At 50.5% G+C, this 57,671-nt stretch carries 37 protein-coding genes and 4 tRNA genes (1 of these 41 cut by a window edge); 32 read left to right on the forward strand and 9 right to left on the reverse strand.

From position 1 onward, the window contains the following. Positions 1-278: 278 nt before the first annotated feature. Both ACXMYH_RS01520 and ACXMYH_RS01525 read left to right on the forward strand, forming a co-directional pair. Positions 279-701, forward strand: coding sequence for a DUF6431 domain-containing protein (locus ACXMYH_RS01520; RefSeq protein WP_486555388.1), 423 nt, complete (start codon positions 279-281; stop codon positions 699-701). Between the two features lie 263 nt (positions 702-964). Then, positions 965-1,198: a helix-turn-helix domain-containing protein gene (locus ACXMYH_RS01525; RefSeq protein WP_118530298.1), complete on the forward strand. Its 234-nt coding sequence runs from the start codon at positions 965-967 to the stop codon at positions 1,196-1,198. 61 nt (positions 1,199-1,259) lie between these two features. Here the strand turns inward: ACXMYH_RS01525 and ACXMYH_RS01530 are convergent, their stop codons facing one another. Further along, complete coding sequence (locus ACXMYH_RS01530) at positions 1,260-1,457, reverse strand: helix-turn-helix domain-containing protein (RefSeq protein WP_118298333.1); 198 nt, start codon at positions 1,455-1,457, stop codon at positions 1,260-1,262. A gap of 169 nt (positions 1,458-1,626) precedes the next feature. Here ACXMYH_RS01530 and ACXMYH_RS01535 point away from each other — a divergent pair, with 169 nt between their 5' ends. Then, positions 1,627-1,914, forward strand: coding sequence for a helix-turn-helix domain-containing protein (locus ACXMYH_RS01535; protein WP_118530296.1), 288 nt, complete (start codon positions 1,627-1,629; stop codon positions 1,912-1,914). A gap of 351 nt (positions 1,915-2,265) precedes the next feature. On the opposite strand, the gene ACXMYH_RS01540 is transcribed toward ACXMYH_RS01535, so the two are convergent. Further along, positions 2,266-3,579 carry an IS30 family transposase gene (locus ACXMYH_RS01540; RefSeq protein ID WP_486555343.1) on the reverse strand — a complete coding sequence of 438 codons (1,314 nt, stop codon included), beginning with the start codon at positions 3,577-3,579 and terminating at the stop codon, positions 2,266-2,268. A gap of 312 nt (positions 3,580-3,891) precedes the next feature. Between ACXMYH_RS01540 and ACXMYH_RS01545 the strand changes: the two genes are divergently transcribed. From ACXMYH_RS01545 to ACXMYH_RS01555, 3 genes are all read left to right on the forward strand, one after another. Next, positions 3,892-4,332, forward strand: a complete 441-nt coding sequence (locus tag ACXMYH_RS01545) for an FKBP-type peptidyl-prolyl cis-trans isomerase (protein ID WP_243016271.1) — start codon at positions 3,892-3,894, stop codon at positions 4,330-4,332. Between the two features lie 284 nt (positions 4,333-4,616). Next, a complete protein-coding gene (locus ACXMYH_RS01550; protein WP_215702186.1) occupies positions 4,617-5,486 on the forward strand; it encodes a DMT family transporter in 870 nt (289 codons plus the stop codon). After that, entirely contained in the window at positions 5,487-6,305 is an 819-nt protein-coding gene (locus ACXMYH_RS01555; protein WP_329752128.1) for a GntR family transcriptional regulator, read from the forward strand. It abuts the gene before it with no gap. Here ACXMYH_RS01555 and spoVT read toward each other — a convergent pair. After that, positions 6,302-6,850, reverse strand: a complete 549-nt coding sequence (gene spoVT / locus ACXMYH_RS01560) for a stage V sporulation protein T (protein WP_118322305.1) — start codon at positions 6,848-6,850, stop codon at positions 6,302-6,304. The genes ACXMYH_RS01555 and spoVT overlap by 4 nt on opposite strands. A gap of 121 nt (positions 6,851-6,971) precedes the next feature. Between spoVT and ACXMYH_RS01565 the strand changes: the two genes are divergently transcribed. The 18 genes from ACXMYH_RS01565 (at position 6,972) to ACXMYH_RS01650 (ending at position 25,500) form a co-directional block, all read left to right on the forward strand. After that, positions 6,972-7,364, forward strand: coding sequence for a MazG nucleotide pyrophosphohydrolase domain-containing protein (locus ACXMYH_RS01565; protein ID WP_118322304.1), 393 nt, complete (start codon positions 6,972-6,974; stop codon positions 7,362-7,364). Positions 7,365-7,561: 197 nt separating this feature from the next. Next, positions 7,562-7,837: an HU family DNA-binding protein gene (locus ACXMYH_RS01570; RefSeq protein WP_015552342.1), complete on the forward strand. Its 276-nt coding sequence runs from the start codon at positions 7,562-7,564 to the stop codon at positions 7,835-7,837. A gap of 175 nt (positions 7,838-8,012) precedes the next feature. Then, the gene (locus tag ACXMYH_RS01575; protein ID WP_118298407.1) at positions 8,013-8,252 is read left to right on the forward strand and encodes an RNA-binding S4 domain-containing protein; all 240 of its coding nucleotides are present in this window, start codon (positions 8,013-8,015) and stop codon (positions 8,250-8,252) included. 185 nt (positions 8,253-8,437) lie between these two features. Beyond that, the gene (yabP, locus tag ACXMYH_RS01580; protein ID WP_486555389.1) at positions 8,438-8,716 is read left to right on the forward strand and encodes a sporulation protein YabP; all 279 of its coding nucleotides are present in this window, start codon (positions 8,438-8,440) and stop codon (positions 8,714-8,716) included. Between the two features lie 124 nt (positions 8,717-8,840). Then, entirely contained in the window at positions 8,841-9,209 is a 369-nt protein-coding gene (gene yabQ / locus ACXMYH_RS01585) for a spore cortex biosynthesis protein YabQ (RefSeq protein WP_243106524.1), read from the forward strand. A 151-nt stretch (positions 9,210-9,360) separates the two neighbouring features. After that, entirely contained in the window at positions 9,361-9,690 is a 330-nt protein-coding gene (locus tag ACXMYH_RS01590) for a septum formation initiator family protein (RefSeq protein WP_118298325.1), read from the forward strand. Positions 9,691-9,933: 243 nt separating this feature from the next. Beyond that, positions 9,934-11,358, forward strand: a complete 1,425-nt coding sequence (locus ACXMYH_RS01595) for a SpoIIE family protein phosphatase (RefSeq protein WP_486555390.1) — start codon at positions 9,934-9,936, stop codon at positions 11,356-11,358. Between the two features lie 198 nt (positions 11,359-11,556). Beyond that, the gene (tilS, locus tag ACXMYH_RS01600; protein ID WP_486555391.1) at positions 11,557-13,179 is read left to right on the forward strand and encodes a tRNA lysidine(34) synthetase TilS; all 1,623 of its coding nucleotides are present in this window, start codon (positions 11,557-11,559) and stop codon (positions 13,177-13,179) included. Then, a complete protein-coding gene (hpt, locus tag ACXMYH_RS01605; RefSeq protein WP_118298322.1) occupies positions 13,172-13,699 on the forward strand; it encodes a hypoxanthine phosphoribosyltransferase in 528 nt (175 codons plus the stop codon). The genes tilS and hpt overlap by 8 nt, the downstream gene beginning before the upstream one ends. A 74-nt stretch (positions 13,700-13,773) precedes the next feature. Next, positions 13,774-15,555 (forward strand): ATP-dependent zinc metalloprotease FtsH, encoded by a 1,782-nt coding sequence (ftsH, locus tag ACXMYH_RS01610; protein WP_142412095.1) that lies wholly within the window; start codon positions 13,774-13,776, stop codon positions 15,553-15,555. 700 nt (positions 15,556-16,255) lie between these two features. Beyond that, a complete protein-coding gene (locus ACXMYH_RS01615; protein WP_215702181.1) occupies positions 16,256-18,316 on the forward strand; it encodes an alpha-glycosidase in 2,061 nt (686 codons plus the stop codon). 122 nt (positions 18,317-18,438) lie between these two features. Beyond that, positions 18,439-18,520, forward strand: a tRNA-Tyr gene (locus ACXMYH_RS01620). A gap of 200 nt (positions 18,521-18,720) precedes the next feature. After that, positions 18,721-18,791: transfer RNA gene (locus ACXMYH_RS01625), tRNA-Gly, on the forward strand. Positions 18,792-18,990: 199 nt separating this feature from the next. After that, complete coding sequence (locus tag ACXMYH_RS01630; protein WP_486555392.1) at positions 18,991-20,811, forward strand: bifunctional homocysteine S-methyltransferase/methylenetetrahydrofolate reductase; 1,821 nt, start codon at positions 18,991-18,993, stop codon at positions 20,809-20,811. Between the two features lie 197 nt (positions 20,812-21,008). Then, the gene (locus tag ACXMYH_RS01635; RefSeq protein WP_118298406.1) at positions 21,009-22,265 is read left to right on the forward strand and encodes a PP-loop family protein; all 1,257 of its coding nucleotides are present in this window, start codon (positions 21,009-21,011) and stop codon (positions 22,263-22,265) included. Between the two features lie 45 nt (positions 22,266-22,310). After that, a tRNA-Leu gene (locus tag ACXMYH_RS01640) sits at positions 22,311-22,390 on the forward strand. Positions 22,391-22,750: 360 nt separating this feature from the next. Further along, on the forward strand, positions 22,751-23,314 hold the full coding sequence (locus ACXMYH_RS01645) for a manganese efflux pump MntP (RefSeq protein WP_118298318.1): 564 nt from the start codon (positions 22,751-22,753) through the stop codon (positions 23,312-23,314). Between the two features lie 359 nt (positions 23,315-23,673). Next, on the forward strand, positions 23,674-25,500 hold the full coding sequence (locus ACXMYH_RS01650) for a VanW family protein (protein WP_486555393.1): 1,827 nt from the start codon (positions 23,674-23,676) through the stop codon (positions 25,498-25,500). Positions 25,501-25,829: 329 nt separating this feature from the next. Here ACXMYH_RS01650 and ACXMYH_RS01655 read toward each other — a convergent pair whose 3' ends face one another. Together ACXMYH_RS01655 and ACXMYH_RS01660 are read right to left on the reverse strand one after the other, a co-directional pair. Next, complete coding sequence (locus tag ACXMYH_RS01655; RefSeq protein ID WP_486554761.1) at positions 25,830-27,455, reverse strand: IS1182 family transposase; 1,626 nt, start codon at positions 27,453-27,455, stop codon at positions 25,830-25,832. A gap of 111 nt (positions 27,456-27,566) precedes the next feature. Beyond that, positions 27,567-27,638: transfer RNA gene (locus tag ACXMYH_RS01660), tRNA-Gly, on the reverse strand. A gap of 130 nt (positions 27,639-27,768) precedes the next feature. On the opposite strand from ACXMYH_RS01660, the gene ACXMYH_RS01665 reads away from it, so the two are divergent. Then, positions 27,769-29,133 (forward strand): MATE family efflux transporter, encoded by a 1,365-nt coding sequence (locus ACXMYH_RS01665; protein WP_486555394.1) that lies wholly within the window; start codon positions 27,769-27,771, stop codon positions 29,131-29,133. Between the two features lie 105 nt (positions 29,134-29,238). Here ACXMYH_RS01665 and ACXMYH_RS01670 read toward each other — a convergent pair whose 3' ends face one another. From ACXMYH_RS01670 to ACXMYH_RS01680, 3 genes are all read right to left on the reverse strand, one after another. Next, complete coding sequence (locus ACXMYH_RS01670; RefSeq protein WP_486555395.1) at positions 29,239-29,922, reverse strand: ATP-binding cassette domain-containing protein; 684 nt, start codon at positions 29,920-29,922, stop codon at positions 29,239-29,241. Next, positions 29,906-30,679 (reverse strand): ABC transporter permease, encoded by a 774-nt coding sequence (locus ACXMYH_RS01675; RefSeq protein WP_486555396.1) that lies wholly within the window; start codon positions 30,677-30,679, stop codon positions 29,906-29,908. Before ACXMYH_RS01675 ends, ACXMYH_RS01670 begins: the two co-directional genes overlap by 17 nt. 397 nt (positions 30,680-31,076) lie before the next feature. Further along, positions 31,077-32,156, reverse strand: coding sequence for an ABC transporter substrate-binding protein (locus tag ACXMYH_RS01680; protein WP_486555397.1), 1,080 nt, complete (start codon positions 32,154-32,156; stop codon positions 31,077-31,079). Positions 32,157-32,766: 610 nt separating this feature from the next. On the opposite strand from ACXMYH_RS01680, the gene ACXMYH_RS01685 reads away from it, so the two are divergent. The 3 genes from ACXMYH_RS01685 (at position 32,767) to ACXMYH_RS01695 (ending at position 48,426) form a co-directional block, all read left to right on the forward strand. Beyond that, positions 32,767-34,239 (forward strand): 4Fe-4S dicluster domain-containing protein, encoded by a 1,473-nt coding sequence (locus tag ACXMYH_RS01685; protein ID WP_486555398.1) that lies wholly within the window; start codon positions 32,767-32,769, stop codon positions 34,237-34,239. 327 nt (positions 34,240-34,566) lie between these two features. Further along, positions 34,567-37,053, forward strand: coding sequence for a helix-turn-helix transcriptional regulator (locus ACXMYH_RS01690; RefSeq protein WP_486555399.1), 2,487 nt, complete (start codon positions 34,567-34,569; stop codon positions 37,051-37,053). A gap of 171 nt (positions 37,054-37,224) precedes the next feature. Continuing rightward, positions 37,225-48,426 carry a Calx-beta domain-containing protein gene (locus ACXMYH_RS01695; RefSeq protein ID WP_486555400.1) on the forward strand — a complete coding sequence of 3,734 codons (11,202 nt, stop codon included), beginning with the start codon at positions 37,225-37,227 and terminating at the stop codon, positions 48,424-48,426. A 168-nt stretch (positions 48,427-48,594) separates the two neighbouring features. On the opposite strand, the gene ACXMYH_RS01700 is transcribed toward ACXMYH_RS01695, so the two are convergent. Continuing rightward, positions 48,595-52,917, reverse strand: a complete 4,323-nt coding sequence (locus ACXMYH_RS01700) for an acyl-CoA dehydratase activase-related protein (RefSeq protein ID WP_486555401.1) — start codon at positions 52,915-52,917, stop codon at positions 48,595-48,597. A 397-nt stretch (positions 52,918-53,314) separates the two neighbouring features. Between ACXMYH_RS01700 and ACXMYH_RS01705 the strand changes: the two genes are divergently transcribed. The 4 genes from ACXMYH_RS01705 to ACXMYH_RS01720 form a co-directional block, all read left to right on the forward strand. Further along, the gene (locus ACXMYH_RS01705; protein ID WP_015552362.1) at positions 53,315-54,178 is read left to right on the forward strand and encodes a rhomboid family protein; all 864 of its coding nucleotides are present in this window, start codon (positions 53,315-53,317) and stop codon (positions 54,176-54,178) included. Position 54,179: 1 nt separating this feature from the next. Then, complete coding sequence (gene pyk / locus ACXMYH_RS01710; protein ID WP_118530262.1) at positions 54,180-55,616, forward strand: pyruvate kinase; 1,437 nt, start codon at positions 54,180-54,182, stop codon at positions 55,614-55,616. Between the two features lie 123 nt (positions 55,617-55,739). Next, positions 55,740-57,014, forward strand: a complete 1,275-nt coding sequence (locus tag ACXMYH_RS01715) for a diaminopimelate decarboxylase (RefSeq protein ID WP_118530260.1) — start codon at positions 55,740-55,742, stop codon at positions 57,012-57,014. Between the two features lie 592 nt (positions 57,015-57,606). Continuing rightward, positions 57,607-57,671 carry the start of a S8 family peptidase gene (locus ACXMYH_RS01720; RefSeq protein ID WP_118298300.1) on the forward strand. Its footprint extends 829 nt past the window's final position, so only the first 65 of its 894 coding nucleotides appear in the window; its start codon is at positions 57,607-57,609; its stop codon lies off the right edge, out of view.

A 57,671-nucleotide genomic window follows, 5' to 3' on the forward strand; every position in this document is an offset into this window, starting at 1 on the left:
TCCTGTCACATTTTCGATTTTCTTACGTTTATATTAATAGAACATGTTAAGGGAAAACGGATCCTGTCGGGAAGGGCGGGAACCGGCGTCGGATATATGCGGAAAACGACGTCGGGCAGCGGCTTTTCGTGAGGCGGGATAACGGGATCTTATGACATGATCAATAAGTTTGCGGGCGCTGTTCCGGGCTCAACACCCCATGAGACCGGGATACGGGTTTTTGATCAAATCGAAAGGCGATGGGGTCCTGACAGACAACGAATGGAGGAGGAATACATATGATCGTATCAAACAAGTACACGAAAATTGAGCGTAATGGAATGTATTATATTATTCCATCGAGCGCTCCGGAATGCCCGCATTGTGGTGGAGCTATGACGGTCCGGGACAGTAAAAGAAGAAAGCTGATCCTGTCCGACGGGACGGTACAGATGTTTGTTCTGCGCCGGTACAAATGCAAGATATGCGGACGCATCCACCTGCATCTTCCTGATATTATGCTCCCGCATAAGCACTATGCGCGGGAGGCGATCATCGAGACGGTGAGAGGAGAGCGGAACTGTTCGGCGGAGCAGTCGACGATCTACCGCTGGAACCGGGAGAAACTGCAGCTGGAATGTCAGGTGCTTCAGATGGAGAAGAAAGCCAAAAAGGAGAGCCGGACGGAAGGTGAGCCTGGCTGCCGGTGCGCGGGCAATTAAGATAACAGGGAAAATGAAAAAGCGGCAGGTGCGGTGCCTGCAATTGTGTGATCAGTGAGTATGGTTGCCGGTCAGTCAGGAATGGCTGGCCGGCCGTTTTGATAATGCCACCTTGTCCAAGTGTGATAAATATATAGTCCAATTATGGACAATATACAAATAGTGTCAATGTATGGTATATAGATGATATCAGGAAAAGTGTTTGTTCGGCCTGTATCTGTTCGGCTGAAACGTGTGCCGGATTGCCGTGTGCGGAGGAGAAAATGGTAAGTTACAATCGCCTGTGGGAGACCATGGAAAAGAGAAAGATCAGTCAGTACCGGCTGATCAAGGAGTTTGGCTTAAGCTCCGGTCAGATGAGTCGTCTGAAAAAGAATACATATGTCTCTACACATACGCTGGAGACGCTCTGCAGGATCTTAGACTGCAGGATCGAGGATGTAATGGAAGTTTCCTTCGAGGACGAAAAGAGCGAAAAACAGGTTCACGGACGCTGATCTTTACCGGAAAATGATTCCGATAAAGACCAGCCGTTTTTAAACCTCTTTCTCGCCGGGCTCAAAATGAGATGCGTACGATGTCTGCGACACTGCAGTTTAAGATCCTGCACAGAGTTTCCAGAGTATGAGTGGAGATATGCTCATTCTTCCGGATCCGCTGAAGCTGGCCGGAGCTGAAATGATAGCTGCGGACCAGGCGATACTGGCTGATGTGCTTTGATCTTAAGGTGTTCCAGAGTGGACTGTAATCGATCATGAGGAATGCCTCCTTTCCTTATATAATGCGGCGAAAGAGCCGCCATAGTAGAGAATAAAAGATATTGTCGGAAATTTGTGAAAATATAAGGAAAAAAGCCGGATTCTTTCGGATGTTGACAGGAATTGCAGACAACGACGGTGCTCAATGATACAAAGGAGGAAACAGTATGGTTAAATATACGAGATTATGGGAGACAATGCAGAGAAAAGGGATCAGCCAGTACCGCCTGATCAAGACATACGGGATCAGCAACGGTCAGTTGAACAGACTGCGGAAAAATTTATATATTTCAACTCATACCGTAGAAACTTTGTGCAGGATACTGGACTGCCGCGTTGAGGATGTGATGGAGATCGTGTTCGATGAGAATGAGGAGCCGCTGTGGTCTCCGGGACTGGAAGAGGAGCGGCAGAAGGAGAAAGAACTGGAAAGGAAAAAGAACAGACAGGGCTGAACGGATCTTGATGGGCGGTAATCTGCGGCTGGAAGATCCGACAGCCTGGATCAAAGCCATGGATTTTGTGAGAACGGAATTTTCAGGATGTAAGAAGACGCTGACTTGAAAAAGTAAATTCCAGTGTAAAAGTAAATTCCACCGCTCTTTTAAAAGTTGCTTATAATCTAGTGATTTTTAAGAAGAAAAGCGGAATCTATGCTATAATACAAGTAATCTATGGCGAAATTTTCTGTTTTTCTGTATGGCAAACAAGCTGCTGGAGGTCGGTGTGCACGACTAAATTCCACCAGCCACATTTGAAAAATGTGAAAAGTTTACTTCCAGTCTGACAGCAGATTTCTTCATGGGTTAGTGGTTATAGCGGATCAGCTTAGGTGTTAAGATGACTTTGTCAGGGTCAATACGCCTAAGCTGAAACGCTTTTAAGACGTCTTCCCCAAAAGCCTCCAGGGCGGCATCATACGGTGTACGCCCATTCAAACTCTCCCGCGGTGTTGAGTTGATGTGGCTGGTGATTAGATTCACATCCCATTGAGTCAGGAATTCAAAGGTAGTTCGTTTCGGCAGTATCATGCGGAGCATGGTGTGTGCCTGTTCAATGCCGCCTTTCTGTCCGCTTCTCATGGGATCACAGTAATAAATGTTGGTTCTCTGGATACCGGTAACACCGGTTTCGAGAGAATCAGGATCACCGAATTCAGCGCCTCTGTCGGTGAGGATATATTCAAACAGAGTCAGGAAATCGAAGGTACCAAAACGCTTTTCTAAACGGTCCAAAACGAGTCGTACAGATCCTTCCGTATTCCGGTTCATGAGGAACGCAAGAAACAGCTTTTCCCTTGTAAAAAAGAAGGTAAGCAGTGTTTTAGAGGAACCAACAGCGGAGTGGACGGTGTCCATCTCTACAAAAGATTCCAGGTGCAACTGTTGAAAATCAGCGTAAGTTCTGCCATTAAAGACACGGCGGTCAGATATCTGTGATTTATGGACTTTTCTGGGTTTAAACTTCACTTTACGTTTCAGATCAACGTTTCTGGCAGTCAGAAGTCCCATATCAAGGTAGTTGTAAACGCTGCGGACGGAAAGATTCAATTCCGGATGGTTTGCAACGATCTGGTAAGGAGACTGGCCCTGATCGATCAGAGGAGTGATGATCTTATCCTTTTTGTGGAGTTCCTGTCTGGTCATAGCGATTCCGGACCTGGAATCCTTGAGACACTCCCGGTATTTCCGATCAGCGAATCTGGCATTGTAGGTATATTTGTGGGCAATCGTACAATGATTGATCTTTTTACTGCATCCATTGCAGACGTAGGGAGCCCGATCAAGTTTGCTGCAGCGTTCTTTTTGAAAATCCGGACAGGTCTGGTTACAGGTGGGACAGGAAGCACATTTAACGCCGCAAAGAAGGATCTTATTGCAGGCATTCGTTTTCTTACAACGGAAACGCTTGGTACAGAAGTTCTTCGCATTAAGAAAAGTCCCTTTGTGAAACCAATCGGAGGCTCTTCTGGCCTTCACTTCTTTTGAAATCGTAGTAGGGTCCTTACAGAGAAAGCGGGCAATATCTTTAAAGGATGTACCCTTATCCAGTTCATTCTGGATATAGATACGATCCTCTATGGTGAGATGCTTCTGGTTGCCTGGGATATATTTACTCATAGTCAAACTCCTTCTACTGCTGTCAGAAGGACGATTAAAGTATCATATCAGTATGCATGAGTAAATATCAACTGTGCAAGAGTAAACTCCACCGCCCTTTGGAGAAGTGGAATTTAAATTTTCATTTTAGGGATGTAAGAAGACGCGGAAAACCGGTTGCTAATATTCTCTTTACCGGGTATACTGAATGAGATTAAAGATCATGGAGATAATGATTCAGCAGACCTATGCAGCGAATCTGGAAGATAGTTTTGCCGGGAAATCGTGAAGGCGCTGGAAAGTTACTCACAGAGAATATTGGAGGAACTTAAAATGGATACAATGACAGGACGCAATGTCGGAAAGACATGCCGGACCCATTACAGAGGAACTTTTAACGACGGTACACAGTTTGACTCTTCCTATGATCGTGGAGAGCCTCTGGAGTTCGTATGCGGTGCAGGCCAGATGATCAAAGGATTTGATGCGGCTGTCGCAGATATGGAAGTCGGCGAGATCAAAGAGATCCATCTGATGCCGGAGGAAGCTTACGGAATGCCGAATCCGAACGCGATCCTCACACTTGAGATCGCAAATCTCCCGGGTTCTGAGGACCTGGAAGTCGGCCAGAAGGTATACCTTACAAACCAGAGCGGCCAGCCGTTCCCGGTAACGGTTACCGCAAAAGATGAGAAGATGATCACTCTCGACGCGAACCATGAGATGGCAGGAAAAGAGCTGAACTTTAAGATCGAGCTGGTGGAAGTAAAATAAAAAAGTAAGATCGTGTGAAAGGGCTGTCGCATTAACGTGCGGCAGCTCATTTTGTATCCCCATTCCAGATCAGAAGGGAATTCCGATGAAACCGGCAGCCGAAAGCAGATTCCCAAGAAGCGTGAACCGGCTGCAGGTGGTCACGAGGAGACAGGAATTGACGAAAGACACAGACAGGTGTATACTTGCATATGCCACACAACTTGACATGTCAACATGATAATTGAGAAAAATTTTCATGTGTCAGGGAACGAACTTCTTTATTAAATTTTCAGGAGGACATCATGAATATCACACAAAAACAAAAGGGCATCCTCTTTATGATCCTGTCCGCACTTTCCTTTGCGTCCATGCAGGTGGTTGTCCGCATGAGCCGGGAAATTCCGACGATGGAGCAGATCTGCGTCCGCAATCTCTTCATCCTGATCGTTTCTTTCTTCATTATCCGGAAGAAACATGGTTCTTATTATGGTCCGAAAAAGTATCAGCCGTATCTCTTTGGCCGTTCGTTCTTCGGATTCCTTGGGCTGATTACCCTGTTCTACGCATCCAGCCATGCGGCGCAGGGCGATGTCACAGTGTTAAATAAGCTCTCTCCGATCTTCGTGACTCTGCTTGCAGCTGTGTTCATGAAGGAGAAGCTTTCCTCGATCCAGATCCCGGCGCTGGTCCTGTCTGTGCTCGGCGCATTCATCGTATTCCGTCCGAGCTTCCAGTCTGATCCGTTTCCGCTGATCGTTGCGCTCCTTTCCGCGATCACATCGGGAATTGCGTACACGTTTTTAGGGTATTTTAAAGGAAAAGTCGATGGAATTACCGTCATCATGCACTTTTCTACATTCAGCGTGTTTGGCTCCCTGCCGTTCGTGATCGGAAACTTTGTCATGCCGGATCTGCGCCAGTTCCTGCTCCTGATGCTGATCAGTCTCTTCGGCTCTTTCGGACAGGTATTTATCACATACGCATACCGTTTTGCTCCGGCATCCGAGATCAGTATCTACAATTATTCCGGAATCCTGTTCAGCATTCTTCTCGGAGCAGTGGTTCTCGGAGAGCCTGTAAAACATACCTCGATCCTTGGCGGCGCCCTGGTTGCGATCGCTTCCATTATGGTGTATATTTATGGAAACTCGAAAAAGAAAGAGGCGAAGTAAGTGGAGTCGGATGACAAGAAACTCTACACCCCGAAATATGTACAGATCGAAGATCATATTATAAGCGAGATCCGGAATGGCCGTCTGAAGACAGGTGACCGGATCCCATCGGAAGCGGAGCTTGTCCGGATGTTCGGGGTGAGCCGGATCACGGTCACGACCGCGATCAAAGAGCTTACCGCCCGCGGGATTCTCGTCCGCAGACAGGGAAAGGGGACCTTTGTAAGGAGGGACGACCCGGAAATTTCGGAAGAGACGGATGGTTTTTCGGCCGCGCAGGCTGGCTCCGCCGCTTCCGCATCGAGAACGATTGCTTTCGGCGGCGGGATACGGCTTGCTTCACCGGAAAAAGCGGAACAGAAACCGCACACGCTCCTGGAGAACAGGATCATCTCTGCGGATCCCGTTCTATGCCGGAAGCTCGGTCTTGACGCGGGAAGCTATGTCTACCAGATCGTCCGCTGTATCAAGGATGGCGGGAAGACTTCGGAGATGGATTTTACTTATATCCCGCTGTCTGTATGCGGCGGACACACCTTCGACTGTGCGGAATTATCGACCAGCCTGATCCATGATTATATCAGCCGGAATTTCCCGGAGAAGCCGACGGGCGTGGACATCTATCTTCAGCCGGAGCTCACGGGAGATATTGATGTCTCCATGATGACCGGAGAAGGGGATGGTCCTGCCGGAATGCCGCTTTTTTTCTGGGATACGGTCGTCCGCAGAGGAAAAAAGGTTCTCGCAGTCACGACAACCGCTTCAAAGCTTTATCAGGGGATGAAATTCCTGACGTTTGAGATCCCGGCGCTTCCTTAGCTTTCCATCTGCCGCCCGAGGAAACCGGCAGCTGTTGCCGCCAGGCGCAGTTCCGGATCTGAAAATTTTGCGCGCGGCTCCCGGCTCATGATAATGACGGCTCCGATGGCGTCGCCTTCGCAGATGATCGGTGTGATCACCTGGGCTGTGATGCTGTCCCCGTCATCGTCGGTTACAGGCGTGAAGTTTCGGTCCTCTTTTCCTGCCTGGATGACGGTGCGTTCCTGGATCACATGCTCCAGCGCCCGGCTGATCGGTTTTTGGAAAAAATCCTTTTTCGCTCCGCCCGCCGCCGCGACTACCTGGTCCCGGTCCGTGATGCATACGAGAAGCCCGGTCGACTGGGCCATCGCGTCCGCGTACTGACCTGCGAACGCGTTCAGTTCCATCATCGGTGAGTATTTTTTCAGAATGATCTCTCCCTCACGGTCGGTAAAGATCTCAAGCGGAGTTCCCTCCCGGAGACGCAGAGTCCGCCGGATTTCCTTTGGAACGACTACACGGCCGAGATCATCGATTCTTCTTACAATTCCAGTAGCTTTCATAACGTTTATTCCTCCTGCATATCACATACCATGTTTCCCATATTGTGTGCCTTATGGGTAGTATGTGGAAACAGGGTGAATTTATACATCGCAAAAATGAAAAAGAAATGAGGAAATCATCATGTATACGTTTGAAGATTTAAAGCAGATCATGAAGACGCTGCGTGCAGAGGACGGCTGTCCCTGGGACCGGGCGCAGGATCATGAGACGCTAAAAAAGCATCTCGTGGAGGAATGTGCGGAGGTGCTGGAGGCGATCGATAGCGGGGATACGGAAAATCTCTGTGAGGAGCTCGGGGATGTCCTGTTCCAGGTCATGTTCCACAGTGAGATCGAGGCGGAGCGCGGAAATTTCAACGTGGATGACGTGGTAAATGGGATCTGCGAGAAGATGATCCGCCGTCATCCGAGGATCTTCGGAGGTGAAATTCCGGAGGTCGAGGATGAGAAAGATCTCTGGGAAGCGATCAAAAAACAGGAACGGGAAATGAAGAAAAAAGCCGGAAAGCATTGACAAAATGCGGTTCCTGTGCATGTCCGGGAAGACGTGTGTACGGGAAGGGAAAAACGCTGAAAAACACGGTAAAATCGGGCAAAACTCCTTGACAAAGAATGCAGAAACATATATAAATGTAAGAGTGCAATGCAAAGGTCCTTCGGGCAGGCTTTGTCCGCGGGTTTTGAAATGAATTTTAGGAGGAAATAAAACAAATGAACAAGACAGAATTAATCGCAGCAGTTGCTGAGCAGGCAGAACTTTCCAAGAAAGATGCTGAGAAGGCACTGAAGGCTTTCACAGATGTTATTGCAGCAGAGTTAGTTAAAGGTGAGAAAGTACAGTTAGTTGGTTTCGGTACATTCGAAGTATCCGAGAGAGAAGCAAGAGAGGGAAGAAACCCGCTTACAGGTGAGAAGATCACAATCGCAGCTTCCAAGAACCCGAAATTCAAAGCTGGTAAGGCTTTAAAGGATATGGTAAACGCTTAATTCTGTTTTCGGAATGAACTGACTTATAAATTTGACCTGATCGCGACGGGTCATGTGAATCCCCTCTGTGATGCGAACGTGCGTTGCGGAGGGGTTATTGTTTCCGGGAAAACGTGTCCGCCCGGGGCGGGCAGCAGGAATTCTGGCGGCGGTATCGCCGCGAAAAGGAGCAGTTATGCGGTTAGACAAATATCTGAAAGTATCCCGTATCATCAAGCGGAGAACCGTGGCAAACGAGGCGTGCGACAGCGGTCGTGTCATGTTAAATGACAAGGTCGCGAGAGCCAGCGCGGAAGTGAAGGTCGGGGATGTGATCGAGGTCGCATTCGGAACAAAGGCCGTGAAGGTGCGTGTGACGAGTGTGCAGGAGACGATCCGCAAGGAAGATACGAAGGAAATGTTCGAATATATTTAATAAGGAACCTCACGGCGATAAGTCTGTGAGGTTTTCTTTATGCCCCGGGAAAAAGGCATCCCGGAGATCGCTGCCTGTGGGCATAAATTTTTATTCCCATCATATATATAAAAGAGAATGTACGCCGGCGCATTTTTGCGTCGGGCGCGGTCGCTTGCGGCAGATTTACATGCGGGAGGTGCTTTATGGAAGAGAATCCGGGAATGGCGCATAAGATCGTTTTGAATAACCGGGATCGGGGAAATCTCACGGGGATCCTGGATGTGATCTCGTTCGATGAGAATACCATCGTGCTGGACACGGACATGGGACTTCTGACCATCAAGGGGAAAGACCTCCATGTGAACAGGCTGAGCCTGGAAAAGGGCGAGATCGACATTGAGGGCAGGACGGACAGCCTTGTGTACTCGGCGGGCGGCGGCACGAAGAGCGGGGGAAGCTTCTGGGCGAAACTGTTTAAATAATAGTAACGATTCAGTAGGTCTGCAGACTTACTGCGCTGACCGTAATAAAACATGGGGTGGAAGGCAAAAATCCCATCGGCGAAGCCGATGCGGAATGGATTTTTAATTGTGGAGGAATCGCAGAGTGAGCACATATCTTGCCATGGAAGTGAGACTTGTCTGGATGAGTTTCGTGCTGGGATGCATTCTGATGGCAAGCTATGATCTGTTAAGATGGTTCCGCTTTTTTGTTCCGCACGGGCTGGTCTGGACGGGGATCGAGGACTTTTTTTACTGGATCTGCGCAGCTGTCATGACCTTTCTTCTGCTGTTTTATGAGAACAGCGGGATCGTCCGTGCCTATGTGATCGCCTGCGTGTTTTTCGGCATGATCTTTTATGATAAAATCATCAGCAGGAATGTGTTCCACCTATTGAAAAAGCTGAAAAAATGGTATAAAATTAAAAGAAAAACTGCCTCAGAAAAGAGAAGAAACAGGCAGTCTGAAATGTAGAAATAAAAGGTCATTCCCGGAAACATGTGGGAGTGTGGAAAATCCACAGGAAAATGGATTGCCTGTCATGAATGTGAGCGTTCATGCACGGGAAACGGAATGGACCGGTTGATCAGGATAGAAGGCAAGATCAAGAAGGAAGCGAGGAGTCATGGGAGAAAACCGGAACAGACGGAACAAAAGAAGATCGAGAAACAGTCTGGGTAACCGGATGGCGCTGATCGGGATCACGGTGGTCGTAGGAAGCCTTGCTGTGGTTGTCCATATCGGCGGAACTTCCCTGAGAGAACGTGATCTGGAATACCAGGCACGGGAACAGGCACTCGAGAAGACGTTGGCGAAGGAGGAGGCGCGAGCCGCCGAACTCGAAGAGTACCGTGTGTATGTCCAGACGAAACAGTATATCGAGAAAGTCGCAAAAGAAAAACTGGGACTTGTAAATAAGGATGAGATCCTTTTTAAAGCGGATGAATCCAACTGATGTTCATGGCGGATCATCTGAAAGACTTGTATGCCGCATCATCTGTAAAATGACAGTGGATGAATGTCTGGCTCAAATCAGCGCAGATGATGTCGTAAATTTTTAAAAACTGAATACGGGAATCCGACAAATATTTCCCGCCTGCCTGCATATAATAAAATGGCGTATTCCGCGTCGTTTGGCTGGTCATGGAGACCTGGATGGTCTTTCGTGACAGGGTACGCAGGTTAGGAGGGAATTTTTGTGTTTGGAGATCGGGAGATACATAGAAAGTTGTCCGGAGCCGGGGGATATGCGGCGGAAAGACTCGCGGAGATCTCGGATTCACTGGGGCAGCTCGCAAAGATCATGAAAAAATCCGGTGAAGATCCGGGACTTTCCAGAGAGGACGGGATCGCGGCGCTGGAATCGGCGGCATCAATGGTCTGTGGGAGCTGCGACAGGTGCGGCATGAAGCAGGAGTGCCTGGATGAACAGGACGGGGAACATTATTTCCTATATTATCTGCTCCGCGCATTCGAGAAAAAAGGTGCGCTGGAGTACCCGGACATGCCCAGGGAGTTTCTGGACAGGTGTCGGAAAAAGACGGATTATCTCAGAGAATTGAACCGGAGTCTCGGACGCTCCACGATGAATCTCGCCTGGAAGAACCGGTTCCTCGAGAGCCGGGACGCAGTCATGCTGCAGTTTGAGGAGATGGCGGGGATCCTCGGGGAGTTTTCCGGACAGATGGAGCAGGCGGCGGACGTGACGGAGACGCTGATCCCGGCGGTCCGGTCTGCATTCCGGAAACGCAGGATTGCATTGGAGGACATGCTGGTCCTGAAGTATGGGGACGGAAGACGGGAAGCATTCCTTACGGTGCGGACAGCAAACGGGCGCTGTGTAACTGTGAAGGACATGGCGGCGCTGTTCGGACAGGCTGCCGGCGCGGAGTTTGTCCCATCGCGGAACGGAAAGACGCTGGTCACAAGAAAAACTTCCACGGTGCGCCTGATCGAAAAAGGAAATTACCGGCTGTTGTTTGGAGCTGCGAGGACCCCGAAAGAGGGAGAAGAGGTCTCCGGCGACAACTATATGTTCCGGAACACACTCCCAGGGCAGGTCGCTTTGAGCCTCTCAGACGGAATGGGGAGCGGACCGGCGGCGGGGGCGGACAGCGGGCGGGTCATGGAGCTCGCGGAACAGCTTCTCGACACGGGATTCTCCGCGAGATCGACGCTGAAGCTGATCAATACGGTGCTTTTGCTGAGCGGGATGGGCGACCGGCCGGCGACGCTGGATCTGGGACTTGTAAATCTTTACACGGGCGTTCTGGAGATGATGAAACTCGGGGCGGCGGCGTCCTTTCTCCTGCCGGAACGGAGATCCGGCGGGGAGGCGGAGATCCTGGAGTCGGAGACGGTTCCAGCAGGAGTATTGAATCCCGTGGAGCCGGTGATGATATCGCGGAAACTCTGGGACGGGGACAAGATCATCCTGGTGAGCGACGGCGTTCTCGATGCGATGCCGGGGGCGGAAAAGGAGCAGACTTTCCGGGATTTCCTCGACGGGCTGCCCGACGCCGGTGTGCAGGAGACGGCGGAGATGATCCTGACGTTTGCGCTGTCGTTTGAGGGAGAGCCGCGTGATGACATGACGGTATTGGTCGGCGGGATCTACGGGTGATACGCGGCGGGAAGAATTTGGAAATGGAAGCTGCCCTCAGAAGGCGGGTTTACTGATCTGAGCGTAAAAGCGCAGGTGAAAAACTTCATAGACCAGGTTGGAACAGGATGGATCCGTCGTGTGATGAATGGTGAAAATCCGGGAAAGCTGAGGATGAAGAGATAGGATCAATGCGATAAAAGAAAAACGGAGAAAAAAATGAACGAAAAAATGAATGCAGGAATCGGTCGGTTCCGGCAGAAGGTTCTTGCCTTTATGCGAAAAAATCATATGACAGACCGGGGAGACGGGGTCCTGGCGGCGGTATCGGGCGGCGCGGATTCCGTCTGCCTGTTGCTGCTTTTGTGTGAACTGGCAGCAGAACTCGGGATTCATGTCTCTGCATTCCATATGAACCACGGGATCCGCGGCGCGGAGGCGGACCGGGATGAGCGGTTCGTGAAGGAACTCTGCGGGCGGATGGGGGTTCCGCTTACCGTGGTGCATGAGAAAGTAGGATCATATGCCGCGGATCACGGGTTGTCGACGGAGGAAGCCGGGCGGATCCTGCGCTACCGCCATCTGAAGGAGACGGCGGAAAAATACGGCTGTGCGAAGATCGCCGTCGCCCATCATGAGGACGATGATGCGGAGACGGTGCTCTTAAATCTCTTCCGCGGGAGCGGACTTCCCGGGCTCTCGGGAATCCGGCCGGTGAGAGCGGAGATCATCCGCCCATTATTATGCGTCTCCCGGAAAGAGATCGAGGAATACCTGACATCACGGGAACATTCCTGGTGTGAAGATTCCACAAACAAGGAGAATGATTACACGAGAAATAAGATCCGCAACGAGCTCCTGCCCTGGGTGACGGAGAACATCAACAGCCGGGCGGCGGAACATATCCTGGCGGTGTCGGAGTTTGCTGCCAAAGCGGATGCGTATTTCGAGGCGGAAGCGGAGCGGGTCTTAAGGGAAGGTGAGCGGAAGGAAAAGAGCCGAACCGGAAATTCTGTAAAGATCCGCACCGAAATCCTTGATCCCCAGCCCGAAATATTAAAAACCTACATCATCCGCCGAATGATCTTAAATGCCGCCGGGAAGGCGAAAGACATCACGGAGCGTCACATCCGGCTGGTCATGGATCTTTCCGGTCCGGGCGGCGGCTGTATTGCGGACCTTCCGTATGGTCTGCAGGCGGTCCGCGGGTATGAGACATTGGAGATCCGGAAAGTGTGCCAGGTGGGAGAAAAAGAAAGAAGAGAGAAGACTGGGGACATTTCGGCCTATAAATTCAGGAAAAATGCAGAGGACCTGGAATGCACAGAGGTGAAAATGGCAGGTCTGAAAACTTTATCCTGCGAAGCGCTTTTGGATACAGAAAAAAAGAAGATCGATCCGGAAGCGGGAGAGAGAAAGATCCTGCAGCTCGGTCCGACCATGATCCGCCTTCATGTCACCCAACGGAAAAAAGAACTGGAAATTCCGAAAAACCAGTATACGAAATGGTTTGACTATGATAAAATAAAAGATGGATTATCCATACGATACAGGAAAAACGGGGATTATTTCACACTTTCCGGCGGAGGAAAAAAGAAGCTCGGAAGGTTTATGATCGATGAAAAGATCCCGGAAAAAGAGCGGGACCGAATTCCGGTCCTGGCGGACGGAGACCATATATTATGGGTGATCGGATACCGGATCAGTGATTATTATAAAATAACAGATGAGACTGAACGTGTCCTGGAGGCGGAGATGATCCTGCCTGACGGGGGAGACCGGTCGGAAGACGGCGGTGGGAGAGCAGGCATCTGGAATTGCAAAGGAGAAGACCATGGCTGATAAAATTCGTGTATTATTAAGTGAAGAAGAAGTAGACAAGCGGATCAAAGAGATCGCGGACCAGATCAATAAGGACTATGAAGGAAAAGAAGTTCACCTGATCTGCATCTTAAAGGGCGGCGTATTCTTTACCTGCGAGCTCGCAAAACGCCTGACCGTTCCGGTAACGCTTGACTTTATGTCCGTATCCAGCTACGGAAGCGGAACCCAGTCTTCCGGCGTTGTAAAGATCGTAAAAGACTTAGATCAGCCGTTAGAGGGAAAGAATGTCCTGATCGTCGAAGATATTATCGATTCCGGACGGACTCTCGCATACCTGATCGATATCTTACACAAGAGAAATCCGAATTCCATCCACTTATGCACACTGCTCGACAAACCGGAGCGCCGTGTCAAGAAACAGGTGAAGGTTGATTACACCTGCTTTACGATCCCGGATGAGTTCGTTGTAGGCTATGGCCTCGATTATGACCAGAAATACCGCAACCTTCCGTTCATCGGCGTTGTGGAGCAGCAGTAAGGAGGCACCCCAAGTTGAAACAGAACCAGCAGTTCCGCGGACTTGGCCTTGTCCTGCTTGTGATCGCGCTCATCATGTTCGCGTCCAGCCTGACGAGCCAGGGGAGCTTATTCAGCCAGGAGATGACCCACCAGGAATTTATGGTGGCCGTCGAGAATAAGACGATCGAATCCGTGGAGATCAATCAGAACCAGCAGCCGCCGACAGGTACCCTGGATATCCTCTTAAAGAGCGGGGACCGGGCAACGGTTGCAGTATCCGATGTCAAGGACGCGGAAAAACTTCTCCAGGACAATTCCATCGACTACGTCGTTGAGAATGTCCCACAGGAGAACTACCTGATGTCTGTCATTATCCCGGTCGCTTTGAGCGCCGTTGTGATCATGTTCATGTTTATGTTCATGAACGCGAGAGTCGGCGGGGGCGGCGGCGGAAACTCCAAGATGATGAATTTTGGAAAGAGCCGTGCGAAGATGAGCCGGACGAATTCCGTGAACTTCTCCAAGGTTGCAGGACTCGAGGAGGAGAAGGAAGAACTGGAAGAGATCGTTGATTTCCTGAAAAATCCGAAGAAATATACGGATGTCGGTGCCAGGATCCCGAAGGGCGTGATCTTGGTAGGACCTCCGGGAACCGGTAAGACACTTCTCGCGAAGGCGGTTGCCGGTGAGGCGGGAGTTCCGTTCTTTTCGATCTCCGGATCAGATTTCGTCGAGATGTTCGTCGGTGTCGGCGCTTCCCGTGTACGCGATCTTTTTGAGGACGCGAAGAAAAACGCTCCGTGCATCGTCTTTATCGATGAGATCGATGCCGTTGCGAGACGCCGCGGTACCGGTATGGGCGGCGGACATGACGAGCGTGAGCAGACGTTAAACCAGCTCCTCGTTGAGATGGATGGTTTCGGAGTCAATGAAGGAATTATCGTGATGGCGGCGACAAACCGCGTGGACATCCTGGATCCGGCGATCCTGCGTCCGGGCCGTTTCGACCGGAAAGTCGGAGTTGGAAAACCGGATATCCGCGGACGCGAGGAGATCTTAAAGGTCCACTCGAAGGAAAAACCGCTGGGCGACGATGTGAACTTAGAGAAAGTAGCACAGACGACGGCCGGATTTACCGGAGCAGATCTGGAAAACCTCTTAAACGAGGCTGCGATCCTTGCGGCAAAGCAGGCGCGCCGCTATATTCTCCAGGCTGATATCGAGCAGGCGTTCGTCAAAGTCGGGATCGGCGCGGAGAAGAAGAGCAAGGTGATCTCCGAGAAAGAAAAGAAGATCACAGCTTACCATGAGACAGGTCATGCAATCCTGTTCCATGAACTCCCGGATGTCGGACCGGTCCACACGATCTCCATCATCCCGACCGGAATGGGCGCGGCAGGATATACGATGCCGCTTCCTGAGAAGGACGAGATGTTCAACACAAAGAATAAGATGCTGGAGACCATTATGGTTTCTCTCGGCGGCCGGATCGCGGAGGAGATCATCTTCGGAGACGTGACGACGGGGGCATCCCAGGATATCAAGCAGGCATCTGCGATCGCCCGCGCGATGGTAACCCAGTACGGAATGTCTGAGAAGCTCGGAATGATCAACTACGGCAGCGACGATGACGAAGTCTTCATCGGAAGAGATCTGGCGCATACGAGATCTTACGGTGAGCGTGTTGCTTCCGATATCGACAGCGAGGTCAAGAGGATCATCGATGAGTGCTACGCGAAGGCGAAGGAGATCATCCTGGCACATGAGGACATCCTTCATAAGTGTGCCGCTCTTCTGATCGAGAAGGAAAAGATCGGACAGGAAGAGTTTGACAGCCTGTTCGTTGAGGGAACGGAGAAGCCGGAGTTAGAGTAAGGTTTCGGATTTGCACCCCGGCAGAAGATCTCACAACAGAAAACTTTAGAAGCTTAAGTAAATCGACGTTTGTGCAAAAGAAATGCAGGCAAACGTCGATTTTTTACTTACAATGACAAAAATGCACAAAGAAAACCGGAGCGGTGGCAATATGAACAAAAAAATTTTTCATGTTTTTAAATGTTTGTGCACACTTATCCGGACTCCTATGCTATATTACTACTCGTAACCCCCCAATACATTATATAGTTTTTGCTATACCCCATAAGAGACATAATACCTTTTCCGGAAGAAAGCCAGTGGTTCCCCCCGCTGGCTTTCTTTCTGCCCATTTTTAAAGAAAAAATCTGAGGATCCTGCTGTGCCGTGCGGGAGCTTCAGATTTTTAGGTTAACCGGAAATTCCGATGGAACTTCCGGTTAACCTAAAAGGCACTGCGTGCCTAAGATGCGCACTCGCGCGAAGATGAAGGTTGTCACAAGCGACCGCGCGAGGCGCCCGAATGTGCCGAGGCACATTCTTTTTAATCTGCAAAAACAGTTTTTGAGGATCGCCGGAGTGAACTTTCAGAAAAAACGTGCAAATGGGGATATAATCCTGTATAATAACATTTGTGAGAAATGAGTGAGAACAGATACAGAAAATGCAGCCCGGATATCGCAAGAGAGGCTGCATCAGACCAACAAGGAGGCCATTCAAAATGTTGAAGGCGGCACTTTTCAGCGATGGAACGAGAGAGTACCGCATCCCGGAAGAGCCGGAGTGCGGGGAGAATGTTAAGATAAGATTCCGGACCGGGGCCGGGGACGTGGACCATGTATACGCGGTGATCCGTGATGGCGGAAACCGGAATGAGTGCAGGCGGCTGGAGCTTGAGAAGGCGGAGACGGCCGGAAGATTTGATTTTTATGAGAGAACGATCCAACTGGGGGAGACCCCGTTGATATATGATTTTGAGGTTGTAAAAGGAGACGAAGTCTGTCACTATAACCGCCTCGGTGTGTCGGAGCCGGGAGGGATGGACGCTCCGTTTGTGATCACACCTGGATTCCATGTACCGGAGTGGGCGAAAGGCGCCCTGATGTACCAGATCTTCGTGGACCGGTTTAATAACGGGGATCCGACGAACGATGTCCTGGGAGACGAATATGTCTACATCGGATTTCCGGTGGCGAAGGTGGAAAAATGGAATGAGCGGCTTTCCGTCCTTGATGTGGACCGGTTTTACGGCGGCGACATCCAGGGAATCTGGGACAAACTCGACTATTTGCAGAGCCTGAAGGTGGAAGTGCTCTACCTGAGCCCGGTGTTTGTGTCCCCGTCGAATCACAAGTATGACTGCCAGGATTATGAACATATCGATCCTCATTACGGGGTGATCGTGAAGGATGAAGGGGAACTTGTGGCGGCGGATGCGTCGGATAACCGCAATGCGAAGCGGTATTCCGTGCGGACCTCCGACCGGGAGAACCTGGCGGCGAGTGATGCGTTTTTTGCCCGTTTTGTGCAGGAAGTCCACAAGCGGGGCATGCGGATCATCCTGGACGGAGTTTTTAATCACTGCGGGTCTTTCAACAAGTGGATGGACCGTGAGAAGATCTATGAGAAGGACGGCGGGTATGAGCCGGGTGCATACCTCTCAGCGGACAGTCCGTACCGGGATTTCTTTCTGTTTAAGGATGCGAACGGCTGGCCGGACAATGACTCCTACGAAGGCTGGTGGGGACATAACACGCTGCCGAAATTAAATTATGAGGGATCGGAAAAGCTGTATCAGTATGTGCTCGATATCGCGAAACGGTGGCTTTCCCCGCCGTACTCGATCGATGGCTGGCGTCTCGATGTGGCGGCGGATCTCGGTCATTCGCCGGAGATGAACCACCGGTTCTGGAGAGATTTCCGGAAGGTCGTAAAGGAGGCGAATCCGGACGCGCTGATCCTGGCGGAACATTACGGGGATGCCACAACATGGCTTTCCGGGGACCAGTGGGATACGGTGATGAATTATGACGCGTTCATGGAACCGGTATCCTGGTTCCTGACCGGTCTGGAAAAGCACAGCGAGCGGAAGGATGACCACCTTCTGCACAACAGTCAGGCGTTCATGTGCTCCATGCTCTCCAACATGAGCCGGATGCAGACGGGATCTCTCTATGCGGCGATGAATGAACTTTCAAACCATGACCATTCGCGATTCCTCACGAGGACGAACCGCGTCGTGGGACGGCTTTATAAGCCGGAGGATGCGGAGAAAGCGGAGATCGGCGTGAATTACGGAACCTTCCGCTCCGGCGCGGTGATCCAGATGACATGGCCGGGGGCACCGACGATCTATTACGGTGATGAGGCTGGCGTCTTTGGCTGGACGGACCCGGATAACCGGAGAACATTCCCCTGGGGAAAGGAAGACCTGGAACTCACGGAATTTCACCGGTATCTCACGGGGATCCGGAACAGGACTCCGGCGTTCCGGCGCGGGGCGTTAAAGCCGCTGCTGGCGGAGAATGGTGTGATCGCGTATGGACGTTTTGATGCGGACGGCCAGGGGGTTGTCGTTGTGAACAGTGAGGATTATTCCCAGAGAATCCGGATTCCGGTGTGGGAAGCGGAAGTGAACGGCGATTTTATGGACCGCGTGATGGCGACGGATGCGGAGCGGTACAACGCGGGCACTGTGCGGTATCCGGTGACGGACGGTGTGATGGAAGTGGAGATCGCGGCGAATGGGGCGATGATCTTTATTGGGAGTAAAGGCGAGTAGATGGCGATCATGGTGCGTGTGCCGGGACTGTAATACGCAGTGTTTTCAAGGGCATTTGGTCATAAAAAATGCTTGATTTTTGAATCGATGTATGGTATCATTTTGACTTGTCAGAATGATATGGGCGGATTCCCGAGTGGCCAAAGGGGACAGACTGTAAATCTGCTGCAACTTGCTTCGGTGGTTCGAATCCACCTCCGCCCATTTTGGTAGCAAAGACCTGAAGAGATGAGAATGTCAAGGGAATGGGACGATGATTAGGGTGGCTCCGAGGTATTATGGAGCTGCGCTCCATAATCGCCGTTTGCAACGGCGATAGCTGCTGATATGAGAAAATTTTCTTATGTGAGCGAGCTCCCAACGAAAATTTTTTCATATCAGCAGCTGCCTCTCATTGTTTATACGCGGGTGTAGTTCAATGGTAGAACACCAGCCTTCCAAGCTGGATACGTGGGTTCGATTCCCATCACCCGCTTTTTGAAGCGTCGGACCTCTGGATTTAGAGGTCCGATTTTTTGTTTAACAGGAAATTCCGACGGAATTTCCTGTTAAACAAAAAGGCACTGCGTGCCTAAGATGCGCACTCGCGCGAAGATGAAGATCGTCGTAAGCGACCGCGCTCGGCGCGAGAATGTGCCAAGGCCCATTCTTTTTTTACCCCAAGGAGGACGAGCATGAATTTACGTGAATATCTGAAAGAAACCAACCTCATCATCGACGGCGCGTTCGGAACTTACTTTGCAGCAAAATACCAGACGCAGGAAATCCCGGAGCTTGCGAATCTCTCTGACCCGGAGAAAGTAAAGAAGACCCACGAGGAATATCTGAATGCCGGAGCAAATTTTATCCGGACGAATACTTTTGCGGCGAACACAGAGACGCTGCAGGAGAGCTTTCCGGAAGTTGAGAAGAACATCCGCGCGGCGGTGGAGATCGCAAGGAGCGCGGCGGACGGGAAGAACGTCTGGATCGCAGGCGATATCGGTCCGATCCCGGTGAATGGGACGGAGGACGCGGCGGCAGCGGCGAACGAGTATTATCAGATCGCAAAGACGTTTGCGGAGACAGGAGTCAAAGTCCTGGACTTTGAGACGTTTGCAGACCTCGAAGGGATCCTTCCGGCGATCAAAAAGATCCGTGCCGAGTATGACATGTTCATCGCAGTCTCTTTTTCCGTGAACCAGTTCGGCTACAGCGCGGCAGGACTCAGCGCGAAGCGCCTTTTGGCGGACGCGGCGGCTGTTCCGGAGATCGATGCGGTGGGCTTAAACTGCGGTGTGGGACCGGCCCATATGCGCCAGATCCTGGAAAAAGCGGGACGTCCTGGGGATAAATTCCTGCTGGCGATCCCGAACGCGGGATATCCGACTTTGACGAGAAATAAACTTCAGTTTGGCAACACCCCGGTATATTTTGCGGAGAAGATGAAGGAGCTTCAGGAGCTCGGTGCTGACATTCTCGGCGGCTGCTGTGGAACGGATCCGGAATTTATCCGTGAAATGTCCGCCCGGGACGGAATCCTGAAGAAAAGTGCTCCGGAAAAAGAGGCGGAGAGCAGCGGACAGAGTGAACATGTGGTAAGACATGGATTCCTCTATGATGAGAACGGAAACAGAAAAGAGAAGAAGCTTATCGCGGTCGAGCTGGCGCCGCCGTTTGACGCGGATGATGAGAAACTCCTGGAATCCGCCCATCTTTTAAAGAATGCAGGCGTGGATGTCCTCACATTCCCGGATTCCCCGTCCGGAAGAACGAGAGTCGATTCCGTCCTCATGGCGAACAAGGTGCGCCAGGCGACGGGATTAAATGTGATGCCGCATATCTGCTGTCGTGACAGGAATGCGATCGCGATGCGGTCCCTGTTTCTGGGAGCTGCCATCAATGATATTTACAACTTCCTGATCATCACGGGAGATCCGATCCCGTCGACGGCGAGACAGACGGTCAAAGCGGTGTTCAACTCGGATTCCACGGGGCTTATGAAGATCGCGAAGGAGATGAACGAGGATGTTTTCGCGAAGAATCCGCTCTGCTACGGTGGTGCGATCAACCAGGGAAGAAAGAACCTGGACGTGGAGATCGGACGTGTAAAGAAGAAGATGGAAGAGGGAGCGGAGTTTTTCCTGACCCAGCCGGTATTCACGGAGGAGGACGCGGCGAGACTGCGCCGGATCAAGGATGAGACCGGGGCGCGGATCCTCTGCGGGATCATGCCGCTCATCAGCAGAAAGAACGCGATGTTCATGAAAAATGAGATCGCGGGCGTCAATGTGACGGATGAGATCGTCGCGAGATACCCTGAAAAAGCCAGCCGGAAGGAAGGCGAGGCCGTGGGCATCCAGCTTGCGAAGGAAGTCATGAAGCTGGTGGAGGACTTCGCGGACGGATATTATTTTTCATTCCCGTTCAACAGGGTTTATATGTTGAAGGATATTTGTAACTGTTCAGTAGGTCTGCGCACTTGCTGCGCTGACCGTAATAAAACACAGGCTTGAAGGCAAAAATACCATCGGCGAAGCCGATTTGGAATGGATTTTTGCTCGTAACTTGCCATGCATCCGAAGGGAAGCTCCGGGGGAGGTTCCCGTAGGTGTGAGGGTACTGAACAGTTACGGATATTTTAGAAAAGTAAAAACAGCAGGAGACGGTGCCCGGATCAGGGCGACAGCCGTAAATGGAGAATAGAAAGAGAATGATTAAGACGATCACAGCTGCAGAGCTGATCAATGGAAGAACGTTTGACCGGACGATCATCGACATCCGCCCGGCGGAGGAATATAAAAAGGGGTCCATGGATGCCGCGTTAAATATCCCGGAGGACAAGCTGGTGGAATACCTGGAGAATCCGGAGGAGGCGGACATGGAGTCCGGAACGATCGGAGAGGGAAAGGCCTGGGAAGAGGGCGTAAATGTTGGAAAACTTCTCGCGGCGATCCCGAAGGACAAGCCGGTCTGGGTGCTCTGCCATACAGGAAACAAGAGCCTGTATGTGGCGGAACTTCTGGACGATGCCGGATTTGACGCCGGAAGCGTGGAAGGCGGATACCGCTCCTTCCTGCGCCTGTCCCTGTCCATGATGGTCATGAACGAGGAGGAGGTCGCGGAGCGCACGAAGGCGATCGAGCGCAGCATCATCACAAAATACCGCAAATCGATCTGGAGACGGTTTACAAAGGGAGTCCATGACTACGAGCTGATCAAGGAAGGAGATAAGATTGCGGTCTGCATCTCCGGCGGAAAAGACTCGATGCTCATGGCAAAGCTCTTACAGGAGCTGAAACTTCATGGAAAAGTGAAGTTTGACCTTGTATTTCTCGTGATGAATCCGGGATATAATGAGGACAACTGGAATATCATCTTAAATAACGCGAAGCTTCTGGGAATCCCGATCCAGGTGTTTGACAGCGATATCTTCAATATCGTTGCCGACGTGGATAAGAGCCCGTGTTATCTCTGCGCGAGAATGCGCCGCGGATATCTTTATTCCCACGCGAAAGAGCTCGGCTGCAACAAGATCGCGCTTGGACATCATTTTGACGATGTGATCGAGACGACGCTGATGGGAATGCTGTATAGCGGAAAGGTCGAGACCATGATGCCGAAGCTCCACAGCAAGAACTTTGAGGGCATGGAGCTGATCCGTCCGATGTACATGGTCCGCGAGGCGGATATCAAGGCGTGGAGAGATTACAACCATCTCCACTTTATCCAGTGTGCGTGCCGTTTCACGGAGCGCTGCGCGACATGCGGCGGCGAAAAGGGATCGAAGCGCGACGAGATGAAGGAGCTGATCGCGGAGCTCAGAAAGCGCTGTGACACGATCGACATGAACATCTTCAACAGTGTTCACAACATCAATCTGAAGACGGTCATCGGATATCACAAGGGAGACTGGAGTTACAATTTCCTGGATGACTACGATGAGGAGACGAAGAAAATCCATAATTGACAATTCTTTTCAAACACGCTATAATGAGAGTCTATCGGAGAATGCGCGGATGTGGCGGAACTGGCAGACGCACCAGCCTTAGGAGCTGGCGGGCAACCGTGGGGGTTCAAATCCCTTCATCCGCACTCTTCTGTAGAACAAAAAGATACTCATGTAACTGTGACGATACAATACAGTTACGGACTTACCAGAATAAGGGAGTAGTCGGCGCCGGAAAGCGCAGTAAGGTCAACATACTGGAAATGTTCCTGGCTTTACTTGAAATGATGAGACTTATCTGTCGAAAATGACAGAGAGAGTCTCTTTTTTTGTTTAAGAGGAAATCCCGATGGAATTTTCTGTTAAACAAAAAGGCACTGCGTGCCTGAGATGCGCAATGTGCGAGGCGGAAGGATCGCACAGGAAAGCGTGCTCGGCGCGGGAAACCGGAAAGCGGATTCCTTTTTATCAGAAAAAATAAGCAATTTTTAGGAGGAACATGACTTATGGGACTTTTAGAGCTTTTTATCCTTGCTGTAGGACTGTCGATGGATGCGTTCGCGGTGTCTGTCTGTAAGGGCTTGTCGGTAAAAAAGATGGAACCGAAGCACGCGCTGATCTGCGGTGCATATTTTGGCGGATTCCAGGCTCTGATGCCGACGATCGGCTACCTTCTCGGAAGCCAGTTTGAGTCCATGATCACACAGATCGACCACTGGATCGCATTTGTTCTTCTCGGGATCATCGGAATCAATATGATCAAGGAATCCAGAGAGGATGAGGACGAAGAACTGAACGCCAGCTTTGACGTGAAGACGATGTTAGCCCTGGCGGTGGCGACCAGCATCGATGCGCTTGCGGTCGGCGTGACATTTGCGTTTTTACATGTAAACATCGTCTGGGCAGTGACCTTCATCGGATGTACGACATTTATCCTGTCGGCGATCGGCGTGAAGGTCGGTAATGTATTCGGAATGAAGTACAAGTCGAAGGCAGAGTTTGTCGGCGGACTGATCCTGGTCCTCATGGGGATCAAGATTTTGCTGGAGCATCTTGGATTCCTTGGCTGAGCCTGAAAAGCGCGGCCGGATCACGAAAAAACGGCAGCAGGAGAGGACCGGAACAGATAAAGAAGTTGAAAAAATAGATCTTTGGGAGAGAAAACTTCCTGAGGTCCATTTTTGACGATAAGAGTGTTAACTTTAAGAGCGTGAACTTTTGTTGCCCGGCGTTCTTGACAAGGCATTCCGGTACCGATATAATGAATAATTGTCTGATACAGACAGATGAGATTTTGTAAAAATACCGTAATTGGAACGATATTACATAATCATAACCGATACATATCAGGGTTCGGCACCATTTCGGTGCGGACCCTGTCGTTGCATCCTGATAAATTCTGATAAAGTAAAATAAGGAAAATACAGACATGAACAGAGAGAGAGACCAGAGGGGATCAAGGGGACCGAGAGACCAGAGAGATCCCAGAACCCAGAGAGACCAGAGAGACGAGTACAGGCAGCATTCCCCGGCCTGGATCCGGGCGCAGAGGCGGAAGAGAAAACAGATCTTAAGACGACGGATCATGATCGGCGGAGCGATCATCTGCCTGATCCTGATCATCGGAGTGATCCGGCTTATTTCCGGCTTGTTCGGGCATGGAAAAGAGAAGACAACGGATACGGTCGCGGAGGAATCCATATTCCAGGCATCCGATATCAGCGTCAACGGGATTTCTTTAAAGGGAATGACAAAGAGCGAGGCGAAAGCTGCCATCGAGGCGAAGTTTCCGTGGAATGTGAAGATCTCTTACAACGGGGAGAGCGTGGACGCGGACAATATGATCGACACCGAGCTGGATGCCTTTTTGGACGGGATTTCTGCTGACAAGAATGGCGGAGAATATACATTCTCGGTGGAAGATTCTGAAGATCTGCAGTCCGCAGCGGCAAAGGCAGCGGCAGACGCAGCGGCAAAATGGGATGTGAAGGCGAAGAACGGCTCGATCTCCGAGTATGACGCCGCGACGGATAAGTTCCTGTTTGCGGACGGAGCTCCGGGCAAGGCTGTGAACCAGGAGAAGCTTATAAAGGATCTTGTGGAGGCTGCGACAAGCGGAAACTATGACGCCGTGATCCAGGCTGAGGTCAGTGAGAGCCAGCCGGAGCTTTCCGCAGCGAACGCGAAGGAGCAGTATAAGACTCTTTCTACGTTTACGACGGAGACGACCGCTAACGAGAAGAGAAATACGAACGTAAAGCTTGCGGCCAGGGCTATCAACGGAACCATCGTGCAGCCGGGTGAGGAATTTTCCTTTAATAAGGTTGTAGGACAGCGCACGGCGGAAAAGGGATATCAGGAAGCGGCTGCCTACAGTGGAGGCGAGGTCGTTCAGGAGCCGGGCGGTGGTGTCTGCCAGGTATCTTCCACGATGTACCGTGTGGCATTTCAGTCCGGTATGCAGATCACGTTCCGAAGATCTCATACCTTTGAGCCGAACTACGTAACTCCGGGACAGGATGCGGCCATCAGCTGGGATATTCCGGATTTCCGGTTTATCAATACATCAAAGGCGGCCATCGGTATCCGCGCGAACTACAGCAACCGGAAGATGACAGTCTCCTTCTACGGAGTACCGGTTCTGGAAGATGGAATCACCTGGAGTCTGGAGTCTGAGAAGACGGATGAACTTCCGCCGCCGGAGCCGACCTATGTGGAAGACCCGACGCTGGATCCGGGCACCGAGGTGACACAGAAGGCAGCGACGAACGGCAGCCGCTGGGTTACCTATAAGATCGTTTCAAAGAACGGAACTGTTGTCGAAAAGACAGAAGATCACGCGAAGACCTACAAGGGACACGCAGCTGTGATCCGCAGAAATACGGGAACCGTGAAGGTTTCACCGGATGAGACGACGGCCGTTGAGTCCACGTCCGCCGCAGCCGTAGACGGAATGCCGGACGGATACGTTCCGGGCGAGAGCGTCGCGCCGGAGAGCTCTGCCGCTGCGACAACCGCAGCCGGTTCTTCTGGCACATCGACAACAGCGGCATCCACCGGTGGATCTGAGACGAAGGGCACACACAGTGAGACAACGGCTGCATCGACGACAGCGGCAGCGACTGAGGCTGCGACGACGGCTGCACCGGCGACAGAAGCAACGACGGCAGCCGCGCCAAACGGCCCGGGTGATGAAACAACCGCAGCTGCACCGGCGGAAGCCATTGGAAATATTGCGGGATTTCCGGGAAATTAAATAGAGAGAATAAAGAAAACGCACATCATGCTTTCAAGAACCTTAATTATATGGGAGAAAGAAGATGTGCGTTTTGACTTAGTGTGGGAGAACGAGACGTCGCGGAGCGTAGACAATCGAACCGTTCGAGCCCGGCAGGGCTTGAACATACAAAAAAAGGGGCTGTCGCATTAGCAAATATTTTTTGCTGGGCGGCAGCCCTGCTTTATGCCCAAATGGCATCGAAATCGGTCACGTTTTCGATGCCATTCTTTATAAACGCAGTTCATTCCCAGGCATCCCTTTCGGCATGCCTTATTTCAGGCTGTTTTGTTTTCAACTATCAAAATCTATGCCCTTTTTAATGGAAAAAGATAACTTCCCGTTCTTCCGGTCTGAATCTTGCAATGAAGCTTATTGATATTTCGTCCCATCGCCAGAAGGATGCTCTCTGCCAGTGCATTTGCCTTTCCACGATACAGATATCTTCGAAAATTCATGTCCTCTTTTACGTCAGCAAAAGAACCTTCTGCCTGAATACTGCGATTCATACGGAGCATCGTTCCATACTCACTTGTGATCCGTTCCAGATCTTCTGCGCGTTTCTGGCTCATTGTTTTTGAAACCATCAGCACTTTATTGCGCTTTTCCATAGGTGTTTTGCAGTTGTTTCCCTTGATACATTCCGTTTTATAAGGACAACCAGTGCAGTCTGGGCTTCTGTAATAAGTTTTTACACTGACATATCCGCTAGTTGTTTTACTTCTGCGTTCATTTGTGACAGTTAGTTCCCTTCCGTTGAGGCAGATGTAGCTGTCTCTGTCTGCATGGTACTCCATGTTTTCCCTTCTACTGATGTCTTTTTTGTATTTTCGGGTCTTCGAAATCTCATAGTTCTGCGGCTTTATATAGGCGGTCTGTCCGTTTTCCTCAATGAAAAGATAGTTCTCTTCACTTTCGTACCCGGCATCTGCAACGACTTCTGAATACTTAAATCCCAGGTGATTCTCCATGTCTTTCAAAAACGGGATCAGGGTACGTGTATCGGTAGGGTGCGGGCTGATATCGATCCATGTGATGTATTCGGAATCCACTCCATGCTGAATGTTATAAGCAGGCTTTAACTGTCCATTCAGCATCGCGTCCTCTTTCATTCTCATGAAGGTTGCGTCAGGGTCTGTTTTGGAATAGCTGTTTCTATCCCCAAGCGTATACAGCTTTTTTGTATATTCCTTTAGTTTCTCCAGATATTGATCCAGCTGTTCCAGAGATTTCTGTAATTGTGTTTTTCTACGCCCGATTCCATGTACAAACACAATTCCCTCCTGCACTTTTATGCGGCACAACTGCTTCTTTAACCGTTTTAATGTGTGGATGGATATCCGGTCATGGTATACGGTCCTGATTCCATAGAGTTCTTCGCATTCAGCCACAAAAGAAGATAGTTTTGTGTATAACCGGGCCTGATTTTTCGTAATAGCCCGTTTCCATACAAAGGTATATTTATTGGCTGCAGACTCGATCTTGGTGCCATCAATAAAAATGGTCTTTCCTGAGATCTCACCAAGAAGATAGAGCAGATCTGACATTTGGGCAAGCAGTACCTTTGCACAAGCCGAAAAATGCAGGGAGATAAAACGCGCGATCGTTGCATGGTCAGGAGCCGGCATTCCTTCCAGGAGGTACATAAAGTTGATATCCCGTTTGCATGCCTTTTGGATATCCCTGCTTGAGTAGATTCGATTCATTGCTGCATAGATGACGAGTTTCAGCATCTGACGCGGCGTTGCCTGATTTTTTCTGATCCTGCTGTAAGTTTTATACAGTTCAGAAAGGTCCATTTCCTCCACAAAGGCACTTACCAGACGAACCGGATCATCAGATGGAATAGAAATCTCTAAATCCAGCGGAAGTTTGATTTGATAATACAGAGAAAAAGAGGTATAATCTCTCTGTATTATTTTGTTTAGTCGCATAAACTGATTATACCACGAACGCCGGGCTTTTCGAAGCTCGGCGTTTTGTGTTGGAAATATGAAATGAGCTGCCGCACGTTAGTGCGACAGCCCCTTTTTTGTATCATTGAAAGCACGAGACGGGATTCGAACCCGCGACCCTCGCCTTGGCAAGGCGATACTCCACCACTGAGCCACTCGTGCGTATCAGGTTACCATCATGATAGCATGGATCTTTTGAAGTGTCAAGATAAGAAAAGTGTGGTATACTGTGGAGGATATGAAAAAATTTACTGGTCAGGTCAGCACATGGAAGCAAAAGAGGAGAAAGCCATTGGAAACATCAGTAAGATCAAAGGAAATGGATATGTTAAACGGAGGACTGGCAGGAAAACTGATCCTGTTTTCGATACCGTTAGCGTTCAGCAGTATTTTGCAGCAGCTGTTTAATTCAGCGGACGTTGCTGTTGTGGGAAGATTTGCGGGAGATCAGGCGCTGGCGGCCGTGGGAAGCTGTGTGGCATTGGTTGGAATTTTCGTGAACCTGATCGTTGGCCTCGCAGTGGGACCGAATGCAGTCTTAGCCAACCTTATAGGCCAGAAGAACAGGAATAAGATCAACAGCATGGTCCATACGATTTTGACATTCGGAGTGGTTCTCGGGATCGGGCTTCTCGGGATCGGAATGCTGGTGGCGAGACTGATCCTGGTGGTATCAGGAACACCGGAGACAGTGTTGGACCAGGCACTCTTATATATCAGGATCTATTTTGTGGGAATTCCATTTATGGTCGCGTACAACTTTGGATCTGCCATTGTGAGAAGCTACGGGGATACCAGAAGGCCAATGTATTATCTGATTGTTTCCGGAGTCCTGAATGTGATTTTAAACCTGATGCTTGTCATCGGGTTCCATATGGGAGTTGAGGGAGTCGCGATCGCCACGCTGATTTCCAATATGGTCAGCGCATTCCTGATCCTTTCCCATCTGTACAACAGGGATGACGAGTTCTGCTTCCGGCCCCATCGCATGCGGATTGATAAAAATGAACTGAAAAGAGTCCTTATGATCGGAATTCCGGCGGGGATTCAGGGTGCGATCTTCTCTGTCTCCAACGTGTTTATCCAGAGCGGGATCAATATGTTCGGAGAGGCGGCTATCGCGGGTTCATCTCTTGCGCTGAACTTTGAGTATTTTACATACGACATTGCCAATGCTTTTGCCCAGGCGGCGGTGACATTTACAAGTCAGAACTTCGGCGCGGGCAATATGAAGCGGTGCAGAAAGATCTTCGGGCTCTGCCTGCTTTTCGGATTTGGATTCACGGAGATCCTCAGCGTGATTTTTATCGTTGAAAAGGATTTCTTTGTCAGCATTTACACGACGAGTGCGGCAGTGGCGGCGTACGGGATCATCCGGATGGATCGTGTGTGCTCGTTAGAGGGACTGACCGCGACATATGAGGTTACAAGCTCCTGTCTGCGGGGAACCGGAAAATCTCTGGAGCCCTCTGTGATCACGATCCTCGGAACGGTGGTGTTCCGTCTGATCTGGCTCACAACAATATTCCGGATGGTGACAACCTTTGATATGCTGATGAACGTGTATGTGGCGTCCTGGCTGTTTACGGGAGGTCTGATGTTTGTGGTCTACTTCTTCCATATGAGGAAGCTGGATAAGCGGTTTGCGGCAAGATAGAGAGAAAAATCTGTTACTGCCTTCACCGTGCATAAATAATAAAAAGCGTTTTCCCGAGGGATATCCGTTGATGAGACGACCGGACAGGAGAACGCTTTTCCTGACTTATAAGTGAATGATCTTCGCCCCCAGAAGTTCTGCGTCGTTCTCCGCATGGGTAGCGATGATCAGGAGTTTTCCGGCGCAGAGCTCTTTGACCAGATCGATCGTGAGCTGCCTGGTATCTGCGTCAAGACCGGTAAACGGCTCATCCATGAGAATGATATCGGTCGGTGCGAGGATCGCGCGCAGGATCGCGACACGCCTCTTCATGCCGCCGGAAAATTCACAGACAGGCTTATTCAGGGCGTCTTCCGGGAGAAGACGGAGCAGGTATGCGGTCAGAGCTTCGCTGGAATATCGCTTTCCAAGAGCGAAGCGGAGGTTTTCAATGGCGGTATAGCCTTCCAGAAGCCGGTTTTCCTGAAAAACTGCGGAGATCAGGGGACGCATTCCCCGGATCCTGCAGGGATCAGATTTTGATACCGTGCCGGAAGATGCTTTTATGTCGTTATTGCCGGGATTCTCTGTCGGTGTACCGAACAGGATCACACCGGAATCCGGCTTTTCAAGTCCTAGGATCAGACGGAACATTGTAGTCTTTCCGTTTCCGGATGGTGCCATCAGACAGTAGAAAGTTCCGGAGGAAAATTCCAGGGAGAGATCGGAGAGAACCGGCTGCCCGTCGTAGGATTTGGTGACGGAGCGGAGTGTGAGGGCAGTGTCATTTTTTTTATTTATCGGACTCATTCACATCAGCCCCCTTTCCGGCACATTTCTTCAGAATCCACAGGAATCCCTTTTCGAACAGACTACTCACAAGAATGATGACAACCGTCCACGCGAAGAGCTCCGCGGTGCTCAGATAGATCTTCGCGAGATACAGCCCCTCGCCGATGGAACCGTCCGGCACACCGATGACTTCGGCAGCGATCCCTGACTTAAATCCCATGCCGAGGGCAGTGCGGCAGGCGCTTTTTAAGTACGGGTAGAGTGCTGTGCGGTAGATATAGAACGCCCGGCGGATAAACGGGACGTGAAAGACTTCCGCCATCTCTAAAAGCTCCCGGTCCGCAGACATCAGCCCGGCTTTCGTGTTCACATGGATCATGGGATAGACCACGAGGAACGAGATAAAGACGGAGAGGTTTTTAGAGCCGGTCCAGATCAGCGCCAGGATCACGAAGGACGCGACGGGAACCGTCTTCATGAGCTGCACCGGCGGCTCTAAGAATTCGTCCACGATGGGAAAACGATACGCCAGAGATCCGGTGAAAAGTCCAAGAAAAAATGCCAGAAAGAATCCGATGCTGATCCGCCAGAAAGAAAACGCGATGGCGGACCAGAAATCCGGGAGCAGGATCTGCTCACAGAGCGCCCGCAGCGTATCGACAGGACCCACAAGGAAAATATGATTCCGGATCAGGGAGGCTGCGGTCTGCCAGAGGACGATCCAGAACAGGATGATCGAGAGCCTGCGGAGAAATCCGGAAAAACGATGATCCATGGCGGCTGTCTCCTTTCATAAAGTGTAATAAAAATCAATGCTGTTTTCCAGCGGTTGAATTTCTACAGGTAATCGTAATAATAAAATTATAGTAACTATTCAGTGCCTTCATAGTTACATGCAAAAATCCATTCCAGATCAGCTTCGCTGATGGGATTTTTGCCTTCCAGCCTATGTTTTCTTACGGTCAGCGCAGCAAGTGCGCAGACCTACTGAACAGTTACAAATTATAACAGATATTTCTCATGGCTCAAGCGATTAAACTGACTTATGTAAACTAAATTCCGTGAGAATTAACGGCGATATAGAAATGAGGTATGACTGTTTTGCCAGCCATACCTCGTTTTTCACAGTCGGCATGAATGCTTGTAACTGTTGAGAACTTTCACAGTCACAATTACTTTACATAGTAGAAGCTATCATCCGGCAGCTCACCGCCGACGGAGGCCGGGTTCTGGTCGTACAGGGCCTGAAGGTAACCGGAAAGTGCTGTTTTCATCTCATCACCGGAGATGAAGGTGATATTGCAGTACGGAAGCGCTTTTTTTGCGATCGGAGCCTTTGCGACGATCTCAGCCTTTGCGATGAGCTCGGCTGCGGCATCCGGATCCTCCGCGGTGAAGGCGATGGATGCCTCATGTTCCTGTAAGAACGTATCAACGAGGTCCTCGTGCTCCTTTAAGAAATCATTGTTTACAATGGTAACACCTGTTACAAGACGGCTTCCGGAACCTTCGCCCTGAACATTATCCCACTCTTTTGTGAGGTCCATGATGATGGAGAGCTTTTCATTCTGGGCGAGAGCTGCTGTAACGAACGGCTGCGGGAGAAGACCGATGGCGTTCGGATCCTCAGCGAGGACGGAAGCAACCTCAGATGCCTCGGACTTGAATTCAAGAGTTACATCATCCTCTCCGAGTCCTGCGGCGGAGAGCACATAGCGGAGTGCGTATTCCGGAGTAGTTCCCTTTCCCGGAAGATATACGGTCTTTCCCTTTAACTGATCGATCGTTGTCACGGAGCTGTCGGCAGATACGAAGTAGAGAACGCCGAGAGTGTTGATATCGATCACGGAGATATTTTTGTTTGTCTTATTGTAGAGAACGCTTGCGACGTTCGCCGGAAGCAGGGCGATATCGACTTTTCCGCCTGCGACCATGGCAGTCATCTCGTCAGCTGCGGTTACCATTGTGAATTCGTAGCTGTTCTTGGACTCCCCGTTTGCGGCCTCGTCCATGAGCTTTACAAGTCCCATGGTTGTCGGTCCCTTTAAACCGCCGATACGGACAACGGTCTCCTCGCCGGTGTTTTCGGTAGCAGACTCGGAAGCGGCTTCCGTTGTGGTCTCCTCAGCGGCAGTCGTTGTCTCCTCCGCGGAAGAAGCGGCAGCTGTTGTTTCAGTTGTGGATGATGAACAGCCTGCAAGGAGAGATCCCGCGATCGCGGCAGCCATCATGACGGATAACATTTTTCTCATAACTTAGTTCCTCCTGAAAATGATCTGGCAGACATGGACTTTTCTCATTGTCTGCATAAATAATAAATCCCCGGTATGCACACGAAAAGAGCATACTGGGGGTATTTGCCATGGCAGAATTTTCCCGGAACAGATTCTTTTCGTCTTTTCCCTCAGGACAGATGACCTTTGGGGTTAGCACGACCGAACTAAATAGAATATATCATGGGGAGTTAGGAATGTCAATCCAACATGAGATTGGGGAAAAACATGTTTTAAAGGCGAAGGTTGCATATGCCAAACCGAAAATAATCGGAAGCGGAGTGACGGGAAAGGGGTGGAACCGGAATCTGACTTTGTGAAAAAAAGAGACAAAGAAAGCGGTGCTAGGAAGCCGCATACTGCGAACAAATATCCGACACAGAAAGACAGAGAAACATAGGAAAATACGAGGGATTTCGCTGCCTGTACTTTATTGTATACAATTTAAGAAAATAAGGTTTTTCTCCGGAATGCGTTGGATTATATACAATTTCCGACTTGCTTTGCAAAGGGGGATATGCGATAATATGATGCGAAAACATTAAAAATTAAGGTAAGATAGAGGATTCAAAATTTAGGAGGAAATGGTATGAAAACCAACGATGAGGCACTGCTTAAGATCAAGTATGACGTGCTGCGCACAGTTTCCAGGCTGGCTTTTGAGGGCAGACTCGAGGAAGAGAGAGACAATATCCCGTTCAAACTGATCCCGGGCCCGAAGGCACAGTTCCGTTGCTGTGTATATAAGGAGAGAGAGATCATCCGTCAGAGAATCCGTCTCGCGGAAGGAAAATGTCCGAGTGACAAACAGAGTGACAATATCATTCAGGTTATCTCTTCTGCATGTGAGGAGTGTCCGATCACAAGATTCGTTGTAACCGATAACTGTCAGAAATGTATGGGTAAAGCCTGCCAGAACGCATGTAACTTTGGTGCGATCTCGATCGGCCGTGACCGTGCCCATATTGATCCGAGTGTCTGTAAAGAGTGCGGACGCTGTGCTCAGGCATGTCCGTACAATGCGATCGCTGAGCTGATCCGTCCGTGCCGCCGTGCATGTCCGGTAGATGCGATCACAATGGATCCGGAGACCGGAATCTGCCAGATCGATGAAAAGAAATGTATCCAGTGCGGTGCCTGCGTAAGAAGCTGCCCGTTCGGTGCAATTTCCTCCAAGGTATATGTTGTACAGGTGATCGAGGCGATCAAGGCCGGCAAGAAGGTCGTTGCCATGGTTGCTCCGGCTGCTGAAGGTGAGTTCGGCCAGGATATCACAATGGAGAGCTGGCGTACTGCATTAAAGAAGGTTGGCTTTGCCGATATGGTAGAGGTTGCCGCCGGTGCTGATATGACAGCAGCGTACGAGGCAATGGAATGGGCAGAGGCATTTAAGGAAGGCAAGAAGATGACGACCTCCTGCTGTCCGGCATTCGTAAATATGATCAAGAAACACTATCCGACTCTGATCGATAATATGTCCACAACGGTATCCCCGATGTGTGCGGTATCCAGAATGTTAAAAGCGATCGATCCGGAGACCGTTACCGTATTTATCGGACCGTGTATGGCAAAGAAGTCTGAGGCGGCTGACAAGTCCATCGAGAACAATGCAGATTATGTTCTGACCTTCGGTGAGGCCATCGAAATGCTGCGCGGAAAAGAAGTTGAGCTTGAGTCGGCTGAGGAGACAAAGCAGGAAGGCAGTGTCTTCGGAAAACGCTTCGGCAATGGCGGCGGCGTGACAAACGCAGTGATCGAGTGCTTCAAGGAAAAAGGTGAGAGCGCTGACGTTAAGGTTGCGCGCTGCAGCGGTGCGGCTGAGGTTAAGAAAGCCCTTCTTCTTCTCAAGGTCGGCAGACTTCCGGAAGATTTCATTGAGGGTATGATGTGCCAGGGCGGCTGCGTAGGCGGACCGAGCAACCTGAAACAGGAGATGACATTCAAGAAAGACCGCGACGCTGTGATCGCCAAAGCAGACGGCCGCGGAGTATGGGAGAACTTAAAGAATTACGATATGGATTCCTTCTCCATGCATCGCAGCTACGAGAAGCCGGAGGCTTAATGTAGGTTTACATAACATATGAATATGGCAGGGTGTCCGGCTGGGGCTGGCGGACATCTGTGAATAAAAGAACAGCATGTATTTTTCGGATTGGTTTCCGCGAAATGTATGCTGTTTTTTTATGTAACAGGAAATTCTGAGGAATTCCCTATTACACAAAAGATCCTGACGGTGCCAATGATGCACACTTGCGTGAAACTGTAGATTGTCGCAAGCGACCGCGCGAGGCGCGAGAATGTGCCAAAGCACGATCTTTTATGTTCACAAAACGCTGCCGGATATGATAAAATGGAACCAGATCATTTCGGTATTACAGGGAGCATGGACATGGGGAAACTGAACGATATTTACATACAGGAAAGCCTGAAGGTAATCCTGGAAAGTATTCCGGAATATACGGTGACGACGGTGGTTGCCCCGATGGGATACGGAAAAACCACGGCGGTCACCAGCTTTTTAAAGGGGCTTGGGAGTTCTGCGCTTATATTCCGCCTGAACATGCTGGCGGATGAGGGCAGTATCTTCTGGAGCAGCTTCTGCCGGAGCTTTCGGAATTTTCCAAAGCTGAGACAGGAATTCGTCGAGATGGGAATGCCGAAAAACGATGCGGCAAGAGCGCTGTTTCTTGAGATCCTGCTTGACGGTCTGGAGAGTGAGACGCGGGATATCTATCTGGTTTTAGACGATTTCCATCTTGTAAAAGAAGAGCCGATCCGGAAATTTCTCCTGTTTCTGATCAAACAGTTGCCGGAACAGTTCCGCCTTATCATCATGAGCCGGAGTGAGGTCTTTGAGGGACAGGAAAAGCAGGAGCTCGGACGCCGGCTTTTAGAGATCCGGAAAGAGGATCTGTGCCTGAAAAAACAGCAGATCTTTCAGTACGCGAAGCACTGTTCCGTCGCTTTAAGTGAGGCTCAGGGAGAGAACTTAAGCAAAATGACAGAAGGCTGGATCTCCATGATCTATCTGAATTTTAAGGAGCTTTCTTCGAGCGGACGGCTGCTTTCGGATGGAGAGTCCATCTATGATGGAATGAGAAAGCTGTTTTTTGACACGGTAGACGAGCTTCATAAAAAATTTCTCCGGGTCATGTCCGTGTCAGACGGATTTACCGCGGAACAGGCGGAGTTTTTATGGGGAGCTTCCTGTGAAAAGCTTCTGGAGGACCTGACTGCGGGAAACGCGTTTATCAGCTGCGACCGGACGACGGGAATCTATCGCTATCATCATATGTTGCTTGCATGTGCGAGGGAGGCGTTTTGTGAGCTTCCAAAAACGGAGCAGGATCAGTATTTACGAAATCTTGGCCGTTGGTATATGAAAAATAAAGAGATCCCGGAGGCGATCGAGACGTTTTACCGTGCCGGAGACTATGATTCCATGCTTGGGGCGCTGGAGACGACCCAGTCCTCCTGGCAGAGCAATGAGTACCGGAACCGTTTAAAGGTCTGGCTGGAACATTGTCCGCCGGAGATCTTAAAGAAGCATTATCTGGCTCAGATCATCTGCATGCGGCGGTTCTTTTTCTTTGGAATGATGCCGGAGATGATGAAGATGAAGGAATTTTTCCTTTCCTGCATGGAAGAGCCGGAAGATATCGACGAAAAACAGAGAAACCAGTATTTCGGTGAATTTTATATGAATATGAGCTTCCTGGAATACAACAAGATCTCCGCCATGAGTGTCCTTCACCGGAAAGCTGGTGGTCTGATGACGGAAAAGGCGGTGACGCTTGATACCACCAACAGCTGGACGTTCGGTTCGCCGTCGGTATTGTGGCTGTATCACAGCGGCAGCGGATCCCTTGACCGGGAAATGGACGAGATGCATGAGTGCATGCCATATTATTACCACCTGACAGAGGGACATGGGCAGGGGGCAGAGCACATGATGGCGGCGGAGGCTGCCTTTGACAGGGGGATGGATGCAGATGCGCAGATTGCCATGGAAAAGGCAGTGGACGCGGCAAAGCGCTACGGCCAGTGGGGGATCCGGACCTGCTGCCTCTTTTTAAAGATGCGGATGGCAGAAAAAAATGGCGGGTTTGAGACGCTCGAGGAGGAGAGGAAAAGCTTCCGCCGTGAGCTGATGGAAAACCGCCAGTATATCATGATCCACAGTCTGGATCTCTGCGACAGCTTTATTTCGGCTCTGCGCGGGGAGACGGAGAAGATCGTGCCGTGGGTTGCGAATGGTCTCCTGGAAAGCTCCTCCGTGTTAGGGGCAGCGATGGCATCAGCGTTTACGATCTACCATCAGGTTTTGCTGGCGCGGGGAGAATACTCAAAGCTTGCGGCGAGAAAAGAAAGCATGGAAAAGCAGTTTCTCGGAAACCGGGTGGTCTATGTCATGCCTGCGATCTATCTGGAGATTCAGCTCGCGGCGGCATTTTCACACCTTGGAAAGGAACAGGAGGCGGAAGCAGCGTTAAAGAAAGCTGCGGAGCTTGCCTTTGTTGACAGGATCTACATGCCGTTTGTGGAAAACATGGATCAGCTTCCGGCAAAGCTGTGGAAAACCTTTTCGGATGTGCCGGCTTATCAGGATGATCTGCGGCAGATCGCCGGGATCTGCGGGCGTTATAAGGGAATGACGCTCCCGGGAGCTCCCGGACATGATCTCTCAGGGCTTTCGGAGCGGGAGCTCGAGATCGCCAGACTGGCAGCGGAATACATCAGCAACCAGGAGATTGCCAGACGCCTGTTCCTGACCGAAAACACAGTGAAGACCCACATGAAAAACATCTATGCAAAGCTGGAGATCGGCGGCAGCAGCCGCGATAAAAGGCGGCAGCTGGAAAAGCTTTTTCAGTGAAAAAAATCCCTCAAAGGTTACTACTTAGGGGTGAGGACATGAAAAGAAAGCTTCTGTACAATATATGTATAGAGGCTTTTTTTGTGCAACAGCTTCTGAAGAATTCCAAAACACACAAAAAGATAGATTCTTTTTTATGCAGCAGGAGATCAGATTTTGGGGAGGGATCATATGAGAAAGAAATGGAAATCGCGGCTGAGGCAGGGGACGGCAGTTCTTCTTGCGGCTGCTATGGCGGCCGAGGGCGGTATGACGGCATACGGTTATATCAAACCGAAAAGCGGCAGACAGACCGTAGCCGGAAATGACGGAACAGGGATCAGCGAGACGGAAGACTGGATCGAAACATTTCCGAACGGTGTCTTTGCGTTTAAGGACAATGCAGTTTACTTAAAAGAGGGAGAGAAAAAGGAAAAGAAGCTCACGGTGTACCGTCTCGGCGGCCGGGATGGGGAGGCAACTGCCCATATCGCCCTGACACCTGCTGCGGCAGAGATGGAGGAAGATGGAGGAGAATTAAACACCGCGAACGCAGTGAGCTGGAACGATGTGAAGCTTAGGGTGGAGGATCCGGTCGGTACCGAATGGATCGCGACTTCGAGCTCTGCGGAGGCTGCAAGAGTGTCCTACACGGAGCTTGACACAGAGGCGGAGGACCCATTTGGCACCTTATTCGTTGACCTTACCTTTGTGGATGGTGAGTGGGTAAAGGATATCTTGATCTCCGCAGTGGACGATGATGAGCATGAGGCAGAGGAATTTCTTCTGGCTATGATCTATGACGCCTCCGGGGCGGAATTTAACGACTCCGCAAACCGTCTGACGGTATGCGTTACCGATAATGAAGAAACGATCGACAGTGAGATCGGCTTTGAAGTGTCGGACCTCCGTGTGGACCGGTCAGAGGGACAGGCACAGCTTGTCTTAAAACGCACCGGCGGTATCCAGTATGTGAGCCAGGTGGATTATTACACAGAGGATGGAACTGCGGAAGCCGGAAAAGACTATGTGAAGGCAGAAGGCAGCACCGGATTTGCGGGCGGGATCGATACGACGACGATCACCGTGGAGCTGATCAATGACAGGGAAGCTTCTCTTGATGAGGCGGACGATGTGACATTTACAGTCCATCTGAAGAATCCGAAGGCGGCGACACTGGCGGACGGTGGGGATACCATCGAAGTTTCCCTTTATAATACGAACAGTGCCGACAGGAAAAATCTTGCGACGCTGACCTACCTTCCGGATGCGGAGGATGCGTCAGACCGTCTTGTGATGAGTGATGAGGCGTTTGCTCCGGCAGAGGGCGATACCGTCCTGGCAGAGGTTGTTGAGAACGACGGGGAAACGGTGGAAGCGCTCGATATTACGCCGGTTCTCGGTGACGCGGAGAGCCAGCCGATGACACGGACGTTCCTCTACGAGGATGCACTCCAGTTTGGAAGCAATCAAGGATCCTGGAAGCAGTATGCCCGGATTGCCGGTTCAGCTCCGGGGGCATCTGACGATGTAAATGGATACGCAAACGCGGACTCCAGACGGAAGGAGGGAGAAGGAGGCTCCAACTGGTACTGGAAGTACGGAAAATATGTAGACTCCGGTACAGATAGGGATAGGACAAATTTCACATTTTCCGACAACGGATGGAAGATCGCAACAAATAATACGATCTACGCGAGACTCTATATCGATCATCTGTACGATAAATATGAATCACTCTATGTGGACAGTGACTATACATCCCACAAAAAAGCGGGAAAATACAATGCGACCTTTGCTTATGTCGGAAACCCGAATGATGAGTATCCGAAGGATATGGCCTACGGTGACGGACAGGACAATGTAAAAAGGTTTCTCAGAAATGAAGCCGCGGACAGCAATGTCATGTTTCGGAATGATGGTACCTTTATCTCGGAAAATTCCGGAAATTATAAGAGAAAAGCATTCTATCTCGGCGGACAGGCCGGATGCGGCTCTGACTCGAGGACAACAAACACGAAAACGACAGTAAACCTGTGGCAGGCTGTGACGAGCGGAAGTGTGTCGTATGATACACTGAAGAACTACAATTATCTGTACATGCGTGTTGAGTCCCAGGCAAACAAGAACATTACCGGAAGACAGCAGATCAGAAATGCGTATTTAAAACGAAATGCGTTTACGGACAACCCGATCCTCCGGATCCATACGGCGGATGACCAGATGCTGGACGATCTTCGCAATTACGGCTCCGATGCAAAGAGCGAAGCGGCGGATCAATTTATCCAGGAGAAGCTTGCCCCGTCCGTCAGGATCGAGGATGGCGGTACGGATGAATGGGGAAATCTGTACGTAGGCAGCCGGCTGAAGCTGACGGAAAACAGCCAGAGCGGCATCTATAAGTTCCATGACACGGTACGCCTGATCGACTGCCGGAGCCAGAAGATCGTGAATACGGCAATGCCGGATGGAAAGTCAGCGTCGATCACATTACTGCGGAATGACAATGAGCTGACAAACAGAAATGATAATTACTATGTGGACGTTCCGTTAGACAGAACGCAGAATTTCGTCTTAAACTTTTCCGCATCCATCGATAAGGACAATGACGGAAATAAGACGGCTGAGGAATATGAGTCCACAAAGTCCGGTCTGGAGAGCATGCTGAAAAACGCAACGATCACCCAGGGCGTGTACGATAAGAATCTCACAGAAGGGACCCATAAATATTATAAGGACCGGACGGTTGCCTTAGAAGGTCTTACAGTAAAGGATAACACCTTCTTCCTGACTGGTGTGAAGAACTTAAAGTCCGTCAATTTCCATCTGAAGCATGACGATGTGATCCTGTTCAACGGTGAACTGTATCAGGGCGACGAGGAGATCCCGGTAAGTCTTGCGGAGCTTTCCATGCAAACTCTGGAATTCCAGTTTTACGATTACACCGTTCTTGGACATGTACGCACGATGGAGATCGGCAGCATCGCAGAGGCGGCTCTTTATGTAGACTATAATAAGAACGGAAAGGTCGATGTTAAGCTGAATCCGGAGACAGGTCTCTATGAACTGGAGAAGGTAAACGGAAAGACAGATTTCTTCGTTCAGGCACTTGTGGATGACAGCTATGATATCGGAACCCTTGAACCGGTGGTTATCGAAGGAAAGACGTATGACCAGCTGGTATTTGTCCGCTACAATATGATCCCGCGCTGTTTGAGAGTTCCGCCGGGAGCTTCTGCGGATGAGACCTGCCAGATCGTTCCGAACTTTACGACGATCGTGACGAACGAGGAGCAGAAGTCACGCCTCACAAAGGAAATGCAGTCTTATCGCCAGATCAACGGCGGCGATACGATGACACAGAAGGTCTATACGGAAAAAGCTTCGGTAGGCTATGTTTCCTTCCCGCTTGGCGGTGATTATAATCCGGCAGAGTATAATGAAAACACGACTGACAGTAGGAATGCATATGTCTGGAATCCGGATTGGCACGGAGCGCTCTTAAAGGCTTTTGAGAACCCGGGCGAGATCCGGCTGGATGATACGATGATGACCACGGACCAGTATCCGGCGGCAACGGAGAAAGACCAGATCAATGCGTATCTCGGAAGTTTTCATGGAAATGATACATATGCGCTGACGATCCTCTACCGGGATCAGCTGGAAAATTCCAGACTCGGAAGCTTTTATGCGAGACCGTCCAAGGGATCCTTCTCCTTCAATCAGGATGAGATGCCGGTGGTACAGGCGGATCCGGATATCGAGCAGTCCGGTCAGGGCTCAAATCTCTCAAAGACAGATCCGAAGATCAAGCTTCCGAACCTGAACCTTGGTTTTGGCCCGGCGGAGCTGATCATGGATGGTGATACCGTCGGATTTTCCATCGGTATTCCGCTTTACAGTAAGAAGACGGAAACCGAGTATGTGGAGAAGGGAAACAATCTTCCGAATTCCAAGGAAACACCGAAGATCGAGAAGATCAGTAAGACAAAGACGGGAAATACCTTTACGGAATCCAGGGACGCATTAAATGACATGAAGAATGCGGTTGGATTTGGAGAAAAGGGGGAAAATGCGATCTCCCAGCTTCGCGACGCGGCAAGCAGGAAATCGAATACCCAGACAACCGGAACATACGGTACGAACTATGTCAAACCACAGGGAAAGACCAGTGAGAAAGGCTTTGATCTTGCCCTCAATATGACCTTCCTGTGGAAATACAGCCAGATCAGCAACAAGTTTGAATTCCAGCAGGCCGCGTTCCTTCTGGCGGCGGGCGGTTCTGTGAAGATGACAGTCTATCCGGAGCCTGTCCACGTTGTATATGTGTTTGTTGTATTTGGCGCAGATCTTGAGGTCCAGACAGGGCTGGAGGTCGAGGAGTATACAAAGGCGGATGGCACAAGGGGAAGTAAGGTGATCTTCTCCGGTGTTGAGATCAGCCCGACGGTCTATATCGAGGCAGGCGGCGGTGTCGGCGTGGAGGTCGCAAATGTAGAGCTTTACCTGAAGTTCTCTGTGGCGATCGCAGCATCCTTTGGAACAAAAGACGCGGCAGCAAGCTTTGATAAATTTGTAACGACCGGTGCGGTCGGCATGAGGATCACACTTCTTTTCTTAAGCTATGAGATGGATCTTATCGGCTATGAGACTGGCTATGATAAGAGCCGATCTGATGACGGAGAGAACACATGGTTCTTCCGCTGGCATGCGCTTGGAGAGAATTTCGGCGGCGGGACAAGAAGTCTCATAAGATCGAGAAAGAGCATCGACGATGCCTACGAGGAACGTGGAATCCACATCCTGTGGCCGGAGGATCGGGAATACGACCAGTGGATTTATGCGCCGGAGGACAATCTTCCTGATCCGTCCTCAAGAGCGATCCAGTTAAATGATATGCCGTTTGAGGTCAGCGGTTTCGGTTCTTCCGCCAGTGCCTATAAGCTGGCAGAAAATCTTGGAAGTGGTACAAGATACCAGCTTCTCACCTGGACGGACGAGCGGGGAGAGGACCATAACTATCTGCTCTATGTGATCAGCAAGGACCTGACAAAGAACAGTCAGGAACGCGACAACAACATGCAGGACAGCAAGCTTGTCCTTTCAGAGCTTGTATCAAAATCGGAAGAAGGAAATACGGGACTTGGTCTTGTAAATCCGTTTGAGCCGGATGGCAGTGAGCTGTATGTCGTTGTAGACAAAAATCTCGGAACTCCGGATGCAGCGGGGGATCTGGATTTCTTCGGATCTGTCGATGAGAACGGAACGCTCCATGTTTCATGGGTGAGCTATAAGGGAACAGGTCTGCTCCCGCAGAATGCGTCCCCATCCAATGCAGCTTATCTCATGAGCCGGAATACAGTTGTAAAAACAACAAAGATCCGGCTTGGTGGAACATCCACGAAGGAAGACTCTCGTGTGACAGAGATTGTCCGTGAATGGAACGAGAGCGAGCCAAACGGTTATCGTTTCCAGCCGGTATCTGCCGGGAATGACCTTGTGGTATTCTCTGAGGCACAGCCGTACGGAAAGGATGATCTGGAGAGCAGAAAAGAAGCGTATGACGAGTACTTTGATACAAGAAACGGAGAAACCATCAGTGAGGATCACAAAGAAGGAACCGGAGATCCCCATGCAGCGGCAAACGCGGCGGTAAACTACGATATCGACCGCGTATATGGTGATTATTCCTTCTTGAACTTTGCGGTCGCAAGTTCCTCGAATGCATCTGAAAAATGGAAGGTCTATGCGGCAAGCCCGTCCGACGCCTGGAAGGAAAACCATACGAGGATCGACAGCATCGTGATGCGGAAAGTGGATGATGCCGGCACTTATTATCTCGCGTACAGCACGACCGGAGTTCAGATCGACGGAAGCGATGAGAAGAGCAGCGTAAAACAGCTTTTCCTGCAGAAGATCACGCTTTCGGAAGATGACAGGGAACCAGAGATCGGTACCCCGGTACTGTTATACACCCTGATCGATAATGACAAGGATTCCGAGAGGGACGGTATTTACAAGGGCGGATCCCTCGAACAGCCGTTTGAGAATCCGTACTTTACAAACCTGAATTTCCTTCATGGGGCACTTCATATGTCTGCTGACGGAACGCCGGAGGCGGAAGATTTCTTCCTCTTTGGCATGAACGGAAATACGTATGTGATCGATGAAGAGGATGTGAAGTCCCTGTTGGGCGATGGAACCGGCGGAGCAGTAACAGTGATCCCGTTCTTTACGCCGTCCCTGTATCAGGATTCCGATGGAAATGAGAGACAGGAGGCGGATGTCCGCTCCGATGTGATTATTGGCGCAGACGGAGACGGAAATCTCTCTGCGGTCTATACGGATACCGTGGCAGATACGGTGAATAACGCACTGTACATCAGCCGTTATGACGCATCCATCGGGTCCTGGGGCGCGCCGGTGATGCTGGCGATGAACCACATGCAGGTCTATGAGGATACTGCAGGAAGCGGGCTGGATCATGAGACGATCCGGGACTATTATTTCGATGAAGCCCACAAGGGCGGCATGGACCGGTTTATCTTTGCGGCACCGGCGATCGCTCTCGGGCAGAAAAAGTCCGCGGCAGTGATCACTCCTGACACCGGAGAGGATGAGAATGGCAGCGATGCCGGTATCCAGACAGGAGAAAACGGCGGTGCGGAAGGAACGGATCTGTTACAGGATGAAAAGGCGGCAACGCTTCTGATCGTGACGAAGGGAACCCTGACGAAGCTTACAGAAGCAGAACCGTATCAGAATCGTTATGGCAAAGAGGTGAAGGAGATTATTCCGGCGACAAGAAATGGCCGGATGGCATCTGACACCGGCTACTATGCGATCTCTTATGGAATCGGAAACCAGAAGATCGGGGAAGCTTCCCTGAAATTTGACTCCTACAATTTCGTGGAGGGCGCATGCCTGACACCTCAGATCTCTTTCCGGAACAGCGGAGATACGGCGATCCGTGCGAGCGAGGCAAATTCTGCAACCATCAGACTTATGGCAGCGAAGCTTAACGAGGATGGTTCCGTAAACGGAGAGGCAAAGGAGCTCATGAGCTGGACGGTGAAGGAGAATATCCTCGCAGGCGCGAAGGCAGATACCTCGGAACTTGTGGATGCGTCCGGTCTGAAAGCCCAGACGAAAGCACTTCCGGCAGGGATCGATGAGATGACCCTGTACTTTACGATCTCGGAGGATCAGAGCTATTTCCATGAAAACGCGTTCTCCTGGAGCTCGGTCGGAACGGCAAATGCAAGCTATGTTGTCGGGAAAAAACCGGAGCTTGGCTTTGGCTATCTGAAGGTCGGAGCGGAAGGTCACACGACGATCACGACAAGAAGCCGGACAAGGGCGGCGGGAGAGCCGACGGTTGAGGTTTATGCGGATATGCAGATCAACAATACCGGCACAGAACCTGCAGAGGGTCTGAAGATCAAGGTCGAGTATTCGAAGATCAAGGAGAATAACGGTGTTGAGGAGACGGTCTGGTATCCGGTCGATACAGAGGAAGAAGCCCTGATCGCCGGACCGGAGTGGAAGCTTGACAAGGCAACCTCTCTCTTCAGCCTCTTTAGAAGGAGCGCCGGCAGTGATGGAATCTTTACTCTGAAGGATCAGGACGGGAATGTGGTCAACACCCTGAGCGCAAGATCCGCGATCAACGTGACAGGAACCATGAAGCTTCCGGTTTCCTGCTACGATGAGAAGGACCCGACAAAGTCCATGAATCTCAGATTTACGATTCTTGCCGGGGACGAGGCAGAGGGCTATGAGTACACAACCGACAATAACAGCCTTTACAGAAGTCTGGAGCCGGTCAGCCTCTTTGAGGTTCCGGATACCTTAAACCTGATCCTTGGAAATACCGTGGAGATCCCGGTGGGAATCAGCAATACAAGAGTGACGGAGGAACCGTCCGTGACGGTCCGTGAGGTCAGCGGTGCTGACGGAAGAGAGGAGAAGTATCTTGGAAGTCTCTTCTACAACGCGGATACAAAGAAGCTTACCATCACACCGGAGAAGACGGGAACCGGAATTATCCGTATCGCAGATCTGAAAACAGGTTCGTTTACTGATATGGCATTCGCTGTCAACACAGAGGGTGTCAACATCGTGACAACAAACCCTGCACTGACATTCACGGATGGAAAGGAGGCGTTCCGGGATGAGACCTCCTACAGCACCTTCACAGATGTATTCCCGTATATGAGAGACACCTGTAAGGGATATCAGGATGGAACATTTACATTCGACACCTTTGCGGACAACATGGATCTCTACTTTAAAGGAAAGGTAAAGGTTGCGATCCGCGGAAATGATTTCGGCTTTATCGAGACGGAATATGAGAGCGACAGCTTCTTCAATCCGGTTGCGGTGAACTTTGGAAACCATGAACTGAAAAAGTGCAAGGTGGAAGTCACAGTTACCGGTGAGATGACAGAATTCGATAAATATGTGGAATTTTATGGACCGCGGGGACTTGATTCCGATAAGAATCTTCAGGAGGAGATCGAAAAGAATAAGGATACGGCGAAGCCGTTGATCCTGTATGGAAAGAGTATCCCGAAAGCCGGCACGGTAAAGACCGGTGAGACGATCCTGTTCCCGGTATGGTTTGCGGACAATACGGGAATCCAGGCAGCGACGATTGACGGAAAGACAGCAGATCTCGTATCCAATACCGGAAACCGGCTTGCAAAATCCGAGCTTTCGATCAATAAGAACGGAACGTATCAGATCCTTGTCCGCGATGCGGCAGGACTTGAGACGATGAAGACGCTGCAGGTCGACTGGTTTGATGAGAATGGAACACTTACGAATGATTCCTGGCCGGAGGGCACCGTGAAGATCACGGATAAGGACGGAAAGGAACCGGCAGACGGAGAAAAGCTGGATGAGGGCAATGCGTATCTTGTATACACAAGCTCGGATGCAACCGATACTGCAAAGGTATCTGAGCTGGAGCTTTCTTCTAAAAAATCGATCAGCGAGAAGCAGGTTTTGGCAGAACAGGAGGATCCATATCAGTTTGCACTTGCGAAAAACGGACTGTATATTGTCCGGTCCACGAATCGTGACGGGCTTACGCAGCTGCAGATCATTCCTGTGGCAGACATCGATCTTGAGAAACCGGTTGTAAATGTCATGTGGATCAAGAAAGACGGCGAAGATAAGATCTACATGGAAGTGGTCGCTCCTGACTCTGAGGAAGAGAAGAAAAAGGTTACCTGGGAACTTGTAGAGAGCGACGATCCGGATAGAGGTGCGGATGAGATCCAGTTGAGTCAGAGTGATGATCCGACGGATTATATCCAAAATTACATCAAGATTCCGGATGAGGTCAAAAATTACTTTATTCTCAGGGCAACGACCGCTGACGGAAAGAAAACAGCGCAGAAAGTTTATGATAACCAGGCGAAGCTTCGAAACATCGAATTTTCGTCAACAGGTCTCACCTGGGGAACCGAGTTCACACCGGAGATCACAAGCTATCGCATCAATGTAGGAAAGGATCAGGACGGAAATCCTGTGATCCCACAGATTGAGAAGGCGGAAAGCCTGACAGGACGGGGAATCGTTACGATCAGCCAGGCAGAAGCTTCGCAGGATAAGCGGACGGCAGAGATCAAGGTGGAAGAAAATGGAAAGACAAATGTCTATACGTTCCGCTTTACCGTAGATGGCTGTACCTGTGGATTTTACGGACTTACGATCGCCGGGGAAGAAGATCAGAAGATCGAGACGGATAAAGACACCGTGGAGATCCCGCTGGAGCCGAAGGCGGAGCGGAAGACCTGTGATGTTGCCGGACATATGGCAGCGCCGCTGACTTACACGTATGAGATCCTCTCCGGTGCGGATATCGCGTCTGTGGATCAGGATACGGGAATCCTCACTGTGAAGGATCAGGGCGATGTGAGAGTGAAGGTCACAGCGACAGGTGCTTTTGCGGGCAGCATGTCGGAGGAGAATGAATTCCATGTGACGAAGCTCTGCGAGGCGAAGGTTGTGAATTACCATGGCGGTACTGTAACGCAGGAGAGCCAGGTATTGAAGAAAGGGGAGATATTTGAATCAGAGGCATCCGAAGGAAAAGGCTTTGTATTCCTCGGGTGGAGAATTGCCGGAGAAGAAAATTACCTGACTACGGAAAATAAGCTTACCATGACCATGGAACAGTCCACAGAGCTGGAAGCAGTCTTCCGGGATGTGGAGGATCCGACCGGTGAGCTGATACTCGGGGAGAATTCCTGGAAGTCATTCTTAAATAAAGTGAGCTTCGGTCTCCTTTTCCAGGAGGATGTGGAGGTTGAGATCATTGCGGATGACAACGACCATGTGGCTTCCATCGAGCACTACGAGTACAAGGTGCCGGAAGGAACCGGAAAAGAAGTGGAAGGGCTTACAAGAGAAGAGCTGGCGAACGTGGAATGGAAAGACTGGGCATGGGCTGACATTGAAGCGGACAGCAAGTCCATCGTCTACGCGAAGATCACCGATGATGCAGGGAATTATATTATCATCAACAGCCAGGGAATCATCGTGGACAGCACCGGGCCGAAGATCGAGCAGATCTCGGCGAGCCGGTGGACTCTGACTCCGTATGAGATCGGCATCCGTATTTTAGATGATCTGACAGATGTTGCGAAAGTGACATATCAGGAATACGATCAAAAAGAGCGGAATCTGGAGCTTGAGGATGACGGAACTGTTGAAATCACCCTGTATCATGCGGGAAAATACAATGTAGTATTTAGAGCGTGGGATGAGACAGGAAATGAAAGTATCCTTACGATTCCGGTAGAACTTACGCAGGGTAGAAGCGGTGGATCAGCAAAAGAGCGCAATTCTGCGGCGGGGTCTGGAAATGGAACAGTCCGCAGACGGAAACTTTTCAAGGCGGACGGCAGTCGGGCGTTCAATGAGTGGGTATTCAAGAACAGTCACTGGTATTACGGTGACGCAGACGGATACACGCATATCGGATGGCTGCTCGATGCATCCGGACACTGGTACTATCTGGACACAGACGGAAGAATGGCAACGGGCTGGAGATCCGTGAACGGAAAGTGGTACTATCTGGACGCAGACGGAAGAATGGCGACAGGCTGGAGATCCGTAAACGGAAAGTGGTATTATCTGAATGAGAACGGAGATATGGCAGCGGGCTGGATCTTTGTGAACGGAAGATGGTACTATCTGAACGCGGACGGAGATATGGCGATCGGCTGGATCCTTGTGAACGGAGTCTGGTATTACCTGAATCCGATGGCAGGAGTCCTTGATCCGGGTGGAAATCCGATACCGGAGGGCGCAATGTACGTAAGTGCTGTGACGCCGGATGGCTATCATGTCGGAGTATCCGGGGCGCTGATCGGAAGATAACAGACAGGGGCAGATATCGAAAATGATATCTGCCCCTGTTTTTATGTGCTTTATCTAAGTTAGATAAGAATCCCACCTTTTTCAGGTGGTAGTAACAGCAAATTCGTCTCAGTGGAAGTCAGTTTTCGACTGAGACGAATTTGTATTTAGAAGCTTATGGTATGTAGATTACAACCGGCACTTATTGACACGCTTGGAAGAAAGTTCTTCCACCTTCTTTAACGTCTTCGCCAGATTCGGATCCACATATTCCTCTTTTTCAAGGTTTTTCTGAGCTGTGGAAAGCATCAGCTTGATACGGTTTAACTGGTTTACCTCACTGGCCCCCGGATCATAGTCGACGGCGATGATGTTTGCCTTGGGGTTCGCGTAGCGAAGCTCCTTGATGACACCTTTTCCGACGATATGGTTCGGCAGGCAGCCGAAAGGCTGGACGCAGACGATGTTGTTGACACCGCTCTTGATGAGCTCCAGCATCTCACCGGTCAGGAACCAGCCCTCACCGGTCTGGTTTCCGAGGGAGACAAAACCGTTTGCCATCACTGCCAGATCCTTGATCCTTGAAGGCGGAGTGAAGTGAGTGCTCTTTTCGAGAGCAATTCTTGCGGCCTTTCTCATGTACTCGAGAAGGGAGATCGCCATGTTGCAGAGGTGTGCCGTGGAGCGCTTCATTCCCAGATTATCTGCCTTGAAGTTGCTGTTGTAGAAGCAGTAAAGCAGGAAATCCATGAGATCCGGCATTACCGCCTCAGCGCCCTCGGACTCTAAGAGCTCCACGATATGGTTGTTGGCGGTCGGTGAGAATTTCACGAGGATCTCTCCGACGATTCCGACCTTCGGCTTGTGGACATTCGTGCGCTCTAAGTTATCGAAGTCGTGGATGATGCCGCGGATATTTTTCACAAAGGTCATCATTCCGGCGCTCTTTGTGGAGAGTGCTTTGACACAGATCTTCTTCCATTTCTCGTGGAGCGCATTTGCGGAGCCTGGAACGGCCTCGTAAGGTCTTGTAGCGTAGAGAACACGCATAAATACATCACCGTATACAACAGCCTGAAGAGCCTTCACAAGCATGGACGGCGTGTAGGTGAAGCCCGGATTCGTCTCCATACCGTTCGCGTTGATGGAGATGACCGGGATCTGCGCCATTCCGGCTTTTTCGAGTGCGCGGCGGATAAATCCGATGTAGTTCGACGCACGGCAACCGCCTCCGGTCTGGCTCATGAGGACGGCCGTGTGGTCGAGATCATACTTTCCGGACAGCAGGGCATCCATGATCTGTCCGATGACGATCAGGGACGGGTAGCAGGCGTCATTGTTTACATATTTTAATCCCGTATCCACGGCTGTCTTGTCATCGTTCTGGAGAACGACGAGGTTGTAGCCGAAGCTGCGGATCGCCGGTTCGATGAGCTCGAAGTGGATCGGGGACATCTGCGGGCAGAGCAGCGTGTAGTTCTTTTTCATCTCCTTCGTGAAGATCACACGGTTGTAGGAGCTGGACACGATATTTCTCGTGTAGCGGCGCTCCTCGCGGACACGCAGGGCGGAGATGAGGGAACGGATACGGATCCTTGCGGCTCCGAGGTTGTTGACCTCATCGATCTTTAAGACCGTATAGATCTTACCGGATCGGGTGAGAATATCACTGACCTGATCGGTGGTCACGGCGTCGAGACCGCAGCCGAAGGAATTTAGCTGGACGAGATCCAGGTTATCCTGTGTCTTTACAAAGGTCGCCGCCGCATAGAGGCGGGAGTGGTACATCCACTGGTCGGTAACGACGAGCGGGCGCTCCACCTTTCCTAAATGGGATACGGAGTCCTCCGTGAGGACAGCGAAACCATAGGAGGTGATCATATCGGCGATGCCGTGATTGATCTCCGGATCGATGTGGTACGGACGTCCCGCAAGGACGATGCCGTGTTTGCCGGTATCTTTTAAGTACTGTAAGACTTCCTCGCCTTTCTTCTCCACATCGGTTCTCGCCTGCGCGAGTTCATCCCAGGCCTTCTTAGCGGCCTTCTTCGTCTCGGATTCCGGAATATCGAATTCCTTCTTAAAGACTTCCTGAAGCTGCTTTGAAAGGATCTCCTCACTTGTGAACGCCATGAACGGATTTAAGAACTTCACGTCCTTTTCCTTTAATTCCTCCATGTTGTTCTTGATGTTCTCCGAATAGGAGGTGACCATTGGGCAGTTGTAGTGGTTTCCGGCTCCTGGAACCTCTTTCCGCTCGTAAGGAATACACGGATAGAAGATAAACGGCACATCGCGTTTAATGAGCCAGGAAATGTGTCCGTGGGCAAGCTTTGCCGGGTAACATTCAGACTCACTCGGGATTGTCTCGATGCCCAGCTCGTAGATCTGGTGGCTGGACTGTGGGGACAGCATCACGCGGAAGCCGAGCTCCTTAAAGAAGGTTGCCCAGTACGGGAAGTTCTCGTACATGTTGAGAACCCGCGGGATTCCCACAACGCCGCGGGTCGCCTTGTCGGCTGTCAACGGCTCATAGTCGAAGAGTCTGTGATACTTCCATGTAAAGAGGTTCGGGATGTCACGTTTTGCCTTTTCCACGCCGAGACCGCGCTCACAGCGGTTTCCGGAAATATACTGACGTCCACCCTCGAACCGGTTGATCGTCAGGACACAGTGGTTTACGCATCCGCGGCAGCGGCTCATGGTTGTCGTGTAGGTCAAATTGATCATATCGTCCAGAGAGAGCATCGTCGTCTCATGGGGACGGTGCATGTAACGCTCACGGGCGATCAGTGCCGCACCGAAGGCACCCATGATACCTGCGATATCCGGGCGGACGGCATTGCAGCCGGAGATCCGCTCGAAGCTTCGGAGGACTGCGTCATTGTAGAAGGTTCCGCCCTGTACAACGACGTTCTTTCCGAGGTCGCCGGCGGAAGTGATCTTGATGACCTTAAACAGGGCATTCTTGATAACAGAGTAGGCGAGGCCGGCGGAGATATCCGCAACGGAAGCACCCTCTTTCTGCGCCTGTTTTACGTTGGAGTTCATGAATACGGTACATCTCGTTCCGAGATCCACCGGATTCTGGGCAAAAAGTGCCGCCTTTGCGAAATCCTGAACGCTGTAGTTTAAGGATTTTGCGAAGGTCTCGATGAAGGAACCGCAGCCGGAGGAACATGCCTCGTTGAGCTGGACACTGTCCACGGTGCCGTCCTTGATGCGGATACATTTCATATCCTGACCACCGATATCGAGGATGCAGTCTACGGACGGATCGAAGAATGCCGCCGCGTAGTAGTGGGAGATCGTCTCGACCTCGCCCTCATCCAGCATGAAGGCCGCCTTTAAGAGGGCCTCGCCGTAGCCGGTGGAGCAGGAGTAGGCGATCTTCGCGCTGTCCGGAAGCAGGGACTTGATCTCCTTTATGGAAGAGATCGCGGTCGCCAACGGGCTTCCGTTGTTGCTGCTGTAAAAGCTGTAGAGCAGGGAACCATCCTCGCCGACGAGTGCCACCTTCGTTGTGGTGGAACCGGCATCGATTCCTAAGAATACATTTCCCTCATAGGTGGCGAGGTCGCCGCGGCGGACCTTGTACTGGTCATGGCGGTCGGTGAATTCCTTATAATCTGCCTCATCCTTAAATAAAGGCTGCATTCTCTTTACTTCAAATTTCATCTTGATGCCGCCGGAAAGATCTGCGATCAGCTTATCAAGAGAGAAGATCTCCGCGTGATCCTTCGCATTCATGGCAGCGCCGACGGCAGCGAAAAGATGGGAGTGGTCCGGGGCGATGATCGCGTCACCGGTTAAATTTAAGGTGCGGATAAAGGCGTTTCGAAGCTCCGGTAAAAAGTGCAGCGGACCGCCGAGGAACGCTACGTTTCCGCGGATCGGTTTTCCGCAGGCAAGACCGCTGATGGTCTGGTTCACAACCGCCTGGAAAATAGAGGCTGCAAGATCCTCACGGGTCGCACCGTCGTTGATCAGCGGCTGGATATCAGACTTTGCGAATACGCCGCAGCGGGCAGCGATCGGGTAGATCGCCTTATAATTTTTTGCATATTCATTCAGACCGGCAGCATCCGTCTGTAATAAGGAAGCCATCTGGTCGATAAAGGAACCGGTACCTCCGGCGCAGATCCCGTTCATACGCTGGTCGATTCCGCCTGTAAAGTAGATGATCTTCGCGTCCTCGCCGCCAAGCTCGATGGCGACATCCGTCCGCGGAGCGTAGTCCTGAAGTGCGGTCGCAACCGCTACGACTTCCTGGACAAATGGAATATGTAAGTAACCCGACAGAGTGAGTCCGCCGGAACCTGTAATATTGGGCCGTAAAGAGAGTTCACCGAGTTCTCCCTTACACTTTTTCAGAAGCGAGGCCAGGGTTTCCTGGATATTGGCGTAATGCCGCTCATAATCCGCGAATAAAATTTTGTTGTTGTCGTCGATCACGGCAACTTTTACAGTAGTGGAACCGATATCGATTCCAAGACGATAGCATTGATTCATACGAGCGGGGAGTTCTCCCCATACCTCCTTTTCAACAGAAAAAAACGAGCCGTCCGCAAAAAGCAGGCAGCCAGCCGGAATGCGGGCATCAACATGCCGAACCGTTCAGCCATACAATTTTCTGCCGGAATCGGCACATAGCTGAACTGTTATGTCAAAATTCCGCACCTAGTATAACACATTAAAAAAGGAAATACAATTGACGGAACTGGCATCTTGAGGTTAAAAACGGTTAAAATTCTGTAAAGAATGTGTAAAGATTTTAGAAGAATGCGTTGAGGGGATGGATAGACATTCCAGTAACGATATCATAAAGCGTTTGACAAAAGAAACGGTTGGGAATTATAATACGGGGCGTAGGAGAAATAGATATTTCTATTAGGAAAGGAAAGCTTCAATGAATTTTATGAACAAGATGGAGCGGAAATTCGGACGGTACGCGATTCCGAATCTCATGTATTATATCGTGATCCTGTATGCGGTGGGCGTACTGGTCCAGATGATGGCACCGGCATTCTACATCCAGTACCTGATGCTGGATGCGAGGGCGATCCTTCACGGACAGATCTGGCGAGTTGTTACATTTATGATCTGGCCGCCGTCTGGCAGTCTTTTCTTCAACCTGATAGCGATCTACCTTTACTACAATCTGGGAATGACTCTGGAGCGGGTTTGGGGAACCTTCCGGTTTAATGTGTACTTTTTTATGGGTGTGATCGGTCATGTCCTTGCGGCGCTGCTGATCTACATCATTACAGGGCAGGTCTATATTCTCACCACAGATTATCTGAACTTTTCCCTGTTTTTTGCATTTGCGGCCACATTCCCGGAAATGCAGTTTTACCTGTTTTTTGTACTTCCGATCAAGGCGAAGTATCTGGCACTTTTTGATGGACTTTACTTCGTCTATGGATTCCTTTTCGGCGGCATGTCGCAGAGAATTGCGATCGTTATGTCTTTACTTAATTTTATCGTATACCTCTTCATGTCCAGGGGGAGCCGTCTGAATCCAAAGGAAATTCGGAGAAAACAGGTCTTTCACTCACAGATGCGCGAGGCGCAGAAGACAGCGGAAAAGATCGGACGCCACCGCTGTGCTGTTTGCGGACGTACGGAGGAGGATGACCCGAATCTTGTATTCCGCTACTGCTCCAAGTGCGAAGGCGACTATGAATACTGTCAGGACCACCTGTATACCCACAAACATGTAACAAAAGGCGGGATGGATCCAAGACAGGCAAACAGCAATCAGGAGGCATAACATGAAGAAAACAAAAATTATCTGTACCATGGGACCGAACAGCGATGACAGAGAGGTCATGAAACAGCTGCTCTTAAACGGAATGGATGTTGCCCGTTTCAACTTCTCCCACGGAACACACGATGAGCAGAGAGCCCGCTACAAACAGCTCCGCGAGGTTGCGGAAGAGGTTGGAAAACCGGTAGCAGCTCTTCTTGATACAAAGGGACCGGAGATCCGTACCGGTGTTTTAAAGGACGGAAAGAAGGTAACACTGACAGCAGGCGAGGAGATCATCCTTACAACAGAGGATATCGTCGGTGACGCAAAGAGAGTCCACATCAATTACAATGGCTTAAATGAGGACGTAACAGAGGGCAACGTGATCCTGATCGATGACGGCCTGATCGAGCTCCATGTTGAGCGTGTCGAGGGAACCGAGATCTACTGCAGGATCATGAACGGCGGCGAGCTTGGAGAGAGAAAGGGCGTAAACGTCCCGAACGTAAAGATCAAGCTTCCGGCATTAACAGATAAAGATAAGGAAGATATCCGTTTCGGTATCGAGCTTGGGTTCGACTATATCGCGGCTTCCTTCATCCGTTCCGCAGACGCGATCCGTGAGATCCGCCAGATGTTAGATGAGGGCGGTTCCTCAATGGGAATCATCGCGAAGATCGAGAACGCTGAGGGACTTGAGAACCTTGACGAGATCATCGAGGCCAGCGACGGAATCATGGTAGCCCGCGGAGATCTGGGCGTTGAGATCGCACCGGAGAAGCTTCCGCACCTTCAGAAAATGATGATCAAAAAGTGCAGCGCCGCATGTAAGGTCGTTATCACAGCGACCCAGATGCTGGATTCCATGATCCGTAACCCGAGACCGACCCGTGCGGAGGTTTCTGACGTTGCGAACGCTGTATATGACGGAACAGACGTCGTTATGTTATCCGGTGAGACTGCAAATGGTAAATATCCGGTCGAGGCATTAAAGATGATGGCCCATATCGTTGAGGAGACCGAGTCCCATATGAGTGGTGATTTCTACGAGAAGAGAACCGTATCCGATGATAATCGCCACAATATTTCCAATGCGGTGAGCTATGCGTCCGTCGCAACGGCACAGTCCCTTGATGCAGCGGTTATCATTGCACCGAGCATCAGCGGCTACACGGCGAGAATGCTTTCCAAGTGGCATCCGTCAACAAAACTTGTGGGAATGTCCCCGAGTATCTCTGCAGTCCGAAAGATGATGCTCTACTGGGGTGTAACTCCGTTCCAGGCAAAGAGAGCGGAATCCACTGACACTTTAATTGAGAACAGTATTGACATTTTAAAAGAGAATGGTATTGTAAAAACAGGCGATATCGCGGTCGTGACTGCGGGAGTTGTGGATTATGCGAGAAGACATGAGCCAGCGGCTTCCACCAATATCATGCGTGTAGTAAATATCGACTAAAAGAAAGAGTCCGGCCTGCCGGGCTTTGCACCGGGCGCGGCTGTCTGTAGTGCATGGTGTATACAGCACAGGATCGAGCGTCTCAGGGTGCGGAATATATTGACTGATAAGGAGAGAACGTACATGGAGAAGAAACCGTTTGTAACGAAGGAACAGCTGGAAGAGATCGCAAAGACCTATCCGACTCCTTTCTATCTTTATGATGAAAAGGGAATCCGTGAGAATGCGATGAAATTAAAGGAAGCATTTTCCTGGAATAAAGGCTTCAGAGAGTATTTTGCAGTAAAGGCAACCCCGAACCCGTTCATCTTAAAAACATTGCAGGAGCTTGGATGCGGAACGGACTGTTCCTCAAAGACAGAGCTTCTGATGTCCGATGCATGCGGTTTTTCTGGTCATGACATCATGTTCTCTTCCAACGATACCCCGCCGGAAGAGTTCAAACTGGCTTACGACCTCGGTGCGATCATCAACCTGGATGATTTCACACATATCGAGTGTCTGGAGAAGACGATCGGAACGATCCCGGAGACGATCTGCTGCCGTTTCAATCCGGGCGGATTATTCAAGGTAACAACTGATATCATGGATAATCCGGGTGATGCGAAGTACGGCATGACGGAGGCCCAGATCACGGAGGCTTACAAGATCTTAAAGGCAAAGGGCGCGAAAAACTTCGGTATCCATGCGTTCCTTGCAAGCAACACTGTGACGAACGAGTATTATCCGCTTCTCGCGAAGGTTCTTTTTGAGCTTGCCGTGAAGTTAAAGAAAGAGACCGGCGCTGACATCAAGTTCATCAACCTCTCCGGCGGAATCGGAATCCCGTACAGACCGGACCAGGAGCCGAACGATATCAAGGTTATCGGTGAGGGCGTAAGAAAAGTTTACGAGGAAGTTCTCGTTCCGGCAGGAATGGGCGATGTTGCGCTCTTCACTGAGCTTGGACGTTTCATGCTGGCTCCGTACGGTGCGCTTGTCACAAGAGCGATCCATGAGAAGCACACTTACAAAGAGTATATCGGTGTGGATGCCTGCGCGGTAAACCTGATGCGTCCGGCAATGTACGGCGCTTACCACCACATCACTGTGATGGGCAAGGAGAACGAGCCGTGTGATCACAAGTACGATGTGACAGGCTCCCTCTGCGAGAACAACGATAAATTTGCGATCGACCGCATGCTCCCGAAGATTGATATGGGTGACCTTTTATTCATCCACGATGCGGGTGCACATGGATTCGCGATGGGTTACAACTACAACGGAAAGTTAAAGAGCGCAGAGCTTCTCCTCAAGGAGGACGGCAGCGTTCAGATGATCCGCCGTGCAGAGACTCCGAAGGATTACTTTGCTACATTTGATTTCTGCGATATTCTTAAGAATGTCAGAAACGTGTAAGGGAAAAAAGAAAAGCCTGATCATATGAGATGGTGTGCGGCCGGATCCATGCCGGCGGGCAGGATCTGAAAAATGACAGGCGGTCAGTTAAAAGAAAAAAGAGGCGGTATGGTTCCTGGTGAACGGTACCGTCTCTTGTTGTTTACGCGAAATTGGGACCGGTTTCAGGTGACCGCATGGGCAATAGAGAATCATGCTTTGTCTTGTGGGTGTCAGGTCTGCCAGAACAAAAAGACATGAAAAAACCCTGTACATCTCGTACAGGGATTCATCATTTAGGATTTCAATTTCAAAAAGGTTTAGGATAAAGGATTTAAAATATCTCGTGCATTTCTTATGGTTAAAGTATAGCACACCGGGCCGGAAAATGATTGTATATTCTTTGAATGAATTATTAAGATTTCTTTAAGATTTGACCGTAATTCTGAAGAATGTGGAAAACAAAGAAAAGACAGGGAGTGCTGTCAGAAGATATGCACAGACCGGAAAGTTCCGGTGATGGATTCGGACTGATCGGAAAGCGGCAGGGCGCACAAAACAGGCAGACAGAATATTTTATAAGTAAGAGAGAATGCATGGAGGAATCCTGCATGTGAATCATATCAAAGATCAGATCCATTGTGAGCGCGCATATCGGATGGGGCTTTCCGGGAAGGG

It is taken from the genome of Pilosibacter sp. NGB245, assembly GCF_057397225.1.

Bases quoted from the DNA above. Each gene is read 5' to 3' on its own strand.
- ACXMYH_RS01520 (WP_486555388.1), top strand. From the start codon at position 279: ATGATCGTATCAAACAAGTACACGAAAATTGAGCGTAATGGAATGTAT.
- ACXMYH_RS01680 (WP_486555397.1), bottom strand. From the start codon at position 32,156: ATGAGAAAAATGTTATCCGTCATGATGGCTGCCGCGATCGCGGGATCT.
- ACXMYH_RS01535 (WP_118530296.1), top strand. From the start codon at position 1,627: ATGGTTAAATATACGAGATTATGGGAGACAATGCAGAGAAAAGGGATC.
- ACXMYH_RS01550 (WP_215702186.1), top strand. From the start codon at position 4,617: ATGAATATCACACAAAAACAAAAGGGCATCCTCTTTATGATCCTGTCC.
- ACXMYH_RS01530 (WP_118298333.1), bottom strand. From the start codon at position 1,457: ATGATCGATTACAGTCCACTCTGGAACACCTTAAGATCAAAGCACATC.
- ACXMYH_RS01645 (WP_118298318.1), top strand. From the start codon at position 22,751: ATGGGACTTTTAGAGCTTTTTATCCTTGCTGTAGGACTGTCGATGGAT.
- ACXMYH_RS01655 (WP_486554761.1), bottom strand. From the start codon at position 27,455: ATGCGACTAAACAAAATAATACAGAGAGATTATACCTCTTTTTCTCTG.
- ACXMYH_RS01565 (WP_118322304.1), top strand. From the start codon at position 6,972: ATGTATACGTTTGAAGATTTAAAGCAGATCATGAAGACGCTGCGTGCA.
- tilS (WP_486555391.1), top strand. From the start codon at position 11,557: ATGAACGAAAAAATGAATGCAGGAATCGGTCGGTTCCGGCAGAAGGTT.
- pyk (WP_118530262.1), top strand. From the start codon at position 54,180: ATGAAGAAAACAAAAATTATCTGTACCATGGGACCGAACAGCGATGAC.
- hpt (WP_118298322.1), top strand. From the start codon at position 13,172: ATGGCTGATAAAATTCGTGTATTATTAAGTGAAGAAGAAGTAGACAAG.
- ACXMYH_RS01685 (WP_486555398.1), top strand. From the start codon at position 32,767: ATGAAAACCAACGATGAGGCACTGCTTAAGATCAAGTATGACGTGCTG.
- ACXMYH_RS01690 (WP_486555399.1), top strand. From the start codon at position 34,567: ATGGGGAAACTGAACGATATTTACATACAGGAAAGCCTGAAGGTAATC.
- ACXMYH_RS01630 (WP_486555392.1), top strand. From the start codon at position 18,991: ATGAATTTACGTGAATATCTGAAAGAAACCAACCTCATCATCGACGGC.
- ACXMYH_RS01590 (WP_118298325.1), top strand. From the start codon at position 9,361: ATGGGAGAAAACCGGAACAGACGGAACAAAAGAAGATCGAGAAACAGT.
- ACXMYH_RS01700 (WP_486555401.1), bottom strand. From the start codon at position 52,917: ATGAATCAATGCTATCGTCTTGGAATCGATATCGGTTCCACTACTGTA.
- ftsH (WP_142412095.1), top strand. From the start codon at position 13,774: ATGTTCGCGTCCAGCCTGACGAGCCAGGGGAGCTTATTCAGCCAGGAG.
- spoVT (WP_118322305.1), bottom strand. From the start codon at position 6,850: ATGAAAGCTACTGGAATTGTAAGAAGAATCGATGATCTCGGCCGTGTA.
- ACXMYH_RS01715 (WP_118530260.1), top strand. From the start codon at position 55,740: ATGGAGAAGAAACCGTTTGTAACGAAGGAACAGCTGGAAGAGATCGCA.
- yabP (WP_486555389.1), top strand. From the start codon at position 8,438: ATGGAAGAGAATCCGGGAATGGCGCATAAGATCGTTTTGAATAACCGG.
- ACXMYH_RS01695 (WP_486555400.1), top strand. From the start codon at position 37,225: ATGAGAAAGAAATGGAAATCGCGGCTGAGGCAGGGGACGGCAGTTCTT.
- ACXMYH_RS01675 (WP_486555396.1), bottom strand. From the start codon at position 30,679: ATGGATCATCGTTTTTCCGGATTTCTCCGCAGGCTCTCGATCATCCTG.
- ACXMYH_RS01615 (WP_215702181.1), top strand. From the start codon at position 16,256: ATGTTGAAGGCGGCACTTTTCAGCGATGGAACGAGAGAGTACCGCATC.
- ACXMYH_RS01705 (WP_015552362.1), top strand. From the start codon at position 53,315: ATGAATTTTATGAACAAGATGGAGCGGAAATTCGGACGGTACGCGATT.
- ACXMYH_RS01670 (WP_486555395.1), bottom strand. From the start codon at position 29,922: ATGAGTCCGATAAATAAAAAAAATGACACTGCCCTCACACTCCGCTCC.
- ACXMYH_RS01575 (WP_118298407.1), top strand. From the start codon at position 8,013: ATGCGGTTAGACAAATATCTGAAAGTATCCCGTATCATCAAGCGGAGA.
- ACXMYH_RS01525 (WP_118530298.1), top strand. From the start codon at position 965: ATGGTAAGTTACAATCGCCTGTGGGAGACCATGGAAAAGAGAAAGATC.
- ACXMYH_RS01635 (WP_118298406.1), top strand. From the start codon at position 21,009: ATGATTAAGACGATCACAGCTGCAGAGCTGATCAATGGAAGAACGTTT.
- ACXMYH_RS01570 (WP_015552342.1), top strand. From the start codon at position 7,562: ATGAACAAGACAGAATTAATCGCAGCAGTTGCTGAGCAGGCAGAACTT.
- ACXMYH_RS01545 (WP_243016271.1), top strand. From the start codon at position 3,892: ATGGATACAATGACAGGACGCAATGTCGGAAAGACATGCCGGACCCAT.
- ACXMYH_RS01540 (WP_486555343.1), bottom strand. From the start codon at position 3,579: ATGAGTAAATATATCCCAGGCAACCAGAAGCATCTCACCATAGAGGAT.
- ACXMYH_RS01650 (WP_486555393.1), top strand. From the start codon at position 23,674: ATGAACAGAGAGAGAGACCAGAGGGGATCAAGGGGACCGAGAGACCAG.